The organism is Stenotrophomonas sp. 01N47, assembly GCF_056399165.1.
The window spans coordinates 1-54,813 of the sequence record NZ_JBFTQU010000011.1 but is presented as its reverse complement, the minus strand read 5'-3'; the positions used below and the strand labels follow the sequence as shown (position 1 = coordinate 54,813).

The following is a 54,813-nucleotide window of genomic DNA, read 5'->3' as shown; positions in this document are numbered from 1 at the left end:
CAGTATTGGCTTGGCGAATTCTGGACCGGCCTGAGCGTGCTCGATCTGATCGGCGGCAGCGTGCTGGGCACGCTGTTGGGGCTGGCGCTGGGCATCTTCGCCTGGCGCGGGCTGCATCGACGCGGTTGGTTGCGGCGGCAGCGGCGTTGGCACCATGGGCTGCTGGCCTCGTATGTGGTGCTGCTGCCGTTGCTTGTCGCGTTCTTCGGCCTGCAGCTGGGCTTTACTGCCGGCGCGCACCGCGCGCTGTTCAAGCAGCTGGACCACTTCCAGCCGCACCTGCAGACGATGGTGGAAGGGTGGAGCAGTGGCTTCACCGCCTCGCTGGAAGACGAACGCATGCGTGCCGCGCTGCAGAGCCAGGACACGGTGGGTGATGTTGCCGATTCGCTTGCCGCGATCTACCTGCGCGAGCATCCGCTGCCCGGCGTGGATCGTCTGGGTAACGGGCCGATGGCGCGCGGCGTGGGCTGGGTGATCGGCAAGGTGCGCGCCGGGTTGCTGCGCGCGATGGTGGAAGACACGCTGATCGACAAGGCCGGCACTGTTGGCCTGGAGCCGAAGATGGTGCGTGAGGCGCTGACCATGCGCATGGATGAGCTGTTGCATACGCGCGGCGTGCTGCGGCTGGTGAAGGCGCAGATCAACGGCATGATGCCGGGTGTGTACCTGGGGTTGCTGCTGCCGCTGGCGATCATCGCGCTGCTGCTGGCGCTGGAGATCTGGGCCGCGCATCGGTTCGGATGGAAGGGTGGGGCTGCGCCCCGGTTGGTGGTGCCGGCCGCTGGCCGGCAGTTGCAGGATGCAGCCGAAGGTTCATGAGGTTGCCGGCCAGCGGCCGGCACTACCCGTAGAAGAGCGTGCGGGCCAACGATCCGCACCTACCGTTTTGCGGTCAATCGCCGTCCTGTTCGTCCGGGTGCGCCTTCCAGTAACCGGTCGAGCGGATCCAGTCGCGTGGCACGCCCAGGTGGCCTTCGATGAACTTGCGCATCATCCGCGCGCGCCGCGATTCGGTGGCGATCCAGTAGAACGTGTCGCCGTCCGGGGCCTCGAAGTCGGTCAGCATGTCTTCCAGCAGCGTGCTGCTGGCTGCCGGGAAGCCATTGCGCTCCAGCCAGTGGATGCGCACGTTCTCGTACTGCGGCAGATCCTGGCGCTCATCCTCGTCGGCCACTTCGATATACGCCTGCACCTGCGCACCCTCGGGCAGCACGTCCAGCCAGCGCGCAATCGCCGGCAGCGCGGTCTCATCGCCAATCAGCACATAGGCGTCATAGCTGTCGGCCACCACGAACGAACCGCGCGGGCCGCCGATCACCAGCGTGTCGCCGGCCTGTGCGCGCTCGGCCCACGGCCCGGCAATGCCCTGGTCGTGCAGCACGAAGTCGATGGCCAGCTCGCCGGTTTCGTGGTCCCACCAGCGCGGGGTGTAGTCGCGTGCTGGCGACGGCTGCTTGCCGTCCGGATAGCTGCGGCCTTCGGCAGTCAGCACCGGCAGCACCATCTCGCCGCTGGCGTTGGGGAAGAACAGCTTGATGTGGTCGTCGGCGCCGGGCGAATCGAAGCCGGCCAGGTCGTCGCCGCCCAGCACGATGCGGCGCATGTGCGGGGTGACAGTCTCGGTGCGCAGCACCGTCAGTTCACGGAAGCGCACATCCAGGCGCAGGCGCGAGTTGTGATGTTCGGTCATGGGGGTACCTGTCGAAAGGTCGCGCGGGGGCGCGCGGCATGGGGGAAGACCTGGCTGGATTCAGTCTGGCTGGGTCGTAGAAAAAGGAGAGGTCACGTTGCTGGCCTGGCCATTCATCAGCGCCGACGCGCGCGACAGCAGCGCGGCCACCTGCTCGGCTTCGCCGTCGGCCCAGCGCCCGTGGTGGTGCACCAGCGCCAGTTTGAACTCGCGCAGCGCGGCGGCCAGCGGCGCCGGCAGCGAGGCCTTGGTGATCTCGCGGGCGCGGTCGAACGCGCGTCGCTGCGCCAATCGCACTTGGGTGCGCTGCACCTTCAGCTCGAACTCGCCGGCGGTGGTGATGCGGAACACACGGCGGCCGTCCACCTCTTCCGATTCCACCCAGCCGGCCTGCTCGAAGCTGGCCAGCAGGGGGTACATGGTGCCGGCACTGGGGGTGTAGGCCTGCATGAACATGGTGCTGATGTGCTGCATCAACTCGTAGCCGTGGCGCGGCTGCTCGCCGATCAGCGCCAGCACCAGCAGGCGCAGGTCGCCACGGCTGAGCACGCGCGGCTGGCCGTTGCGGCGGGGTACCGCGGCATCGTCGGTGCGGCTTTTGGGGGAGGGGGAGCGGCCCATTTCGATATATCGGTAACGTGTGCCGCAAACGATATATCGATAAGCCGGACCCGACAAGCACGGTTTCGGCCACAACGCTTGCCAGATCGGGCCACGCCGCCAGGTACCGCAAGGGATGAGGGCAGGGTTGCGCGCGGCGCAAGCCACCGTTGCGCGGCCTGACATCCGTATCGGGCCACGCAACGGCGCTGCGGGTTTCCGCCCCGGGCGGGGCGCAGCAGACGAGCGGCGAACCGCGGGAAGGGGCCTGCTCGCCGCCAACCGTGCGCAGCCGCCCCGCCCGCGTCGAGAGGCACGCGCGACACGTTGTCGCGGGTTCAGCGGCAGGCCGTCAGACAACGCCGACACGGCGCCGGCCTTGCCCCACAACGGTCATCCGCAGCAGTAACACTGCGTCCTGCGCATGGGCGCAGCAGGCCGCAGGCGACAGCTGGCGCAGCCCTTACAGGCAGCCATAGCGGCCTGCAGCAGTGCTTTGTCCCGCCGGTGGACGTCCCGGGACATGCCGTGCAGACAGGGGTGGCCTGCCTCCATACGCCAGCGTAGCCAAGTGACGAAAGCCCTTGGTGCGCTACACTTTGCGGTCTAGAAATCTATCAACAGTCGCGCGCGTGCGTGCGGTAATGGGAGCGCTAATGAACTGGTTGAACGAGGTGCTGAACAACGACCCGAATCCTGTGGAAACCCAGGAGTGGATCGAGTCGTTGAAGGCCGTTATTGATGTCGAGGGCCCCGAGCGCGCGCATCAGCTGCTGGAAGGCATGGTGGAACTGACCCGTCGTTCGGGTGCCTATCTGCCGTTCTCTCCCACTACCGAATACGTCAACACCATCGAGCCGCAGCTGGAGGCCAAGAGCCCGGGCAACGCCGAACTGGAATGGCGCATCCGTTCGATCATCCGCTGGAACGCGATGGCCACCGTGGTGCGCGCCAACCGCAAGCCGGGTGACCTGGGCGGCCACATCGCCTCGTTCGCCTCCGGCGCAACGCTGTACGACGTGGGCTTCAACCACTTCTGGCGCGCCCCGAGCGAAAGCCACCCGGGCGACCTGCTGTTCATCCAGGGCCACAGCGCCCCGGGCATCTACGCGCGTTCCTTCCTGGAAGGCCGCATCAACGAAGAGCAGCTGGACAAGTTCCGCATGGAAGTGGACGGCGGCGGCCTGTCGTCGTACCCGCATCCGTGGCTGATGCCGGAATACTGGCAGACCCCGACCGTGTCGATGGGCCTGGGCCCGCTGGCCGCCATCTACCAGGCGCAGTTCATGCGCTACCTGGAAAACCGTGGCCTTATCGAGAAGTCCGACCGCAAGGTGTGGTGCTTCATCGGCGACGGCGAGAGCGACGAGCCGGAAACCCTCGGTGCCATCGCACTGGCCGGCCGTGAAGGCCTGGACAACCTGATCTTCGTGGTGAACTGCAACCTGCAGCGCCTGGACGGCCCGGTGCGCGGCAACGGCAAGATCATCCAGGAACTGGAAGGCGTGTTCCGTGGCGGCGGCTGGAATGTCATCAAGCTGCTGTGGGGCGGTTACTGGGATGCCCTGCTGGCCAAGGACACCAATGGCGTCCTGAAGAAGCTGATGATGGAAACCGTCGACGGCGAATACCAGAACTGCAAGGCCTTCGGCGGCGCGTATACCCGCGAGCATTTCTTCGGCAAGTACCCGGAAACCGCTGCAATGGTGGCCGGTCTTTCCGACGACGACATCTGGCGCCTGAACCGTGGTGGCCACGACCCGCACAAGGTGTACGCCGCCTACCACCAGGCCGTGAACACCAAGGGCATGCCGACCGTGATCCTGGCCAAGACCGTGAAGGGCTACGGCATGGGCAGCGCCGGTGAGGCACTGAACCCGACCCACCAGACCAAGAAGCTGGACGACGAAGCGGTGCGCCACTTCCGCGACCGCTTCAACATTCCGGTGACCGACGCGCAGCTGGCCGATGGCCAGGTGCCGTTCTACCACCCGGGCCCGGATTCGCCGGAAGTGCAGTACCTGCAGGAACGCCGTGCGTCGCTGGGTGGTTACCTGCCGCAGCGCCGCCGCAAGGCCGAAAAGAGCTTCAATGCACCGAAGCTGGAAAGCTACGAGCGCCTGCTGAAGAGCAGTGGCGAGCGCAGCTACTCCACCACCATGGCCTTCGTGCAGAGCCTGAACATCACCCTGCGCGACAAGGAACTGGGCCCGCACATCGTGCCGATCGTGGCCGACGAAGCCCGTACCTTCGGCATGGAAGGCCTGTTCCGCCAGATCGGCATCTACGCGCCGTTCGGCCAGAAGTACAAGCCGGTCGACGCCGACCAGCTGATGTTCTACCGCGAAGACCAGAGCGGCCAGGTGCTGCAGCAGGGCATCAGCGAGCCGGGTGCGATCAGCTCGTGGATGGCCGCCGGTACCAGCTACTCGGTCAGCAACGTGCCGATGCTGCCGTTCTACATCTATTACTCGATGTTCGGCTTCCAGCGCGTGGGCGACATCGCCTGGCAGGCCGCGGACATGCGTACCCGCGGCTTCCTGCTGGGTGGTACCGCCGGCCGCACCACGCTGAACGGTGAAGGCCTGCAGCACGAAGATGGCTTCAGCCATCTGGTGGCCGGTGGCATTCCGAACGTGCGCAGCTACGACCCGACCTTCGGCTTCGAAGTGACGGTGATCCTGCAGCACGGCACCAAGGCGATGATGGAAGATCAGATTGACGAGTACTACTACGTCACCCTGATGAACGAGAACTACAGCCACCCGGAAATGCCGGAAGGCGCGGCCGAAGGCATCGTCAAGGGCATGTACCTGCTGACCGACGCCGGCAAGCCGAAGAAGGGCGAGCTGCGCGTGCAGCTTTTGGGCTCCGGCACCATCCTGCGCGAAGCCATTGCTGCGGCCGAGCTGCTGGACAAGGACTTCGGCGTGACCGCCGACATCTGGAGCTGCCCGAGCTTCAACGAACTGCGTCGCGATGGTTTCGACGTGGAACGTGCCAACCGCCTGCATCCGGAAGGTGAGCAGCGCAAGGCCTACGTGACCGAGCTGCTGGAAGGCCGCCAGGGCCCGGCGATTGCCGCCACCGACTACGTTCGTGCGTATGCGGACCAGATCCGTGCGTTCGTGCCGATGTCTTATACGGTGCTGGGTACCGATGGGTTTGGTCGTTCGGATACGCGTGCGAACCTGCGCCGGTTCTTTGAGGTTGACCGGTACTACATCGCGCATGCCGCGATTGCGGCGCTGGCTAAGGATGGGAAGATGACGGCCAAGGATGTGGCGCGGGCGATCAAGCAGTACAAGATTGATCCGGAGAAGGCTAATCCTGTTGGGGTTTGAGTTCGACAGTGTCTAGTGAAGTGAGGGCGGCTACGGCCGCCCTTTTTACGTTGTAAATACTCTTAGGGGGAGAGATGGATCTCGAGCAAGGCGTAACCGCAGTCAGCAAGATTCGGGACGTTCTGTCCAATCAACCAGCCGTTACGCTGGTGATAATTCTGCTTCTGCTTTTTATTATTATGCAGACAGCCCTTCAGATCGGTGAGGCCCTGGGGAAGTTTTTTGGGGCAGTGAAGTCTTGCCTGATCCATTTCATCGGCATGGCTCGTGGAGGCGCTGAGTATAGGGAGAATCTGGGGCGGCGCAGACAATTTCTCGCGGTGCTCAGTTCTGATCTGGCATCAATTGGAAAGGCGGAGGCGTGGAATGATCAAAACTTTACCGATCTAGAAGCGGAAGTTCAGATCGAGGGAGGATACTACGCATCGTTGATCGACAGGTTCAGAAGGAGGCGCTCGCACAGTGAGCGCAAAGAGGAATCTTTAATCGGAGCAATCGATGGGAGCATCGAACGCTGCTTGCTTCTAACGGGGGACCCGGGAGCAGGTAAAAGCGTTGCACTTAGACACCTTGCTTCGCAAATGGTTGAGCGTGCGAGAAAATCCAGAGCCAAATATGTTCCCATTCCGCTTTATGTGAATTTAAGGGAGCTTGATCGCGATGGTGTTGTTGATAAAGATGCTATTAAGCGATTCGTCATTGACAACGTTCGGCGCGGTGACGCCGATACGGCGGACTACGTCCAGCAAAACTGGGATAGTTTTAACAGGAATGGTGGGTGGTTCTTTCTTTTCGATTCATTCGATGAAATTCCTGAGGTAATCCATTCTTCGAATGAAGATGTCTCAATTGAGAAGTATGGACGGGCTATTCAACATTTCATGGATGGTCTCGGCGCTTGCCGCGGCGTACTGGCTTCGCGGGAATTCAAAAGTCCCAAAGCCCTCCCGTGGCCAAGAATAAGGATTCTCCCGCTGAGTGAGCGTTTGCAGGAGGAGTTGGTTGGAAATACTTTTCTAAAAAAAAATCAGAAGGCATTGGCGCTCAGTGCTATTACAACGTCTTCGACATCTACATATAGAAATCCACTATTTCTTACACTTCTGTGCCGATTCATTAGAGAGAATAATTCCTCTCCAAAGAATGAGCATGACTTACTTTATCGCCAGGTAGAGTCGTTAGCATCTCGTGACTCCGAGTACGTCCAGAGCAGATGGGGGTTGAGGCCGGGCGAGCTATTGAGTGCGGCCACTGATCTTGCGCGCCTATTTGCTCTGTCTCCCGATATCGGCCTGGCGCCCACCATTGAAGAAATTGTCGCGAGCGCGGCTCGGCTTGATCTAATGGGAGGTCGTATTGAGAGCTCAATTGAAGCGCTCACTTACGTGAAAATAGGGCGCATGGATGTTGCCTCAACAAACAGGAACGAGCGTCGTTTCGCATTTTCCCATAGACGATATCATGAGGCGATCTTTGCTCGCTATCTTTCGGGAAATTTCAGCAAATTTGATGTTAATGATCTGCTGGTCAATGCTCGGTGGCGTGAGTATGTTGTAGCGATGTTGCAGGCGAATCCCGCTGAGGATAATATTTCTATTATAGTATCTGCGGCGAAGATTCTTGAGAGGCGAGTATCGGTAATTAAATTGAGCTCCGATAAAGCCGCGGGCGAGATATTTAGATATTACTTGTGGGATGATCCTTCCATCACTCATATCCTAAAGATCATGGTTGATGTTAAGAAATACAATCCGTCTCCCTGCTGGGAGGTTGCCGAGGAACAAGTAGATCGCTTCTTCTCCCCGCTATGGAGAAAGGGAGATCTGCATGATCGGCTGATGATAATAAAGTATGGCGGTGCGGGTTCATCTGCCTCGCATTCGAGAAGACTGGATTTCGCAAGGAACTCGGGAATTGAATGCTTGCAACAGGCAGCTGTTTCTTCCTGTCAGTTCGCTACGTCACCCAGCGAGCACCTGGCTGACTGGATGCGCAATCGGGTCTCTACGAGAATTCTATATTCGAGAAAGAGGCTTGAAATTCTGAAATGGGAGTCTTTGGCTGCTCAGCTTCCGGCCTCATATGAAATGGAGGCCTGTCTTAGAAGGGCTAAATCCTTGAGGAAGTTCATTATAGGCGCGCAGTTCTGGATGTTCCCCCTTATGCTCTTGAGGCGGGTTAGGTTGTTGGAGTCCATATTAGTTAATTTTGACAGGGTCGTCGAGAGACAGGCATCATTCGTAGTCGCATCAAATTTGATGCCGTTTTTTATGGTTACGGGTGCGTTGCTTTCAGCATATGAATCTAGCGTTCCCTCTGTTGTAATTAACTCGTTGTTTGGAGTTTCGCTTGCTCTTCTGCTGAATTCTATTTTTGTCTATATTGCAATTAGCAATATATCTCTACCCAGAAGAATTGCATGGACTGATGTCGTGAGTACATTCCGAAGCCGGAAAGTTCAGCCGGTTGCCGTGGCTGTGTTTTCGATAATTGCCGCGATTGTCGCTGCAGTTCCTGGTGGGATTGCTCTGTTTTTAGTCAATAAGTATGAGATATTCGCGGATATGGGGCGATGGGACATTTTCGTGCTCGGCTCTGCTATTGGTATGCTGTTATTTGGTGCAACTGGTTCCATCCTTAACTGGAGGTCGCAGCGAAGCATCACTTCTTCGACGCTGGCAATCTTGCGCGCGAGGAAGTCACTAAGGTCGGCCTTGGTCGAGGCTAAGGGCTTCCGTCAGATATTTGAGATGTGTAGGTTGTCAGTATCAGGGGGAGGGGTGCCTGGCGTGGAGTTGAGGAGGGCCATTGTGTATCTATCTGCGCTTATTATTCGCAACGGTGACGAAAAGAATAATGGGGGAAATTCGATGCTGACGAGTGCGGCATCCGCTCTGCTGGAGGATTATTCATCGCGAGATACTGGCTGAGCGGTCATGTAAATGCGTCAAGGTGCAGATAGCAAAGCTCTAGCAGTGGTTTTGTCTGGCGCGCCGGATAATGGGCTACAAGTCCGTTAACGGTGCCGCCAAGATCAATACGGAGCTGGCTGAGCCGATCAAAAATATGATTGAGGCTGAGCCTTCGTTCAGCTATCGCACCGTCTTAGCGACGCTTGGCATGGACAAGAGCTCTGCGCATCGTATATTCCAAGTCAAGGGCCGGCAGGTGAGCAAACATCCATTCGGCGAGCGGCCGCGGATTGAAGCAAAGAATATCGCGCGCCGAAGGGCCGGATCAGTGCTGGGCCGCCGGCCTGCGCAGGGTCGGGGGCGGCAAGGATGGCTGGCTGAGCCAAAGTTCATCATGTCGGGCCTCTCGCAGCAGAACGGGATGTTGGAATGAGTCATTCGAAGGCTGAAGGAGCAATGTGTGCACCAGCATCGCTTCGAGAGCCAAGTCCACGCCCTGAGATCAATCGCCGATTGGATCGCCTTCTACAACCAGCAGCGCCCTTATCACGTACTGAAGATTGTTATCCCGGACGCGGTTAGCGTCGCTATATTAATGGAATGTCATAAATATAAAGCGATGGATTATTACAGGAAGTTTTGGGGTCGGTGCTCTAGGTAATGTGATGCTGGATGGTGCCTATCAAAAACAACGTCACGATGAAATTCAAGGAAGCCAAGCTGCTTCGAGGAAAAGACTCCATATCGAAGTGATGCATCCAAATTTAGACCGAGCCGAGCTTGTACGTCGGTAGGCAGGCCATTCGAAATTATTATTCGACCGCGCGACGAAAAGCTGATCCACCCGCGATCAAACAGTAGGTCCGCATGCGGGGCCAGCAAAAGACCGTTCTCCCCATCAACGCGCTCGCTATGAGTACTATCAGCCCATGGCTTGATATGGCTCGCGCGAAGGAACCTTAGGTCCTCAATACCGGTCAGCCGGCAGCCCTTCTCAACGCCAATCAGGCGCTCACGGAACAGGCGTTGCTTCGTCCTCACTTCGGTTTCGCGTCTTGTGGTGGTCTCGCCTGCGTCATCGCTAGCGAAATCGATCTCAGCTTGGTCCGTCTCACTTGCCGCAAGACCCAGTGAGGCATCCAGTGATCTCAAGCGGAACACGATCGCAGCTCTAGGCTGCCCTTTTCCATCTGGCGTGCCAGGTCGAACGTAGGAGGACTGACAGATGAACCTACCAAGGTACCGGTAGGGCCGCCCCTTGCCCATCATCTGGAACACTACGAGTGTCTTGCCATCCTTCACGTGCTCACCAATCGCTCGGTTGCCCGCCACATACTTCATGTCTCCGACTTGACCCTCGCCGAAGTAATGAAAGACTTCGTCGTCGTCCCAGAAGTCATGGTAGCCATGAGACACGCCGGCCTCGCCCGTGAACGCGATGACTAGCGGATGCTCTTTTGGTGTCGAAATGCCGCCTTGCTGTTGCCCGCCAAATACACCGTGGATCTGCTTTTGTCGGTTGTAGAGCGCGCCCACCTCGAATGGGAGTTCCATCCTAGATCCCTGTCCCGAAAGCTAACTGCCCAGGATTCTAGCCAGAACCAGGTTCCTTGTGTCATTGGTTGACGCGTTTGGCTGCCTCGACAGGTTGCAGATGGGGGCTACTGGGGCGCAGACTTAGGGCAGCTCTTCTCAGGTGCGCTCAAGTTCGTCCTGCGTCTCTCTGGTGAGCCCCATCCATCTTTCCAGCGCTGTAGCTCTACTGCATCGCTTGCGACCTTAGACATGGTGACTACTAGAAGACTCGGACCAGAGTTGTCCACGAACAGAATGGCATCGTCACGTACGCTCAGATCAAAGAAGTGTGCACCGGCATCATGAATTCCGATGGTGATGCCTTGGCAAGCTAACGCTTCGGCAAGGCTCTCGGCGTCGGCCCGAAACGGGGGAAACTCCGAGTCGGTGAGCCTTGGGTAGTTCTCAAGACTCATTGCGGTGGCCGGCGCGTACGTCCCTCCAATGATCAATCCCAATAGCGCTGCCGTCGTCAGGGCAAGCAAAGTCCGGCTCGGCATAGTGAGGCCAGTGTTGGAGGCTAAAGGGCTCAGACAGCGGCGAATGTTTCGGACCGTGCATACGATCCGTGCATTGCATTCGATGTGCGCAGCGAGGCGCGCTCTACTCCCGAACCTGCAGCCGCTCAATAGCCTGCGCAGTCAACGCTACACAAGCCATCTTCAGCCCTTCCATCACCCGATCCCCCAGGTACTCCTCAGGCGCGCCGTTCTGCCGAGTCCGCTCCGCGGCCAACATCATCTCCGCCACTACGCGCAGGCCCGCCAGCGCGCAATCAGCATCCGCCAGCTGAAGACAGCGCCCAGGCAGTTGATGCCTCTCCGGCCAAGGTTGGCCGTCCGCAGCCGCACCGGTGCCGATGCGGTGCAGCGTGGCGACGAAGGTATTGGGATCGACGGACGGTTCGCGCTCGGGTTCGGCGTTGTCCGGATCGTACTGCGCGTGCAGGGAACGGAAGTCCGATGTGTTCATGGCAATGCTCCGTACAGGACAGATAGCAGCGCCACCAGATAGAGGCGGCGGACGGTGCGTGGCTCGAAAACCGGTAAGTACCAGACCGGCGGGCACGAAGGCCCCCACGCACCGCCCGCCATGGAACGCGAACGGATTGCCAGCCGGCGCCACACAAAAGGTGACGCCGGCCGGCAAGCGCATACATCTGGTACATAGACGGGTTTTCGAGTCCCGCGCCACCCTTTTTCGGTGGCACGCCAAGAGATACCCGCGTAGTGGCCAGATGCCAAGAAAATGCAGAACTGGCGATTGCCAATCCTGACGCTTTCGGGATTGTCGCACACGGTGTTAAGCCGGCAAGCGATTGCGCCGCAACGGTCTTGAAGGGCTTGGCGCTATTGCCCCCAAGCGCAGGATGCCCACAGCCAGGTCCACGGCGTAGGACCAATTACGACAGATTGAAGCAGCGGTTCAGCCGGGCTGCGCCTCGGCCGTGGGCACGAAGGTCAAACGCACCCGAACCCGCGCATGCCGCGCGACGCCCTCAACCACCACCGGTTCGAAGCGCCATTGGTCCACTGCGGTAAAGGCCGCACGATCAAACTCCCTCAATCCGCTGGACCGCGCCACCATCACGTTGGAAACGTGGCCCAGCTCATCCAGTTGAGCAACCAACAGCACCTCCATGGGAACCTGCAGCACGGTATCGGGCGGCGTGGCAGGGGCCGTGGAATACACAACCGCAGGCGCCTGTTGCAGCTCGAAGCTGGGGTTGTCGCCGCGCTCCACGAACACTTCGGTGGAAACCTGCGGGTCTGCCGCCATGGCCATGGCAGGTGTAGCGCCCAGCAGCATCAGAACGAGGTTCAGTGCCAGGGCGGTGTTCAAACGGGGCATACGTGGTTTCCATTCCGGTGCGCTGCCAGCATAGCGGCCATGCCCCTGCATCGCTTGCCTTGAATGCCGGTGCGCCGGAGTGCTGCGCGGATCAAATAGGCATGCCCGGTCGTGGCCACAGCGCATCGTCGCGCTCCAGGTCGTAGTCGCTGCCGAACGCCAGCGCCGCCTCGCGCGGCGGGAGATCTGCGTAGCAGCGCAGCAGGTACTCATCCATGCCGGCATCGCGATGGTCGACGGCGAATAGGTGGAGGAGCTCTTTGTCGAAGGCTTCGAGCCATGTGGGGTGGATCTTGGTCATGGTCATCCTCCAGTGGGGGAGGGGAGGATGGCTGAAGTACGTCTCAAGACATGGGATGTGAATTCGACTACTGCGGACCCGGCGGTAGCCGTCCGCTCTGCAGTGACAGTCGTCGTAGATTGCTTTTAGGCCTGGGTGTATAAGAAGGCCTGGTGAAAACACACCTATCAATCAAAGCTGAGGCGAGGACGGACGATGCTGCGACTGGGACGACGGATGCTGGGAGCAGGTGCATGCTTGGCTTTTCTTCTGCTGAGCGCTTGTCAGGCACAGACTTCCCCGCCGCGATCTGAGACGTCTTCAAGTGCTGCACAAAACAATGTGCCGCTTGTCAGACCGCTTACTCTGACGTCAATGGCCGAGCCCATGGTCGTAGAGTTCAATCTGGAGCCGCCCGGTAGAAACGCCACGCCAACGCTCCTGGTTGCCGTTCGCGTAAGTGGGGAAGATGGTGCCGTAGCGCAGGAGCGGGCCTTGATGATTCGAAGCGCCGGTCTGCCTGCACGCATACACCTCACTCAGCTCGGGGAAATGAGTGAGGCAAGTGCTCCACTCGTCCGTGTTGAGCAGCAGCCAGGAACGGCTGCCACTCTCGTGCCGATCAACGCTGACGGGCGCGTTTCAACGGTCTGGCTTGATGACGTGGACGACACCTCACTCGAAGCGGCAGGTCTGTCCAATCCGCAGAGGCACTACAAGCAACTGGCGATGGCGTGGGGCCAGAACCTCTCTCCGGGCAGGTACCGCCTGAGTGTGGAGTTACTTGACCCACCCGTGCATCTCGCGCCGATCCCGGCAGAATTGCTTGTCGCCTACAAGCACAAGTCGAAATAGGAGCGTTTCATGGACGAACGATATCGCGTGACAATTTACGTTGCGGCGCCAGGAACCCCGCTGTTGGAGGGCGGAACATCTACCGCGGGCCACGTCTATTACGCAGTGGATAATGGCCGTGAGAGCATCAGCTATGGCTTTGCGCCGAAGGAGCACGGGGCGACGACCGGCCCCGGCAAGGTTTACGACTCTGACGCGCGGGAGTACCAGAATCCCTTCTACCAACGAACGCTCGAAATCTCGAAAGATCAGTACGAAAAGCTCAAGGAATTTGGTGCCGCGCCGGACAAGAACGGGTTCAATACGGAGTATCACGGGCTCAACAACAGCTGCATTGATTTCACCTGGGGCGCGCTGAATCACGCGGGGCTCCATCGCACCAATGCGCTTTTCATGCAGGACAAGGATTTCCAAGGCGGCCTCAAGCCGCTCACCAATGTCGAGTACATCCGCAGCATCCGCGCACCGTTTCCCGATAGTGAGTTGAATATCGAGCATTACAACAAGATGCCGGACCGAACCCTGAAGCAACGCCTCATCAGCGATGAGCAATTGCCAGGCAACGATCGCGAGATGCTCGACACCATCCGCAAGGGCGTAGCGGGCATTGATGAGGGGCACGGTCGGGCCTACGACGAAACCAGTGAGCGCATCTCGGTGGGGTTGCTGGCCACCGCCAAGGAAAATGGGCTGGAGCGCGTCGATCATGTTGTATTGGGCAGTCCCCCCGTTGATGGCTCAGCACAGCGGCTATTCGTCGTGCAGGGCGAGCTCAACGATCCTGCGCATGTGCGAGCCTCTATGACGGCAGAGGAAGCAGCCCGAACGCCAGTGGAGCAGTCGTTCGCCAAGGTCGAGCAGATTTCGCAAAGCCAGCAGGAACGCGCCTTGGCGGTACAGCAGGAGCCCGTGCTGGAACAGAGCCGGGCGCCCATGCAAATGGGTTGACCCAGGCCGAGTACTGCATGGTAGATCACAGTTTCGGGGGCTTCGGCCCCTGTGCTGCTTTTCTCTCCACCTGCCCGCGAACCCACCTATGCGATCATCCGGCCAGGACCGCAGTACCCAACAAGGCTGAGCAGGCATGGAGCAAGCAACACGCTACACGGTAACCCTCTTTCTGGCCGCGCCCGGCACCCCGCTGAACAGCGGTGGCAGCTCGCCGCGCGGCCACATGTATTTCCAGACCGCCGCCGGCGAGGAAGCACACAGCTACGGCTTCGCACCGCCGCGCCTTCCGACCGGTGAGAACCCCGCCGGTGTGCAGTACGCCGAAGTCGTTCACGACGACGTCGACGAGCACCGCGACCCGTATTACAGCCGCACGCTGGAAATCACCGAGGAGCACTACGGCTGCCTGCGCGATTTCGCCGAGGAGCCGGCCGAGTTCGAGTTCGATGTCGAACGACCCGCCACCATCAACCGCTGCAGCGATTTCGTCTGGGCCGCACTGCACTACGCCGGCCTGCATTCGCAGCCTGCACCGCTGGACGGCGGCAGTAACCTGGGCGAGTTCGCGGTGCTGTTCAACCTGCCGGAAATCCAGTGTATTGCGGCGCCATTCCCAGCCAGCGAGTTGAACGGCGAGCAGCACCACCCGATGCCCGAACATGAGGCCGAGCTGCACCGCGAAGGCGGTCGCCCGAGCCACGAGCCGCCGCCCAGCCCGATGGAAGTGGCCGGCACGCTGCTGGACCCCTCGCACCCGGACCACCGGCTGTTCGCGCAGCTGATCCAGAAGGTGGCCGAGCTGGACGCTGCACACGGGCGCACCTTCGACGACACCAGCCAGCGCATCAGCGCCAGCCTGCTGGTGTTGGCCAAGCAGAACAACCTCTCCCGCGTGGACCACGTGCTGCTCAGCCGGCCTACCAAGAGCAGCCACGAGGCGGAGAGCATCTTCATCGTGCAGGGCGACCGCGATGATCCGGGGCACCGCCGCGCGAGCATCGCTACGGAGGTGGCGGCACAGACCGATGTGGCTGATTCGCTGCGGTTGAAGGAGCAGTGATGCGGGCGGCGCTTGCAGTTGTTGCGTCGGTGGTACTCGCCTTGCTGGTGGGCTGCGGCAGTACTTCGTCACCTGAAGCCCCGAAGCTGTTGACCCGGGCGGAGGCTGATGCACGGACCGTGGTGCCGTTCACGCGAGACGTGCGGTTGGACAAGGCGAGGCGCATCGTGGACGTGACCTTTGACTTGCCGCCTGCAGTACCTCCCGCGATTCCAAGTCTGAAGATCGGGTTCCGCCTGCAAGCACAGGAGGTCAAGCCGCTGCTTGCCGAGGCCGAGCGGATAAGGGACGTCGGTGTCCCCGCGCGCGTTCGTCTGGAGCGCCTGGACGGCGACCACGCTACATCGGTGCGGCTGATGACCACGGCCCCGGGAGGCCGCAGCATGGAGCCTCTTCCGCCTGACGGCCACGTCGGCAAGTTGGTTCAGGGGAAAGTTGAAAGCGGGATGCTGATTGAGGCTGGACTGTACTCGCAGGATGTTTCCTACCACATGCTGCAACTGGCCGATGCGGGCCTGCTGGATGCCGGCAGATACCATTTGACCGTGGACCTGCTGGAGGATCGACCCCAGCTCAATGACATATCGGCCGAGCTTATTGTCGGCTTCCAACTACTGGGAAAATGAGAGATGCAGAAGGACACTGCAGAGCGTTTCACCGTCACGATCCATGTGGCTGCTCCGGGAACGCCTCGCTGGGGCGAGAGGGATTCCGTGCCAGTACGGCTCGAGAACTCGTCCGTGGGGCACATGTTCCTCACGATCGATGATGGCAGCGGACGCGATCCAAAAAGTTACGGATATACGCGCGCGCCCACGCCAACCAACCCGGACGCAGGTGAAGTTGATACCTACGACAATCTGGTCTACAGAAATCCGCGCTACGAGCGCATGGTCGAAATCAGCAGGGAACAGTACGACAAGATCATGGAGTTCGCTGAAGCCCCGGAAAAGCACGGCTTCGACAAGAACAACTACAACCTGGTCACCAATGCCTGCACCGACTTCGCCTGGGGTGCGTTGAACCACGCTGGTCTGCGCCCGGTAGGGCTGGCCGGTGAGATCAGGAACTACGAAGGCTCGATCAAGGTGTTGGACAACATACCCGCGATCAACGCTATCCCACAGCAGGTCAAGGACAGCGAGCTGGACAAGGTGAAGTGGAATGACATGCCGACGCAGACCTTCGGTCAGTGGTGGATTTCGCAGAATGGCGAGCGGACGCAGGATGCCCATCCCTTGAGCGGAACCCCCGCCGATCCATCGCACGCCGATCACACTCGCCTCAATCAGCTTCACCAGCAGGTGGCCGACCTCGGAGCCTTCGGCGCCCAGAGCGGCAACGTCAGCGCCAGCCTCCTGGCACTCTCCAAGGAGCAGCAGTTCACGCGCGTAGACGATGTGCTGCTCGGCGAGCGCCGTGGCGATGCGGCCCCCAACCTCTTCATCGTGCAGGGCGACCGCAGCGACCCGGCGCATCAGCGCGCCAGTCTGCCGGCAGATGTCGCCGCGCAGACGCCGGTGGCCGCCTCGTTCGAGCGCATCGAGCATCTGGCGCAGGCACAGCCGCAGCGCGATGCCCAGCGTCAACAGGAAGAGCAGCAGCTGGCCCAGGCGCACGCCCCGCGCATGGTCTAGGCGCCCAACACCGAACAGCGCGTCCGCCATGCATCCGCAGGCGGACGCCACGGGCCTCACCTGCTACCATTCCCCCGCTACCCAGCCAGCCCCACCCCGCGCAGACAGATGCAGGGCCGGGCCGTCGAAGAACGGCCCCGCGAGCCAGGACACCCTCCGTGCCCATTGAAGGACGCTCGCATGATCCGCAATTCCCTTTTCCGTTCGGCCGCGCTGGCCGTTGCCGTGTCGCTGAGCCTCGGTGCCCCGACCGCCTTCGCCGCTGACGCCGCCACCGCAACCAGCCCCGCCACCGCCGTGCAGCGCCAGGCCGTCGCCCAGGGACTGTACGAGCTGGCCTACAGCCCCAAGCAGAACGCGGTGTTCGTTGCTTCGTCCGGTGGCTTCGGCGATGACGCCGGCCCGGCCCAGGTGCTGCGTCTGAACCCCACTACGCTCGCCGTGGAAACCCGCATCCCGCTGGAGCGCAAGGCGTTCGGCGTGGTGCTGGACGACGCCCACAACCGCCTGTACGTGGGCAACACCGTGGACCTGTCGGTGACCGTGGTTGACACCGCACAGAACAAGGCCATCGGCACCGTGCAGCTGATGGAGAAGAAGACCGGCAAGGACGGCAAGGCCGCCTACACCCACGACCTGCGCGAGCTGGTGGTCGACAGTGCCGCCAACCGCCTGTACGTGACCGGCCACAGCAGCCAGCCCGATGTGAGCAGCGTGCTGTTCGTGATCGATACCAACACCCTGAAGGTGATCAACACCATTCCGGGCCTGGGTAATGCCAAGGCGCCGGGCCTGGCGCTGGATGCCGCCAACAAGCGCGTGTACACCAGCAATCTGCTGGCCGATCTGGTGGTGGTCGGCACCGACTCCAACAAGGTGGAAGCCCAGCACAAGATCGCCGCCGAGCAGCCGATGAACATCGCGCTGGACCCGGCCGGCAAGCGCCTGTTCGTGACCGACCAGGGCTCGGAAATGCTGCGTGGTTACCAGGCCAAGAGCAGCGGGCTGGTCAGCAAGCACCCGGGCCAGCGCGTGCTGGTGCTCGACCGTAGCAATGGCAAGGAACTGGCCAGCATCCCGACCGACGCCGGCCCGCTGGGCATCCTGCTGGATGCACCGCGCAAGCGCCTGTACGTGACAAACCGCGAAGCCGGTACGGTGACCGCGTACAACAGCGACAGCTACCAGAAGGTGGCCACCTACGCTGTGCCGACGCACCCGAACAGCCTGGCGCTGGATGCCAGGAACAACGTGCTGTACGTGAGCATCAAGAACGGCGAGAAGGATGCCAAGGGCTCGGACGAGAGCGTGGCGCGTATCCAGCTGTGATGCGATGACGCTGGGCCACGCCCGGCGTCCTGACGCGTGAAAAAGGCAGGGCTTTTGCCCTGCCTTTTTCTTTGCCCGGTTGCAGTGCCGACCGCCAACCCGCTAGGGTTGAAGCCCATGGCAGGGAGCCAAAGGGTCTGAATCATGCTGTGTATCCACCGCTGGCTGCGCGCCGGCCTGTTGATCATCTTGAGCTCCGTGCTGGGCGCCTGTTCCAGCCGTGATCCTGTTCCACCCGAGCCGCTGGACCTCACGCAGCCGATCGCTGTGGATCAGCCGGGCCAAGAGGTGATTTTCGAGTTCGAGATGAACGGACGCAATTTCACTCCCAGCCGCATTCATGCGTTGGAACTCGAGATGCAACGCCAAAGACCGTACAGCGCGGATGCGCCGGACTTGGAGCGCTTGAACATTCCGTTCGAAGTGGTCCTGCAGCGCTGGACAGGCGGGGCTTGGAAGGATGTGCCTACCTACGACAATTACCAGGCACTAGCACTCAACGCAGGTCAGCCGCTTCCTGCGTGGCATACGTCGGACACTTGGCGCTATGCAATGTTGCGGTCAGGTAGCGGCGGGCAGTACATGCTGAGTGTCGTTGCCTTGCCCCTGCAGAACGACAACCGCTATCGAGTGCAGGTTCGCACCGTCAAAGTGACCCCGGAACTGGGCGAGTATTCGGCCCGTCTTCGCGTCCACGCTGCACGACCCGTTGGTAAGTAGGCTCTATTTACATCCCTTGGAAGGAACTGAAGGAACAATCTTATGGACAAGCCACGCTACACCGTAGATATCGTCATTGCGGCACCCGGGACCCCTCTGCTTGATCTTTCGACCGGTAAGCAGGAGGTTGTGGATGGTGTTCTGCAGACCTCCGCGCCGGGGCACATGTTCTACGTCCTGCACGCTACGGGTGTGCCTCCCCAGAGCTACGGCTTTGCACCTGTGGTGCATGGCGACATCAATGGGCCGGGCGACATCGTGAAGAAAGATGATCTGATCTATAAGGATCCGCGATACACCCGGACGCTCGAAATCAGCGAGGAGCAATACAAGAAGCTCGACGCCTTCGGCAAAGATCCCGAGGGGTTTGGCTTCAGCAAGCACTACCAGGATGTCCGCAACAACTGCGTGGACTTCACCTGGGAAGCCTTGAACCACGCGGGCATCGAGCGGAAAAGAAGCATCGACGTGAATGCGCTGGGAGGTCCCGCCGGGCAGCTTTTCCCGGATGTCCGCATTCCTCTGGACATCAATGGCGGTGGCAAGGACGGTTATCGTCCGCTGCGTAACATCCACGGCGTCGACAGCATCGATCCGCCGTTCCCCAACAGTGATCTCAATCGTACGAAAACCAACCCGATGCCCGATCGTACGTGGAAGCATCGCCTGCTGAGCGACAACGACGACATCGGCGAGCGCAGCGGCGAGCGGGTGGCCAACGACGCACGCGTGCCGGGCGACGCGTTGCATCCTCTCGACCAGCGGGTGCGGGCAGCGCTGGGTGACGCCGCCGAGCGCCAAGGGCTGCCGGCGGGGCAACAGCCCGAGCTGTTGGCGGGCCACCTGACACGATTGGCGGTGCAGGGGGGCTACACCGAACGCGATACCTTGCAGGTGGCCTTCAGCAGCGGCGGCGCTGTGGATTCGCCGGGCTATGTTTTTCTGCAGCGCACTGGCGACACCGCTTCACCGGACCCTGCAGCGAACCGCCAGCGCTTGTCGCTGGTCGATGCCCAGCAGGGCACGGTTGAAGAGGTGTACCAACAAGCCAGCGTGCAGCATCAGGGGCGTGAGTCCTGCCGCATTGCGCATGAGGATCAGCTGCAGCAACAGACGCAGCAGTCCCAGCCGCGAATGGGCTGATAGCGGCCCATGCCATAAAGGCGTCGATCGCATCGACGCCTGCCGGTGTTCACCCCATCCGATGCGCAGGGTTCTGCTGCTGATCCTGCGCCTGTGCATCCAGCGTCTGCTGCTCGGCCTGCACCGGCTGCTGCCCACCCAGTCCCAGCTTCTGCAGTGACTCCTCGGCCGGCGTCTGCGCGGCCACGGCGGTCGGCAGCATCGCCCGCAGGTGCGCCGGGTTGGCCGGGTCGCCCTGCACCACGAAGATGTTGTGCCCGGCCGGGTGGTTGGCCGTGGCGTTGCTCACCACCACGTGGTCGGCGCGTTCCAGGCCCTGTTCGCGGGCTTTGACGGCCAGGCTGGCGGCCACGTTCTCGCTGGTGGCGTCGAACGCGCGGCCGTGCTTTTCGTCCAGTGCGGCCACGTTCTGGCGGATCTGCTGGTGAAGGGAATCGTCAGGGGTCATTGGGGGCTCCATGTGGCCGCTACCGTGTGGCCGGATGTGGCCAGTGTAAAACGGTCGCGGGCTGCGCCGGTAACCGCTTTGTTGCTAGCCTGTGGCCCGGCGACGCAGGGGATGGCGTCCGGTGCAATGGCAGCGGGGGAAAGCGTGGTGCACGGGGAGACAATCCGGATACGGGGACAGGCGGCCGCGCGGTTGCTGCTGGGCGTGGGGCTGTGGGCCTGCGCAGGTGCTGCGGCGGCTGACACGCCGGTAGCAGCGGACGATCCCGCCTGCCCATCGCAGGACTTCACGCGTTTCCTGCAACGCTTTGCCGACCCGGCCGATGACCGGGTGCGCCTGCGCTATACCTCCGACCCGCTGGAGTACGAGGTGCCGATGCACACCGTGCGCGACGACCACGAGGGGCTGGCGCACACGCACATCGCGCTGGAACAGGGCGGCGCGCGATTGAAGCGTTTCAGCTACCGCTACCTCGCTGCGTTCGATCTGTTCGTGCCTTCGCCGGTCAGCCGTGACCCGGTCGCGCTGGAGCGCATGCGCGCAGGCACCTACAACGCGCCCACACGCATCGAAGCGATCGACGACAACGGACAGCGCGTGACCTTCGGCAGCGACGACGAGCGCGATACCTACACCTTCGCGCGCCGCTACGGCTGCTGGATGCTGACGCGCGCCAGCAACCTGCGTGACTGAGCGGGCGCTGCGGCGCTGATGATCATTTGTCCGCCGGGCGGTGGTCGTAACTGATCACCCGCTCGGCCTGCCATTGACCGTCCACCCGGCGCCAGACCTGGATGAAACGGGCCTGCCCGGTCCAGCGTTCAACGCCATCGGTGCCACGCTCATGGAAGCGGTGGTCGCCGATTTCCAGTGCGCGATCATCCTGCAGCGGGAAGACCTGCAGCGAGCTCTCCACCAGCTCGCGCCGCAGGTGCCAGCCGCCCTTGCGCGCGCTGTCGCACAGGTTGGCCACGCTGCGGCGGAAGTCCTCGCGGCTGTTGGCGGACTTGCCATCCTTGTCATGGAAGAACTCCATGTCTTCGGTGGTCATCGCGGCGGCCCTGTCGGCATCGCAGGCATCGAAGGCCACGGCGAACAGTTGCGTGTCGGCTGCGCGGATCTGCTCGCGCAGGGTGTCGCTGGCGGGGGCGGTGCCGGCGAGTGCGGCGGCGAGCAGGGGCAGGGCGAGCAGCAACATGGCGAAAGTCCTGGGGATGATTCGCGCAGGCTGGCATGGCGAACGACATCGCTGGGCTGCATACCGACGAAACCCTGTTATGGCTCGACAAAACGCCGTCTCAACGGGCAACAAATGGCGGCGTCCCTTTGTGCGCCGCAGCAATGCGCTCGACGTCTCGGGGAGGACGAAGCGGCGCCTCATCGAAGCAGGTTGGATAAGGCGCCAGGCGCTGATGGTGTTGTTGACCTCACGATGTCGGACTTCAATGACGTTATGAAGTACGAGGCGGCGCATACCCGCATGGCCAGTGAGGTGCGCGGTGGGTTCGACAAGCTCCCTGTCTGGGAGAGGGCCGTGGTACACAGCAAGGCCGATTCGATCTTCTATGGAGACAACGGTGGAAAGTTCTTTCGCATCGTGCGCGAAGGTGGCGCGCCCATCGGGCCCTACAGGGGCGGCGACTTCAATTATATAAAGCAGGGAATGACCTTCAGGGCGTCGGGCGACAGCCAGGGCGAAATGAGGGCTGCCATTGTGGGCTGGAACGCCTCCGGCGCCGGCACGAGCTCCAACATTCCACAGCGCATCTTCCTCTCCGAAGTGGGGTACTACTACTATGAGAATTACGGTGGTGACTGATAGAGGCCGGCTGACCGCAAAGCGTGTTCTGCATGCTGCGCTGCTTGCAGTCGTGTTTTGCACATCGGCGGGATGCAACTACATCAGCTGCGGTAGCTACTACACCTACGTCAACGACGAGGGTGATGCGCGGGCGATCGTCGCTTGGGCCGATGCCCACGTGCTGGGTCGGTCCTCCGCAACGTTCAGGGTCAATGGTGGCTTGTTGGTGGGGCCTGGCGATACGCGCATACGTGGCCATGCGCCGTTGCCGCCCGACTTGGCGGGAAGCGAAATCCGTGTGGTACAGGAAGACGCCAATGGAATTTCAGCAATCTTCATAGGCCGCCGTTCGTTGAAGGGATTGATGGTGACGCGCAATACGATGCCCGGAGCGCTCACAGGTATCAGGTACCCCGGTGCGTCCTATCTTGAGCGTGGAGGACGAACCGCCGTCATGTGCTATCACCAACGTTAGGATCCGGTGGCCTGTACGATAGCGTGGGTGCACGTGGCGTTGTCGTGGATCGGATTTTCATCACGGCCAGCATAGGTGCCGACGACTAGGCTCTGGTTCCACGCTTCCACAGGAGCCACCATGACTGCTTCCCGCATCCGACTGCACATTGAAGATACCGGCGGCACCGGCCGCCCGGTCATCCTGATCCATGGCTGGCCGTTGTCTGCCGAATCCTGGAAGGCGCAGGTGCCGCTGCTGCGCGATGCCGGTTACCGCGTGATCAGTTACGACCGTCGGGGCTTCGGCCGCTCGGACAAGCCCGCCTATGGCTACGAGTACGACACCCTGGCCGCTGACCTGGCCGGCCTGATCGACGAACGCGATCTGCGCGATGTCACCCTGGTCGGCTTCTCGATGGGCGGTGGCGAAGTGGCGCGCTATATCGCCAACCATGGTGAAGACCGCCTGCACAGCGTGGTGTTCGCTGCGGCCGTGCCGCCGTACCTGTTGAAGGGCGCGGACAATCCCGAAGGGCCGCTGACCCAGGAAAAGGCGGATGAGATGCGCCAGGGGCTGGAGAAGGACCGGGAGTCGTTCTTCGACGGCTTTACCCGCGATTTCTTCAGTGCCGACGGCAAGCTGATGGTCACCGAGGACGAGCGCCAGGCCGCCATCGCGCTTGCCCATCAATCTGACCAGACCGCTGCGCTGGGGTGCATGAAGGCGTTCGCCACCACCGATTTCCGCGCGGACCTGAAGAAAGTGACCGTACCGACGCTGGTGCTGCACGGGGGCAGCGATGCGACGGTGCCGTTCGAAGGTTCAGGCAAGCGCACGCACGCGGCCATCGCCGGCAGCGAGGTGGTGGTGCTGAAGAATGCGCCACATGGCTGCAATACCAGCCACGCCGATGACTTCAATCTGGCGTTGCTGGAATTCCTGAAGAAGTAACACCCACTACGGCATCATCCGCACATGCCCACTGCCCGCACGCCGCCCTGGAAGAAGCCCAACCCGAAGGGCCAGAAGACGCAGCCGCTGACGGAAGCGCAGAAGGCGGCGGCGCGGCAGCGGGCAGAGGAGAACGGGCGCCGTTACCCGAACCTGGTGGACAACATGTGGGCGGCGAAACTGCCGCGCGGTTGAAGCCTTACTGGCTGCTGCGCCCCGGCCACGGCTGCCAACCCCATTCCCGCCATGGCGCGACGATGCGCGGCTGTATCGTCAGCGCAACGTTGGACGATGCGCTGCACGTGTGCAGGGCATCGCGCAGCAGGGCCGCATCCACCGGCTGCGCCGTGGCCACCTGCAGCAGCGTGCCGCGGTGCCGCACCTGCACCGGCAGCACCCCGTGCACCTCGACCGGATTGCCGGTGCGGGCTCTGCGGTAGCGCATGGTGATGGGGCGGACAGTGCGATGCAGCACGGGGGCGCAGGCATCCAGCAACTGCAGCTGCTGCTGCATGGGCGCGCGGACCTCGATGACGGTGGAGGGATATCCCAAGGTGCTCTCGACCAGCACCTGGAAGCGGGGGCCATCGGGCATCAGGTAGACGGTCAGGCCCACCGTGCCGATGAACGCCATTGCTGCGAGCAGGACCCAGCTGCGCGGCACCTTGGGCGGCTGGGTGAAGCGCTGCAGGCGCGGTCTGCGGCGCCGCAGGCGGCGATAACGCCGCTGTGCAGCGGGGCTGGGCAGCAGGCTGTCATCAGGCAGGGCAATCACCCGTGGCGGTAGACGGGCCAGCCGTCGATTGATCACCCGCGCGCCCAGCATCGCAACCGCCCCGCCCAGCAGTGCCGGCAGCACGGTACGCACGAACAGATACAACCCCAGCATCGCCAACACTCCTGCATTGAACGCACATGATCGCGCATCACCGGCGATGGTGTCGCATCTGCCAGCCGACAGCATCGATTGGCTTGGCTAGCATGCGCGTCACTTGCTGGGGATACACCGATGACCGCCTTTACTGCCCGCCTTGGGCGCTTCTTCGGCGCTGGCCTGATGCTGTTGCTGCTGCAGGTGGTGGCGCTGCTGTCGGTTGGCTTGGCCGCAGGGTACTTCCATCACCGCGTGGACCTGTTGCTGGAGCCACTGTCGCTGGCCTGTGGTGGTATTGATCCGGCCGCGCGCCTGCACGTGGCCGAGCATCTGCTGGCGCGTGCCAGCGCGCTGGATGACTGGCAGCCGCTCTTCTGGTTGCCGATGGCAACGCTGCTGCTCGCCGTGCTGGGTACGCTCCTGGTCTGTGTGCACTGGTTGCGGCATGTGGACACGCCGCTGCGCCGCAGTGCGTGGGGCCTGCTCGCCCTGCACGCGGCGGCGCTGCTGCTGGCCAGCGCGACGTTGCGACTGTATGAGCATGTGTGGGAAGGCATCACCACGGCACTGCCGGCTGCGTGCATGACCGATCTGGCACCGGACGGGCAGGCGCTGCCGTCCTCGATGCGGCGATGGTTGCTACAGCTGTTCGCCAAGGCCGAGCTGATGCCGCCGCACGCACCTGACGCGCTGGCCATCATCCTGTGCGGACTGCTGATGGCTGCGATGGTGGTTGGCCTGTTGCTGTGGCGCACCACCTCGCAGCTGACCCGGCTCTGACTCGCGCGCGGGCCACTGACTGGCATCAACCGGCGCTTCTGCGGCACGCTATGCGGATGAATACGGAAACTTCAACCAAGCAGACCAGCAAGTTCCTCAGCCTGGTGCTGCGCCATGAACCCGGGAAAATCGGGTTGAACCTGGACGGCCAAGGCTGGGCCAACGTCGACGAACTGCTGCAGAAGCTGCATGCACACGGGCAGGTGCTTGATCGTGGCGGACTGCAGGACATCGTGGCGACCTGCAGCAAGCAGCGCTTTGCACTGAGCGATGATGGCCAGCGTATCCGCGCGAACCAGGGGCATTCGATCACGGTCGATCTCGGACTGGTGCCGGTCGAGCCGCCGCCGTGGCTGTACCACGGCACGGTGTCGCGCTTCGTCGGGGCAATCCGCGAGCAGGGTCTGCGTCCGGGCGAGCGCCAGCACGTGCATCTGTCGCTGGACCGCGAGACGGCCCACCAGGTGGGTGCCCGCCGCGGTGCGCCGGTGATCCTCAGCGTGCACGCCGGGCGCATGCATGCCGACGGGCATGTATTCCACCGCTCGGCCAATGGTGTCTGGTTGACCGACCACGTGCCGCCGCAGTACATCGCCGACTGACCCGCTCTGGCGCTGCGACCGGGTCCACACTCGGCGGCAAGGCCCAATCGCGTTACAGTCGCTGCATCCTCGTCCCATGGATGTACCGATGCGTCTGTTCCTGCGTGCGTTGCCGTTGCTGTTGTTGTCATTGACCGTCCATGCTGCCGAAGTCGATCGGCGCATCGCGGTGACCATCGACGATCTGCCGTGGGCGCGCCTGGATGAGATCGTGCCGGCCGATCTGCAGGCACGCCATGCCGCACTGATGGCGCAGCTGCGCCAGGCCGATGTGCCGGTGGTGGGCTTCGTCAACGAAAACAAGCTGGAAGTGGATGGCCAGGTGCAGCCGGCGCGGGTGCAGATGCTGCGCGACTGGTTGGATGCCGGCTACGAGCTCGGGAACCACACTTGGTCGCACATGGACCTCAACGCCAAAGGTGTAGCGGCATTCCAGCAGGACTTCCTGCGCGGCGAGCAGGTGCTGCGACCGCTGCTGGCCGAGCGTGGGCAGACGCCGCAATGGATGCGCCACCCTTACCTGCGTGCGGGCCGTACGCAGGAAGACCGCGTGGCGATGGACGTGTTCTTCAAACAGCACGGCTACCGCGTGGCACCGGTGACGGTCGACAACGGTGAGTGGGTGTGGGCCTTTGCCTATGCCAACGTGATGAACGAGCAGCCCGATTCACCGCAGCGCGAGGCGACGCTGGCGAGCCTGCGCAAGGGCTATGTGCCGTACATGCTGAACAAGGTGGATTACTACGAGCAGCAGTCGCAGGCGCTGCTGGGCTATGCGGTGCCGCAGGTGTGGCTGATGCATGCCAACGAGCTCAACGCGGCGACGTTCGCCGAGCTGGTGGCGGCCACCAAGCGCCGTGGCTATCGCTTCGTGTCGCTGGAAGAAGCTGTGCGCGACCCCGCCTACGCGCGCGGCGCCGAGGGTTACAGCGGTCGCTATGGGCCGAGCTGGCTGCACCGCTGGGCGATGGCCGAAAACAAGCCCAAGGCGTTCTACGCCGGCGAGCCGGAAGTGCCGAAGTGGGTGATGAAGCTGGCCAAGGTGGAAGGCGAGTGAGCCTCAGCGCTTGATGGCCAGCACGCCATCGAGCGCCAGCTCGGCCTTGAAGCCGGCCTTTTCCAGGCGCTTGGCCACTTCGCGTGGCACGTCGCGGCCACTGGTCAGCTTGTTCGGCGCGCCGGTGTAGTGGAACAGGCGGCCACCCTTGCGGATGACGCGGGCGAGATGGTCGTAGAACACCTGCGAGTACAGTTCGCCGGCAATGCCGAAGCGCGGCGGGTCGTGCAGGATCGCATCGACGCTGTTGCTGGCGACCTGTTCGATCTGCTGCGAGACGTCGCCGTGGCTGAAGTGCAGGCGGCCGCCCGCGGCGGCTGAATCCGGATCGGGCGACCACGGATTGAGCGTGCGCAACCACATCACGTCGGCGTTCTTTTCGAACGAGCGGATCTGGCCGACGCCGGCCTCCAGTGCGCAGGCGGCGAAGTAGCCGAGCCCGCCGCAGGTATCGAGGAGGCTTTTGCCCGCCGGGGCGACCAGCTCGACCTTGCGGCGCGCGTCCTCGAACGGCGACAGCTTGGAGGTCGGCAGCATCTTGATGCCGTCGATCTCGAAGGTCGGTGCGCCCCACTCGGTCGGCACCAGCTTGATCAGCGAGCCGCTGAAGCGGGAGATGGAGCAGAACTCCTCGCCATCCCAGTAGTACAGCGTGCGGTCCTTCAGCTTGCCCGGCCACGGATAGTGCTGGCCGCGGAAGGTGAAACCCTCGGCATCCAGCTGTACCGCCGCTTCGCTGCGGCCCAGATCGAGCGAGCCCGGCCATTCGGTGGCGCCCTTGTCATGGGCACGGCGCAGGGTGTCAGCGCTGTCGCGGGTCAGCAGGGGGCCGGAGTAGTGGGGCACGGCAGGTAGCGTAGGTGGCTCGGGGGAGGGCATGGTACCGCAGGTGCCGTGCAGCCGAGCCGGGCAGGGGCGCGGCGCTACAGCGGGCCGCTGCAGCTGAATCCGTGAATGGTTCCCTCTCCCGAGATGAGGCCGACGCCTCGCGAGGGCTGCATTCCCCGCAACGCGCACGAACGGCGATGGACTTCCTGGGTGGCGGCTGGTTGCCGGTCGAAGTCGTACCGCATGCTGCCGTCTTCCTGCAGCAGCCAGTGCACGGTTACGCGTTCGGCGCGTTGCCCTTCGATCTCCCAGTCGAAGGTACGCATCACCACGATCTCGCCATCAGCGGTCTCACGCACCTCGTCGTAAGCACCCTGGGTCTTTGCAACAATTGCGGCCAGCAGGAGAAGAACGGTCATCGGAATTCCTCCTCGAAACCGGCAGCGTGTGCCAGCGGCATCGCTGAGGCCATGGGAAGAATTGCAATGTGGCCGCTACTGGCACTTCACCGCATACACCGGTCCGGCGCCGATCAGCAGCAGCGCCATGTAGTCGCTGTCGCGTGCCCGGGCCTTCAGCGTTGCGCCGTCCTTGACGCGGAAGATGCCGAAGCCGCCGGCCATCCGGATCAGCGCGCTGTCGATCTGGTCGGCGTCATCGCGGAAGTACTGCTGGATGTCGCTGCGGCTGGCCTTGTACAGCGCATTGGGTTCGCGCTGCCAGTGACCATCGCGTTCGAACGAGACGAAGTACTGGCTTGCTTCCTTTTCGATGCGGAACTCGGCGGACTTGCGCGGGTTGGTGGCGAAGCAGCCGAGCATCGGGTCGGAGGAGAACGGCAGCTGGGTGTCGCCGGAACAGGCCACCAGCAGCAGGAGGGCACCGGGCAGCAGCAGGCGGAGCGTGCGCATGGGATGTCCCGACGGGGCAGGTGCGGCCAGTGTAGGCAGCACGCAGCCGTGGCCGGTACAGATTTTCGGCAAGAACCGCCGCCCTGCTGGGGTCACGCGCTGCGGTGGATCTCCACGGTGACGTGCACCAGTTCTTCATGGATCGCCAAGGCCTGGCGCACGGTATCCGGATCGAGCGCGGCATCACTGGTGACCACGCTGGCGGCGACGGCGTACTTGCCACGCCCCACCTGCCACACGTGCAGGTCGGCCAGGCGTGCCGGCCAAGGACCCTGCTCGATCACTTCGCGTACCTCGGCCACCACCGGCGCATCCATCTGCGCGTCGAGCAGGATGCGGCCGCTGTCGCGCAGCAGGCCGATCGCCCACACGGTGACCAGCACCGCGCCGACCAGGCCCATCACCGGGTCCAGCCAGGTCAGGCCGAGCAGCTTGCCGCCGAGCAGGGCGACGATGGCCAGCACCGAGGTGGCGGCGTCGGCCAGCACGTGCACGTAGGCCGAGCGCAGGTTGAGGTCGTGCCCGTGGGAGTGATCGTGGTCATGCCCATGATGATCGCCATGGTCGTGTCCGTGTCCGTGGCCATGATGGTGATGCGCATGACCGGGGCTGTCGTGCAGCCACCACGCGCACAGCAGGTTCACGCCCAGGCCGACTGCAGCAATGGCGATGGCCTCGTTGTAGTGGATGGGCGCGGGCACCCACAGGCGTTGCAGCGATTGCACGACCATCAGCGCGGCGACGCCGAGCAGGGCGATGGCGCTGGTATAGCCAGCCAGGATCTCGATCTTCCAGGTGCCGAAGGCGAAGCGCGGATCGTGCGCGTAGCGGCGTGCACAGCGGTAGGCGAACACAGAGAGGCCCAGCGCCAGTGCGTGCGAGCTCATGTGCCAACCGTCGGCGAGCACGGCCATGGAATTGAACCACCAGCCACCGACGATCTCGACCAGCATCATGCTGACGGTGAGCCACATGGCGCGACTGGTATTGCGTTCGGCCAGCGGATTGCCGTCGTCGAAGCGGTGCTCGTGGCGACGGGCGGCGGCAAGGGCGTCCAGGTGCATGGCGGCGGTCAGGCTTGGGTGGATACCCCCATAGGGTATATGATCCCGGCATGGCCCATGTACACAGAAATCGAAAGCAGCTGCTGACCCGGGTGCGCCGCATCGGCGGGCAGGTGGCAGCGCTGGAACAGGCATTGAACACGCCCGGGGGCGAGGCAGGCGACTGTGCCGATGTGCTGGTGCAGGTGGCGGCCGTACGCGGCGCCGCCCACAGCCTGCTGATGGAACTGCTGCACGAGCATCTGCAGGAACACGTGGTGGGCGCGGAAGACCCGGCGCAGCGGGCGGCCGAAGCCGAGGTACTGGTGGAACTACTGCGGCGTTACGGCAAATAGCTGGGTAGTGCCGGCCGCTGGCCGGCAACCTCATGAACTGCGGACGAAGCCTGCTGTTGCCGGCCAGCGGCCGGCACTTCAGCTTCTGCGGTGCCGGTGCTGCGCGTTCCACAGGTGCGTGGCGGCCAGCAGCAGGCTGCCGGTGACCGTCAGCGGGGTCTCCCAGGCGTGCGAGGGCAGTGCCAGCGCCCCGGCCATCAACAGTGCCAGGCCCATGCCCGCGCTCAGCCATGCCAGCGCAGGCAGCGGCTGGCGGCGTTCGGCGCGCCACAGGGCAAAGCCGGTCATCGGCAGGGCGATGGCGACGAAGACCAGGTGCACCCACTCCGCTTCGGCCCAGACGCCGAACAGCGGCAGCGCGGCCGCCAGCAGGGGCAATGCCAGGCAATGCAGCAGGCACAGGCTGGACAGGGCGACGGCGCCGGCATCAAGCAGGGCGGCAGAGGGCGACTTCATGCGGGGAGTTCCTTGCACGGCAATTGTTATACAGTAACATTTCCATTCCGCAGCCAGCCCACTCCGACATGAACACTGTTTCCCGCGCCGACCGCCGCCTTCCGGTCACCGTGCTCTCCGGCTTCCTCGGTGCCGGCAAGACCACCCTGCTCAACCAGATCCTGCGCAACCGCGATGGCCTGCGGGTGGCGGTGATCGTCAACGACATGAGCGAGGTCAACATCGATGCGCAGCTGGTGCGCGATGGTGGCGCGGAGCTGCGTCGTACCGAAGAGACGCTGGTGGAGTTCAGCAACGGCTGCATCTGCTGCACGCTGCGCGATGATCTGCTGCAGGAGGTCCGGCGCCTGGCTGACAGCGGCCGCTACGACTACCTGCTGATCGAATCGACCGGGATCGGTGAGCCGATGCCGGTGGCGGCCACCTTCGCGGTGCGCGATGAGCACGGCTTCAGCCTGAGCGATATCGCGCGGCTGGACACGATGGTGACGGTGGTGGACGGCAGCGCCTTCCTGGCCGATTTCGGTTCGACGCTGCGCTTGGCCGAGCGTGGCCAGCAGGCGGGGCCGGACGATGACCGCGGCGTGGTCGACCTGCTGTGCGAGCAGGTGGAGTTCGCCGACGTGATCGTGGTCAGCAAGGTGGACCAGGTGGAAGAGGAGCTGCTGCAGGACACGCTGGCGGTGCTGCGCGGGTTGAACCGCGACGCGAAGCTGCTGCTGTCGATCTTTGGTGACGTACCGCTTGCCGAGCTGCTGGATACCGGCCGCTTCGACTTCGAGCGCGCGCAGCAGGCCCCGGGATGGGTGAAGGAGCTGCGTGGCGAGCACACGCCGGAAACCGAGGAATACGGCATTGCCAGCTTTGTCTACCGCTCGCGGCGGCCGTTCCATCCAGCTCGTTTCGCACGCACGTTGCAGCACGGCATGCCCGGAGTGATCCGCAGCAAGGGCTGGTTCTGGCTGGCCAACCGCATGGATTGGGTGGGTGAGTTGAACAGCGTGGGCGCGGCCACGCGCACGCAGGCGGCGGGCTTCTGGTATGCGGCGCGCGAGCGTGTACGTGCCGGCCACGAGGACACCACGCCGCTGCTGCCGCCAACGCCCCTGCCGTACAGCGATCTGGGCTGGGCCCGGCAGCAGGCCGACTGCTGGAGCGCACCGTTGCCCGATGCAGAGGAATTCCCGGACGCGGAAGCGCACTCGGCGATGGCACGCCTGTGGCATCCGCTGTGGGGGGATCGCCGGCAGGAACTGGTGGTGATCGGCGTACACATGGACGAGCGCGCGGTGCGCTCGGCATTGGATGCGTGCCTGCTCAACGACACCGAGCTGCAGGCCGGGCCCTTGCTGTGGCAGCAGATGCCGCAGGCGTTCCCGGTGTGGACGCGTTGATGCGTCTGCGCCACGAGGGGCGTGGAGGCAGTGCTGTGCAGTAGATCCACGCCATGCGTGGATGAATGCCAGCAGGAGCCGAGCGCGTGCTCGGCTCTACACCGCATCGCGCCACTGCCAACCTGCGTCACCGACCTGCAGCACCTGCGTTGGCCGCAGGGCCTGCAGCAGGTGGGTGTCATGGCTGACCATCAGCAACGCGCCCGGCCACGCCGCCAGCAGTTCTTCCAGCGCCTGAAGCGCGGCAAGATCCAGCGCGTTGCCCGGCTCGTCCAGCAACAGCAGCTGCGGGGCAGGATCGGCGTACAGCACGCTGGCCAGTGCCCCTTTCACCCGCTCGCCATCGCTGAGGCTGCTGGCCGGGCGTTGGACGCGCTGCGCATCCAGGCCCAGCAGGGCAAGACGCGTACGCAGTTCACCCGCATCGGCCGCGGGATTCGCAGCGCGCACGGCATCGAGGATGCTCTGTTCACCTGCAAGCCCCAGTAGTTGCTGGTCGAGCAGGGCCAGCGGCGCATGCCGCTGCACCTGACCGCTGCGCGCCGCCAGCTGTCCGGCCAGCACGCGCAGCAGCGTCGACTTGCCGCTGCCGTTGTCGCCCACGACGGCGATGCGCTGGCCGCGCCGGATCTCCAGCTGCAGCGCCGCCTTGCAGCCATGCGGCAGCACCAGATCGTGCGCCTGCAGCAGGCGGGCCTGGCCACGCTCGCTCTCGCCACTGAACAACGCCAGTTCTGGCGTCACGTGTACCGCCGCAGCGGCGGCGCGCACCTGCGCTGCGCTGGCCTGAAGGCGGTCGCTCTGGATCTGCTGCGTACGGCCGTGGCTGGCTTCGGCGCGCTGTTTCTGCCGACCGAGCAGGATCGGTGCCTGGTTGGCCTCGCGCGCTTCGCGGTTGCCACGTGCCTGCCGCTGCTGCTGGCGCTCGTTCTGTTCGCGCGCGCTGCGTTGCTGCTGCCGGTGCTGGGCACGGGCATGCTCCAGCTGGGCGGCGGCGGCCTCGCGTTCGGCGGCGCGTGTGTCGGCATAGTGCTGCCACGGTCCGCCGTAACGATGCAGGCCGTGCGCGTCCAGTTCGACGATCTGCGCCATCTGCGCGAGCAGGCCACGGTCGTGGCTGATGGCCAGCAGGCCGCCCTGCCACTGCTGCAGCTGTGCGTACAGCTGGTGGCGATGCCGGGCGTCGAGATGATTGCTTGGCTCGTCGAGGATCAGCCAGTCCGCGCCGCTGGCCCACGCACCGGACAGCGCCACCTGCATCGCCTGGCCGCCACTGAGCCGGGAGGCGGGCTGCGCCGGATCAAGGTCGGCCGGCAGCTGCATTGCCTGCGACTGCTGCTGCAGGCGTTCGCGCAGGTCCCAGTGGTCGCCCACGCAGGCGAAATCGGCTTCATCAATGCTGCCTGCTTCGATGCGTGCCAGTGCCGCCAGTTCGGCGCCGACGCCGGCCAGTTCACCCACCGTGCCACGTGGCGGATAGCCCGGCGTAGGCAACAGGAATACCTGGCCACTGCGGTGCACGCGGCCATCGTCGGGCGACAGCTGGCCGGCGAGCAGGCGCGCTAGCACGCTCTTGCCGGCGCCATTGGCGCCGACCAGTCCGGTGGCCACCGGTTCGAAGGAAAAGGACAGATCGGAAAACAACGGTCGACCATCGGCCAACCGATACGACACGCGATCGAGCGTGAGGGAATGCGAAGTCATGCGACCTCCATGTGATGCCTGGTTCTCCCCTGCGCGCAGGGGCGGGAAGAGTCGGGCCGTCTAGTGCGAAGACGGCGGCATCACTGGCGCATTGGTCGCGAGCCTCGGTGGGGAATGAGCGTTCAGTATAGCGCCGCGAGCTGAATGGTCGCGGCCGTGGCGCGGGGTTACGGCACCGTATCCAGCCGTGCGCCGACAAATTCGATGAATACCCGCAGCTTCGGCAGCACGTGGCGGCCGGAGGGCCACAGCAGGTGGAAGATGCCGCAGGAATGCACGTGCTTATCAAGCACGGTGACCAGCCGGCCATCGGCCAGTGCATCGCGCACCGAATGCACCGGCACGAACGCCAGGCCCCCGTCGCGCAGCGCCAGTGCCACCCGCGCTTCGATGGTGTTGGCGACCAGGTGCACCGGCAGATCCTGTGCCGTTTCGCCTTCGGGCCAGAGGATGGGCCATGGCTCGAGCTTGCCGGTGCTGGGGAAGCGGTAGTGCAGCAGGCGGTGCTGCAGCAGGTCGGCCGGCGTGCGTGGAACGCCGTGCCGTTGCAGGTACGCCGGCGATGCAACCACGCGGCGTGGGAACACCCCGAGGCGGCGTGCGGTGAGGCGTGAATCGCTGGGCTCGCCAACGCGCAGCACGGCATCGAAGCCTTCCTCGATGACATCGACCAGGCGATCGCAGAAATCCAGCTCCAGCCGGATGTCCGGGTAGGCCGCCATGAACTCGGCCATCAGCGGCAGGGTCAGGTCGCCTACCAGCGGCAGGCTGATGCGCAGGGTGCCGCTGGGGGTTGCATGTTGCTGGGCCAGTTCGGTGCGTGCGGCATCACGTTCGTCGAGGATGCGGCGGCAGCGTGCCAGGAACAGATGGCCCTCGGCGGTGAGGGTGATGCTGCGCGTGCTGCGGTGGAACAGGCGTACACCGAGCGCCTGTTCAAGCCGGGCCACGCACTTGCCGGCGGCCGAGGCGGAGATGCCTTGTACGCGGCCGGTTTCGACGAAGCTGCGGGTGTCCGCGGCGTGGACGAAGGTCTGCAGGTTGGCCAGGTTGTCGAGGACGGACATGGGGAAGATCGCTGCGAAAGAGGGCAGGGTAGGCGGCGGTCGGCAGGCCTGGTGACGCAGCCGGTGCAACAGTGCGGTGCGGGCGCTCGACGGGTCGTTGCGGCCCAGTGGTTCCGGGCATCATGCCGATTGCGGACCAAGAGGTCCATGATGCGCGGAGCCCGGCCCCGCTTTTTGCGGGCGCCGAAGCTGCCTACCGTGGCGGGCCTCTCCCCACGGATCACCCGATGACACTCGCCCTCTCTGTTGATACTGCACCGGCCCTGCCCGCGGTGAGCGCGCTGCTGCAGGCCGTGCATCCGCATCGCCTGGTCGGTGCGGTGGTACTGGTGCGCGAACACGGCGTGCTTCGCCATGCCAGCGCCAGTGGCCTGGCCGACCGTGAATCGAATACACCGATGCGCCGCGACCACCTGTTCCGGCTGGCTTCGGTGAGCAAACCGCTGCTGACCACGGTGATCCTGCGCCTGGTGGCAGAGGGTGTGCTCGATCTGGATACGCCGGTGCAGCGCTGGTTGCCGGCGTTTCGCCCGGCACTGGCTGATGGCAGCCAGCCACCGATCAGCCTGCGCCAGTTGCTCAGCCACAGCAGTGGACTGGGCTACCGCTTTCTGGAAGCCGATGCTGAGGGCTCTTACGCGCAGGCGGGCGTGAGCGATGGCATGGACGCGAGCGCAGTGACGCTGCAGCAGAACGTGCAACGCATCGCGCAGGCGCCACTGCTGTTCGCGCCGGGCAGCCAGTGGCTGTACTCGTTGGGCGTGGATGTAGCGGGCGCAGTGGCTGAAGCGGCCAGTGGCGAGGCGTTGCAGATGTTGTTCGACCGGCTGCTGGCGCAGCCGCTGGGCCTGCGCAGTACCGCGTTCGCCACCGGCGAGGGCAGTCGCCTGGCGACGCCGTATGTCAGTGACGTGCCGCAGCCGCATCGCTTGCAGGAGGGCGAGGTGGTGGCAGCGTTCGAGGGCTCGGTGGGCATCGAGTACAGCCTGGCGCGGGCGACCGATCCGCACCGTTATCCGTCGGCCGGCGCAGGTCTGGTGGGCACCGCTGACGAGGTGATGGCCGTGCTGGAAGCGTTGCGCGATGTGCGCGCCTCGCAGCTGCTGCCGGAACGGCTGGCGGCTCAGATGGGAACCCCGCAGGTCGGCGAGCTGGGACCGGTTGATCCGCCGGGTTGGGGCTTCGGCCTCGGCTTTGCGGTGCTGCGTGATGCCGCGGCCAGCGGCACACCGCAGACCGCAGGGACATGGCGTTGGGGCGGTGCTTACGGCCACAGCTGGTTCGTGGACCCGGCGCGTGGCCTGAGCGTGGTCGCGCTGACCAACACGCTGTACGAAGGCATGCATGGCGCGTTTGTCGATGAACTGCGCGATGCGGTGTACGCCGACCTGGAGACGGTGCGATGAGCGGGCATGCGATCGATGCAGCGGCACCGGCGGGTGAAGCAACGCGCCTGCCGTGGCGTGGCCTGCTGGCCTTGGCCGGTGGTGGCTTCATCACCCTGCTGACCGAAACGCTGCCGGCCGGCGTGCTGCGGCCGATGGGCGAGAGTCTCGGTGTCAGCGACGCGGCGGCAGGACAACTGGTCAGTGTGTATGCACTGGGCTCGGTCCTGGCTGCGTTGCCGATGACCGCGCTGACCCAGCGCCTGCCGCGTCGTCCGCTGCTGCTGGCGGCGATTGCCGGCTTCATGGTGGTCAACACCGTGACCGCGCTCAGCCACGACTACGTACTGACCCTGGTGGCCCGCTTCCTGGCAGGTGTGGGCGCGGGCCTGCTGTGGTCGCTGGTGGCCGGCTATGCCGCGCGCATGGTGGTGCCGGAACTGCAGGGCAGGGCGATCGCGGTGGCGATGATCGGCTCGCCGCTGGCGTTGTCGCTGGGGGTGCCGGCTGGCACCTTGCTGGGTCAGCAGATTGGGTGGCGCTGGGCGTTCGCGTTGATGAGCGTGCTGGCGGTGCTGCTGCTCGGCTACGCGCGCTGGGCGCTGCCCGCATTGCCGGCGGCCGGCGCAGGCCGGCGCATGTCGCTGGGTTCGGTCTGGCGCATGCCCGGTATCCGCAGCACGCTGCTGGTGATGGTGCTGTACGTGCTGGCGCACAACGTGCTGTACACCTACATCGAGCCGTTGGCAGTGCAGGCCGGCGCCGGGGCGTGGCTGGACCGGCTGCTGCTGGCATTCGGCATCGCCGCGATCGTGGGCATCGCCATCGCCGGCTGGGGCGTGGACCGCCACCTGCGCGCGCTGGTGTGGGCCAGCGTGATCGGCTTCGTGATGGCGGTGGTTTCGCTGCTGCTGTGGCCAGGTGTGCCGGGCGTGCTGCTGTTGGTGACGATCCTATGGGGCGTCGCGTTCGGTGCGGTACCCACCCTGTTCCAGACCGCACTGGCCCGCCGCGCCGGTGCCGCCGCCGACCTGGCGCAGTCGATGCTGGTGACCGGCTGGAACCTGGCCATCGCCGCCGGCGGCGTCGGCGGCGGCCTGATGCTGCAGGCCAGCGGCGCCCAGCACCTGGCTTGGCTGCCGTTGCTGCTGCTGGTGGTGTGTGGCCTGTGGGTCTGGGCGCGGCCCAAGGCCTGGGCGTAGGCGTCGATCAAGGATGACGGGGTTGCCGGCCAGCGGCCGGCACTACCCCAGCGGAAGCTCAACAGCGCGCGCGAGCGCAGCGACCCGCTGTTGCTTTTCTCTTCTCTATTTACGTGGTGGAACGCCGCAGAGATCTGTCCCGGCCAGCCCACGAACCGCTCTTAGCGACCCACCACGAGGGGCTGCGCCGTTCGCCGGCTACTCCCCCGCCTGCTCGCGCTCGAACGGCACGCTGCGCGGATTCTGCATGTGCTCCCGCGCCGCGCCGTACTGCTGCTGGCGTTTGCGATGGAAGGCGATGAACTCATCGCGCGGCAACGGCCGCGAGAACAACCAGCCTTGGCCGAACTGCACGTGCTGGCTGTGCAGGTAGGCCAGCTGTGCTTCGGTTTCCACGCCTTCGGCCACCAGCCACAGGCCCAGCTCCCGGGCCATGCCGATGATGTGCGGCGTGACCGGGCTGGTCGCGCTCTCGGTGCCGATCGCATCGACGAAGGATTTGTCGATCTTCAGTGCATCCAACGGCAGCTGCTGCAGGTACTGCAGGCTGGAATAGCCGACGCCGAAATCGTCAATGGCCACGCTGTGGCCCGCGCGTCGCGCCGCGGCCAGCATGGTGCGGGCACGGTCGATATCGAGGAAGCCATGTTCGGTGGCCTCCAGCCAGATCTGCTGCGGCAGGATGCCGCTGCCGGCCATGCGCTGGGAGATCACCTTCAGCGCCCGCCCGCTGCTGATGTCCTCGGCCGCCAGGTTGATCGCGATGTGTGCGCTTCGATCCTCGGCCAGCAGTTCGCGCATGTCGGCAACCACGTTCTCGATCACCAGATCGGTGATGGCGGCGATCATCCCGGCTTCTTCGGCCAAGGGAATGAACAGATCCGGACGCACCTGCGTACCATCGGGTCGCTGCCAGCGCACCAGCGCCTCGGCGCCGACGCAGATGCCGGTATCCAGTTCGATGATCGGTTGGTAGTGCAGGTAGAGTTCGCGGCGGCGGATGGCGATGCCCAGTTCGCCGCGCATCGACAGCCGTCGCCGCGACAGCCAGATCACCAGGCCGGCACCGGCGGCGGCCATCAGCAGGCCCAAGGGCACGAACAGCCACGCCTGCTGCCGGAACGTGGCCGCCAGCGCGGTGCGCGGGGCCGTGGCGATCGCCAGCCATTCGCCGCTGCGGGCGCTGGCATACAGGGTGTCGCGGTCCAGGCCCTCGCCGGGCTCACGCAGCAGTTGCTGCAACAGGGCCGGGTCCATGCCGTCCTGCTGGGTCAGCAGCCTTCCATCCGGACTTGCCAGGGCCAGCCGCACGTCCGGATCGACGATGACGTCGACGAAGCGTCGAGGGTCGACCAGCACGTCGTAGGACCCATACATCATGGACAGCATCGGCCGCCGGCCGGACGCCTCGGGGCGCACGTCCACGGTGATGCCGACGCCATCGCTGGTGACGTGGTCCGGCGTGGGCTGGTCCACATCCCGCTGGAACACCCCCCACGACGTGCAGCGCAGCTTGCCGCCCTCGAAGTAGCCCATCTGGTCGGACGACGGCGTGGTCATCACCAGGGTCTGCATGCGCTGGATGTGTTCGGCCCCGCAGGCCGGCAGCACCGTGGCCTCGGCGGACTTCAATGCCGCCAGCGCTTCCTGGTAGGACACTTCGGTACGACGCAGGGTGCGCTCGGCGATGGCATGCAGTCGCTGTTGCTCTACGCTTACGGCACGGTCCCAGGTGGCATAGACCATGACCGCGATCGGCACTGCAGCGGCCAGCACGGCCAGGATGGTGCCGCCGATGATGACCCGCAGTCGGCTCATGACCGGGGCTCCAGAGAGGTGTGCAGGGTTGGGCACATGGGCGGGGCCGGTCCTTGGACGATGGCGGTATATGAACACGGCGCAGGGCTGGGCGGAATGGGACAAAGGCGGTAACGGGTCACATTGTGGTGAAAGTGACACTTGCTGACGGCCCTGGGCCGTCCGGCGCTGGCGTTGTGGCAGCGGGAGGACTAACGTCGAACGCTTCACCCGCCCCTTCCCGCGCCCATGACCGAGCCCGCCACGCCCCCCGAGCACCTGCGCCGCAGCCTGTCCAACCGCCACCTGCAACTGATCGCCATCGGCGGTGCCATCGGCACCGGCCTGTTCATGGGCTCGGGCAAGACCATCAGCCTGGCCGGCCCCTCCATCGTGTTCGTCTACCTGATCATCGGCGCGATGCTGTTCTTCGTGATGCGGGCGATGGGCGAGCTGCTGCTGTCCAACCTGCAGTACAAATCCTTCATCGATTTCTCCACCGACCTGCTCGGGCCGTGGGCCGGGTTCTTCTGCGGATGGACGTACTGGTTCTGCTGGATCGTCACCGCCATCGCCGACGTGATCGCCATCGCCGCCTATGCGCAGTTCTGGTTCCCGGGACTGGAAGCGTGGAAACCAGCGCTGGCCTGCGTGATGCTGCTGTTGTCGTTGAACCTGGTGACGGTGAAGCTGTTCGGCGAAATGGAATTCTGGTTCGCGCTGATCAAGATCGTGGCAATCTGCGCGCTGATCATCACCGGCGCCGGACTGGTGGCCTGGGGCTTCACCTCGCCCAGCGGGCATACCGCAGCGCTGTCGAACCTGTGGAATGACGGCGGCATGTTCCCGATGGGCCTGGTGGGTTTCTTCGCCGGTTTCCAGATCGCGGTGTTCGCCTTCGTCGGCATCGAGCTGGTGGGCACCACCGCTGCGGAAACGGCTGACCCCGAGCGCAACCTGCCCAAGGCGATCAACTCGATCCCCGTGCGCATCATCATCTTCTACGTGCTGGCGCTGATCGCGATCATGGCGGTGACCCCGTGGCGCCAGGTGGTGCCGGACAAGAGCCCGTTCGTGCAGCTGTTCGTGCTGGCCGGCATTCCCGCCGCCGCCAGCCTGATCAACTTCGTGGTGCTGACCTCGGCCACGTCCTCGGCCAACAGCGGCATCTTCTCCACCAGCCGCATGCTGTATGGCCTGGCCGAGGAAGGCCATGCACCGCGTGGCCTGTCCAAGCTCTCGCGCGCTGCAGTGCCGGCACGGGGCCTGCTGTTCTCCTGCCTGTGCCTGCTGGGCGGCACCCTGCTGATCTACCTGATCCCCAACCTGGTGACCGCCTTCACCCTGGTGACGACCCTGGCGACGGTGTTGTTCATCTTCGTCTGGTCGCTGATCCTGGTGGCCTACATGGTCTACCGCCGCCGCTACCCCGAGCGCCACGCCGCATCGATCTTCAAGATGCCCGGCGGTGTGCTGATGTGCTGGGCCTGCCTGGTCTTCTTTGCCGCGGTATTGGTGCTGCTGAGCCTGCAGGCCGACACCCGCCAGGCCCTGATGGCCAGCCCGGCGTGGTTCGTGCTGCTGGGCGCCGGTTATTGGCTGCGGCGGAAGATGGCGCGGTAGTCGGGGAAGACCCTCGCCAACAGATCTCACGGCCTCGGTCAGTCCCATCCACGCATGGCGTGGATCCATGTGTCGACCAAGGTCGACACCCACCAACAGCCGCAAGGTCGACACCCACCAACAGCAGCACAGAACACCGTTCCCAGGTCGCGGGGAATTGTCGAAGGCGGGGTGGGTCCGGTGGCGGGGGTGTAAGCGCCATGGATGGCGCGCCCAAGCCTCCAGGGACGGATTTACGGCGTCCCCCGCCACCGGACCCACCCCGCCATCCCACCGAATGCCGCAGTTGCTGTTGCTTCGGCCGTTGCAGTGGCGTCTGCGGGTGCCGGGCGCCGCCCGGCCAAACCCCCATTCACTCAGTGTTAGCGGCCGCCGCCGGATCATCCGGCCGCCATGTCCCTCCGTCCCGCCCTCGTCGCGCTGTTGCTGCTGTCTGGCCTGTGGCCAAGGCTGGCCGCTGCGCGCACGGTCTACCGCTGCGTGCAGGGCAACACCGTCAGCCTGGCCACCGCACCGGAGCCCGGCTCGCGCTGCACGCCGAAGGAGATCGACGACAGCGCCGTGCAGACCCCCAACCTGTGGGGCAACATGGGCGTGTTCAGTGGCGTGCTGTACGAGCGCGAACAGGACGGCGTGCTGGTCTACTCCACCCGCAACCTGCCCGGTTCGCGGGTGTTCCTGAAGTTCACCGTGGCCACGCCACCGGGCGAACCGGCGCATGAAGGCCTGGGCAAGGTCGGCAAGCCCCAGCTGGCCCAGCACGCAAAGCAGTTCAAGGCGGCGGCCAAGGCCACCGGCGTGGACGATGCCTGGCTGCGGGCGATCGCCCACGCCGAAAGCAATTTCGACGCGCTGGCGGTGTCCAGCAAGGGCGCGCAGGGCGTGATGCAGCTGATGCCGGACACCGCGCTGGAATACGGCGTGCGCGACCCGTTCTCGCCGCAGCAGTCCATCGATGGCGGCGCGCGCTACATGCGTGCCCTGCTGCGTCGTTACAACGGCGACCGCCCGCTGGCAGCGGCCGCCTACAACGCCGGCATCGGTGCGGTGGCGCGCTACAAGGGCGTGCCACCGTATGCCGAAACCCTGGCCTACGTGGACAAGGTGATGGCCCTGTACACCCGCTATCGCGAGGCGATGGGCATCCGCATCGAAGTGCCGGCGAAGTAGCCGGTGCTCAGCGCGATGTGGCGCTGCCCACCAGGTCGTAGCGCTCGATGCGACCGACGCGCGAGACTTCGGCCTGCACGTCGGCACGCTGCTTGAGCTCGCGCCACGCGGCATCGATGCGTACATCGCCCGGCAACGAGGGATACACGCGCATGTCCTGCAGGCTGGCCAGCGCATCGCTGCGCTCCAGCGGCGAGCGCAACTGCTCGATCAGCACGGCTGCGGCCCCATCCAGATCACCTTCTTCCAGCAGCATCTCGCGATGGAACAGGCGCGCGTCCTGGCGCTGGTCGACGATGACCGCACGTGCTGCGGCGGCAGCGGCGGCATCACCGCGCTGGCGGGCAGCGGCGAAATGGACCAAGGCCTGTGCGGCCTGGCCATAGCTGCTGAGGCCGGTCAATGTGTCCATCGCGGCCTCTGCTTCCTGCGTCTTGCCGAGTGAGCCGAGCACGAAGGACACGTTCATCTGGTGCTCCAGGCCATCCGGCCCGAGTGCGCCGATGCGGGCTGCCAGCTTCGCTGTCGCCAGCGCCTCATCAGTACGGCCCAAGCGGCGCAGCGCGGCGATGCGGCTGTTGAGCAGCCACGCCAGCCATTCCGCTTCTGCGGCGGGGGGCGATTGCCCTTCTGCGGCGGCCTCGGCCAGCGTATCGGTCAGCGCCAGGACTTCCTCGTTGCGGTCCAGCATCAGCAGCGTGCTGCTGAAATCCACCATGCGTGCATCCAGGACGCGATCCAGCAGGCCGGATACACGCAGCGTGTCCAGATGGGCCTGCGCGGCCTTGACCGGATCGAAGCGTGCATCGGCACGGTCCACATAGCGATCAAAGCGCTTGTCGCTGCGCAAGCGGATCAGTTCGGCTGGGGTGTCGATGCGGGCCAGTGTGGTCGGGATGGCATCGCCGCGCCCGTTGTCGGCCTGCAGCGTGGCCAACTCCAGCCACAGCCCGGTGGGTTCGCTGCCGCCGCTCTTCCATGCGTTGTCGAACAGCGCCTGCAGCAGCGCCATGCGCTGCGTGGGCTGCTCGCGCAGGTGGTACTGCAGGTAGCTGATGGTGTGGTGGTCGATCGCCAGCGGGCTGTCGGCACGTGCCAGCGCCTGTGTCAGATGCTCGACCGCCGCTGCGGGTTGGTCATCGTTGAGATCCAGCGACACCAGCGTGGTCAGGATGCTTGCATCGCCCGGCAACGCCTGCAGCGCCTGCTGCAGATAGCGCCGTGCCAGCGCGGGTTGCTTCTGCATGGCTGCCGTCCAGCCGGCAAACTGCGCGGCGCGGCCGCGGCGTTCGGCATCGAAGTCGGCCAGCAGCGGGCTGTCCATCAACCGTTGCATGGCGATCAACGCGGCCAGCGTATTGCCACTGCGGGACTGTTCGATGGCCGTATCCCATTGCTGCGCGTACGCGGCATGCGCAGCATCCATCGCCGCATCGTGCGGGGGCTGCGAGGTGGAAGCGGGTGTCCGCGGCACGTTTGCCGAGGCGGTTGCGCTGGTCAGTGCGGCAAACAGCAGCGCGAAGAGTGGAGTACAGCGGAGCATGGTGGACCTCCGTCCATGGAGCGGACATTGAACCCGCTGTGGCAGCGCAGGACAAGCGCCGCGAGATTGCCGTGACCATCGGCCCTGACCATCGGCCATGGCGCTGCACGGGCGCAGCGATTATCGTTCGTGCCTCTTCATGCAAGCACAGGCAAACGGGACGATGGCGCGGTGGCAAGGGATGGCGGTGGGTGCGGTGGTGGTGGCAACAGCGGTGGCCCTGGCGGCAACCTGGTGGGAAATCCCCGCCTCCGGCCCGCAGGTGCCGGCTGGCCCCGTACCGACGCCGCTGGCGTGGACCGCACAGATCGAGCTGCTGGCCGGCGACGGTCATCCGGGTGATCGCGATGGCGCCTCGGCACAGGCACGCTTCGCCGACCCCTACGCGCTGCTCGGCAGTGCCGATGGCAGCGTCTATTTCACCGATGCCGGTGACAACAACCGCATCCGCCGCCGCCTGCCCGATGGCCGTATCGAAACGGTAGCGGGGCAGGGCGAGGGACGTGTTGATGGGCCTGCCCTGCAGGCAAGTTTCAACACCCCTTCGGGCATTGCTGCCGATGCGCAGGGCAATCTGTATGTGGCCGACACCGGCAATCATGCGATCCGGCGCATCAGCACCGATGGACGGGTGACGACGCTGGCCGGTGGCCAGCAGGGCTTCGCCGATGGTCCCGCTGCACAGGCGCGTTTCGATGGACCGATGGGCATCGCCGTGGATGCGCAGGGGCAGGTCTATGTGGCCGATACCTGGAATGACCGCATCCGCGTGATCGGTACCGATGGCAACGTGCGTACGCTGGCCGGCGGCGACCGCCCGGGCTTCGCCGATGCGCCCGGTATTGACGCCCGCTTCGACACGCCGGTGGCGCTCGCCTTCGATGCGCACGGTGCATTGCTGGTGGCCGACCTGTTCAACAACGCGATCCGCCGCGTCGGCACCGATGGCACGGTCAGCACCGCGGTCGGCAAGGGTGAGGTCATCAATGGACCGCTGTCACTGGCCACTACACACGACGGTGTGCTGTATGTGGGTGACCTGGACGGGCGCATCGTGCAGGTGACCCCGCAGGGCCATCAGCTGGCACTGCTGGGCAATGACCGCCTGCCGCGCCTGGCGCGTCCCAGTGGTCTGGCGGTGGAGGCCGACGGCGCCCTGCTGGTGGCCGACTCCGCGGCTTATCGGCTGCATCGCCTGCGCCCGTTGCCGGTGGGTGAACTGCCCGCACCGGCGCTGGTGGGCCCGGCCTCCGATGCGGCGCTGCCGGACAGTGGCGGGCGCTGGCCACTGGCGCCGCAGGATGGCTGGCACGAAGTGGTCGGCACGCTCGGCGAGGTGCGCGGCACCTTCCAGGGCGAGAGCCGCCACCACCTGCACGGTGGCTTCGACGTGCGCGGCGATGTCGGCCAGACCGTGCTGGCGATCGCCGAGGGCAAGATCAGCAGCCCGATTGCCGCCTGGAGCCTGGGCGGACAGGCCGAAGGCCTGGCCGTGGACCGGTTGAAGTACATCCACATGCGCGTCGGTCGTACGCCACGCGGCGAACCGTTCGACGCGCGCTGGCAGCCGCTGTACGCCGAAGACGGCACGCTGGAGCGGATCCGCGTGCGCCGCGGTACGCGCATCCACGTGGGCGACCGCCTGGGCAGCATCAACAACCAGGCGCATGTGCACCTGGCCGTGGGCAATGGCGGTTTCGAGACCAATGCGGTGGCGTTGGGGTTCAAGAACTATGCTGACCACTTCGCGCCGCGCATCACCGATGTGGCGCTGCTGGACGACAACGACCAGCCACTGGCCGCCGGCAGCGATGGCGTGGTGATGCTGGCCCGGCAGGGACGCGGCGTGCAGATCGTGGTGGAGGCCTGGGATCAGGTGGACAACAACCTGCCGCGTCGCCGGCTGGGGCCGTACCAGGTGGGTTACCAGATCCTCGATGCCGCCGGGCAGCCACTGCAGGGCTACGAGCAGCCGCGCTGGAACATCGTCTTCAACCGCATGCCACCGCAGAAGCAGGCGGTGAAAGTGGCTTACGCACCCGACAGCGGCATCACCGTGCATGGCAGCGCGGTCACCCGCTTCCGTTATCTGGTGACCAACACCGTGCGCGATGGGCTGATGGAAACCGGTCGCTGGCAGCCGGCGGCGTTGCCGCCGGGCGAGTACATCGTGCGTGCCAGTGCGCGCGACTACAGCGGCAACGAAGGCGTGGGCCCGCGCGACATCAGGGTACGGCTGCTGCCATAGCCGCGGCCGGGGCGCCGCAGCGTTCGCGCTCGGCGTCCATGTCTTCCAGCGGCCGCACCTCGATGCTGCCGAAGCGGGCCCACGGGAAGCCCTGGGCGATACGCATGGCCTCATCGCGGTCACGGGCGACGATCAGGTTGAAGCCGGCCAGCAGTTCGCGGGTTTCGGCGAAGGGGCCATCGAGCACCCGGCTGTGGCCATCGCGCACGCGCAGGGTCTGCGCCGATTCGATCGGCTGCAGTTTCTGCGCGGCCAGCAACGTGCCTTCGGCCTGCAGTTTATCGGCATGGGCGAGGCAGTCGCGCATCAACGTATTGAAGTCGTCGATGGGCAGTGTGCGCAGCAGTGATGGGTCGATGTAGATCAGAAGCAGGTACTGCTGCATGGCGGAGTCCTGGCGGGGGCGGGGGACCATGATCGCGCAGGTTTGCGCGGGGGCATGCTGCACTGCGAAAGGCAGAGCGGGAAGCGCGCCTTCGGCGGGGATCGGCGAACGGCGGGGCCCCTCCGTGGTGGAAGCACAAGCACAAGCATGAGCCATGGGATTGGCCGGGTGGGTAGGCGGGTCGGGGGACGCCGTGAACCCATCCCTGGGGGCTTGGCCGCGGCATCCATGCCGCGGACACCCCCGCCCCGCCTACCCACCCGGCCCTGGACAGTTTCCTGCGGCATCCACCACGGAAAATCACAAACAAAGGCAAAAGCGGGTCGCTTCGCTCGCAAAGCCGAGGCCGCCAGCCAACCGCCTTTGCTGTTGCTTTTGCCTTTTTTCTGATCTTCCCGTGGTGAATCGGAGGCAGGAATCTGTCCGTGGCCGGGCGGGTGGGTTGCGCAGGGGCGTAAGCGCCATGGATGGCGCGCCCGAGCCTACAGGGACGTATTCACGGCGTCCCCTGCGCAGCCCACCCGCCCGGCCAACCCGCAGAGATGCAGCTCTTCACGACCAACCAACCCCACCACGGAGGGGCCCCGCCGTTCGCTGATCCCCGCCGAAGGCGCGCTCTCCGCAGGAAAAATAATTAGCACGACGGTGTCGATCCTCGCGCCCCTGGTTCGTTGTAAGAGGGAAGGGCACGCACCCGCAGCCCAGCGGAGACCGCAATGAAAGTGATGGTGATCGTCAAAGCCAACGCCGATTCCGAAGCCGGGCGCATGCCCAGCGAGCAGGAACTGGCCACCATGGGCGCCTACAACGAACAACTGGTGGCCGCCGGCATCATGCTCGCCGGGGAAGGCCTGCACGCCACCCAGCGTGGCCGCCGCATTCATTTCGGCAGCGGCGCGCCGCAGGTCGAGAGCGGCCCGTTCGGCCCGGCCGGCGAGCAGATCGCCGGGTTCTGGCTGTGGGAGGTGCGCTCGCTGGACGAGGCCACCGAATGGGCCAGCCGAGCGCCCTTCGGCGCCGGCGGTGCCCTCGAACTGCGCCCGCTGATCTCGGCCGAAGACTTCGGCGAAGCCTTCACCCCTGAATTACATCAGCAGGAACAGCGTCTGCGTGAGCAGCTCGACCGTGCCTGAGCACGGCCGCGCATTCATCCAATCCTACGGAGCATTCCCATGAAACTGATTCCCTTCCTCGGCTTCAGCGGCCAGGCCCACGACGCAATGGCGTTCTACGCCAAGGCACTTGGCGGCCAGGTCACGTCGGAGATGAAGTACCGCGACATGCCGCCGTCCGACGGCTCGCCGGGCTGCAATGAAATGCCGGCCGACACCCTCGACCATGTGGCCCACAGCCAGCTGGAGATCGGAAGCGCGATCGTGATGGCGGCCGATGGCCCCGGCGGCGGCGAGGGTGGTTCGACCACCATCAACGTCGACGTGGACAGCATCGAAGAAGCCGAGCGCGTTTTCGCGGCGCTGGCCGAGGGTGGCCAGGTGCAGATGCCGATCGCCGAAACCTTCTGGGCCCACCGCTGGGGCATGTTGACCGACCGCTACGGCAAGCCGTGGATGGTCAACTGCATGAAGCAGCCCTGATTTTCCTTTTCTCCATCCATCGCAGGGAGCCGCACCGATGAGTACACCGCAACCGCAGATGATCTTCGTCAACCTGCCCGTGCAGGATCTGGAAAAAGCCAAGGCGTTCTTCGCCGCGCTGGGCTACAGCTTCAACCCGGCCTTCACCGACGAGAATGCCGCCTGCATGGTGGTCAGCGAGAGCATCTTCGTGATGCTGCTGGTCAAGCCGTTCTTCCAGCAGTTCACCACCAAGGACATCGCCGATGCGCATGCGCAGACCGAGGTGATCACCTGCCTGTCGGCCGACAGCCGCAAGGCGGTGGACGCCATGGTGGACAAGGCGCTGGCCGCCGGTGCCAGCGAACCGCAGCCGGCGCGCGACTACGGCTTCATGTACCAGCGCGGCTTCCAGGACCTGGATGGGCATCTCTGGGAAATCGCACACATGGACGGCGAGCCGGGCTGAGCGGCCGCCGCAGGGAGAATCCCCATGGCTTACGTGGATGCTTACGTATTGCCGTGCCCGCAGGACAAGGTGGCGGCCTATCGCCGCCTTGCCCGCCAGGCCGGCGCAGTGTGGAAGGACCATGGCGCGCTGCAGTACATGGAATGCGTGGCCGATGACGTGCAACCCGGGAAATCGACCTCGTTCCCGCAGGCGGTGAAGCTCAAGCCGGGCGAAACGGTGATCGTGGCCTTCGTGGTGTTCCGCACGCGTGCCGCGCGCGACCGCATCAACAAGAAGGTGATGGCCGACCCGCGGCTGGCGCATATCGGCCCGAAGGACATGCCGTTCGATACCAAGCGCATGTTCTGGGGCGGCTTCAAGCCGATCGTGGAAGCGTGAACGCCGGCGCTTGTGCGGGCCGGGCCCGCATGCTGTGATCGGCGCATGCACGAGCCCGCCCTGAGCCAGCGCCTGGACACCCTCTGGCGGATGGAATCGCCAGTGTTGATCGCGCGCCTGGCGCGCCTGCTCGGCGGCGATGTCGGTCGTGCCGAAGAGCTGGCCCAGGACACCTGGCTGGCCGCGCTGGAGCGTTGGCCGGTGCAGGGCATCCCGGACAATCCTGGAGCCTGGCTGATGACCACCGCGCGCAACCGTGCCATCGATGTGCTGCGCCAGCACCGTCGGGTGGCGCAGCAGCATGCGCAATGGGGGGAGGAACTGCATCCGGCCGCATTGCCCGCGCCCGACGACAGCCAGGCGCTGGAAGACGACATCGGCGATGACCTGCTGCGGCTGATGTTCGTGGCCTGCCATCCGGTGCTGCCTGCCGATGCGCGGGTGGCGCTGAGCCTGCGCCTGCTGGGCGGGCTGACCACGACCGAGATCGCCCGCGCGTTCCTGCAGCCGGAACCGACCATCGCCCAGCGCATCGTGCGTGCCAAGCGCACGTTGGCGCAGAAGAAGATCCCTTATGAAGTGCCCCGTGCCGATGCATTGCCGGCACGACTGGCCTCGGTGCTGGAGGCGATCTACCTGGTGTTCAACGAAGGCTATGCAGCCAGTGCGGGTGACGACTGGATGCGACCGGCGCTGTGCGCTGAGGCGCTGCGGCTGGCGCGCATCCTCGCCCATCGCATGCCGGCACCGCCGGTGCTGGGGCTGTTGGCGCTGATGGAACTGCAGGCCTCGCGTGCGGCGGCACGGGTGGATGCACAGGGCGCGCCGATCCTGCTGGACCAGCAGAACCGGGCGCGCTGGGATTGGTTGCAGATCGAACGCGGCCAGCAGGCACTGACGCGTGCGGTGTCGGCGGGTGGCGGCGATGACCCCTATGTGCTGCAGGCACGGATCGCCTTCTGCCATGCCAGCGCGCGGCGCGCCGAAGACACCGCCTGGGCGCGCATCGCTGCACTGTATGCGCAGCTGCTGCAGGTGATGCCGTCGCCGGTGGTGGCATTGAACCGGGTGGTGGCTGTGTCGCGCAGCGAAGGTGCGTTCGCGGCATGGGCACTGTTGCAGCCGCTGCTGGACGAGCCACGCCTGCAGGGCTACGCGCCGCTGATGGTGGTACGCGGTGAGCTGCTGCAGCAGCTGGGGCGGGAGCAGGATGCACGTGACGCATTCGCCACGGCAGCGGCCCTGAGCCAGAACCTGGCCGAGCGGACCCTGCTGCGGCAACGGGCCGGCCTGCCGCAGGAAAATTGAAGCCGGCAAGGTCAGCACTTGTCGGTTTGCCCCGGAGCGGCTATGTTTCGCGCCCAGCGGGCGTGTTCGCGCCTGCATTCGTGTGTCGTGACCGAGGAGCGGTTGGATGTTTTCAAGGACGAAGAGCGCACCGCGCGCTTTTGCGCGCCTGCTTGCCTATGCCCTGTGCCTGGCCGTATGGCCGTTGGCCAGCCAGGCCGCAGACAAATCGCAGCAGGCCTACTGGGCCGGTTTTGCCTATACCGCTGACGCCGCCGCCGTACAGGCGACCACTCCGCATGCGCATGCCGTGCTGGAAAAGCGTGGCCTGATTCCGCTCAACCAGACCCTGGCACAGGCGCTCAAGCGCCGCGCGCCGGCCAACCTGGAACTGATCGACCAGCCGGTGGCGATGCTCGATGGCACCACCAGTGCCGTGGTCCTGGCCGCTGCGCTGGACCGCGAGCTGGTGTCGGTCGAACCGATCGGTGACCAGTACAAGGTGCTGGTGGAAGTGGCACTGCAGGCGCTGTTCTTCGATTTCCGCGAGCGCCAGGTGATCGCCTCCTATCCGCTTACCCTGCAGCGCATCGATGTGCAGGAGTACCGCCCGGACAGCGACGATATCGACGCGATCGTCGCCGATCTGCTGTACGGCGGTGCCGATACCAGCCTGTCGCAGGTGCTGGCCACCACCCTGGCCCAGGCCAAGCTGCCGGAAGCGGCCACGCGTCGCCTGCAGGTGGGTGCGGTGACCTTGTCCGACGCCACGCTGGCCAAGCTGCCTGACCCGAAGTGGGCCGGTCCGCTGCGTGCCACGCTGGCTCATGAACTGTCCAAGACGCTGTCGTCCAATACCGGTGTCGGCCTGCTGCCGCCGGCCTCGGGCCAGGCGATCGGCGGTGCCATGGCCGCGCGCTTTGCCGACGGCAAGGTCTACCAGCTGAAGATCCCCGAGGCCGACTACGTCATCAGCCTGCAGGTGGATGCGCTGAAGAACGGCGTCATCAGTGAAACCCCGGCGATGAAGACGATGCTGTTCGGCGCGTTCTTCACCGCCAAGGTCACCGAGCCGTTCTCCGGCAAGGTGTACTTCGAACAGCCGCTGCGCAAGGGCGCCACCAAGGTGGTGCCGGTCACGCAGTGGCAGGTCGACCAGTGGTCGGCCAGCTACGAAACCCTGCTGGCCGGCTTCGATGCCTTCGCCGGCGCCGCCGCCAAGCGTGCCGATTCGCGCGCCTGGCTGGACGAGCAGAAGCCCGGCGGACGCCCGCTGCAGCAACAGACCCAAGCCCTCCAGGAGTTGATCAAATCATGTCGCTGATGCGTACCATCCTGCTCATCCTCATCGCCCTGGCGGTGGCCTCGCCGGTCGCCGCGCAGACTGCCAGCTCGCGCGGTACCGGTTCGGCCAGCTACAGCCTGCGCCTGAGTGCCGATACCCGTGCGCAGGCCCTGAACAAGGCCAAGGCCAATGCACTGGAGGCGTACATCGCCGAATCCGGTGCGGCCAAGCTGCGCCTGTTCGAATCGCGTCGCGCCGAGTTCCTCGGTGAAATCGACCGCTACGTGCTCAGCGCCGTGCAGCTGTCGGACAACGAAGACAAGAAGGCCAAGACCTACAGCGTCACCGTCCGCGCCGAAATCAACACCACCCTGCTGCAGACCAAGCTGGATGCCGGTTCGGCCGTGGCCGGTGCCACCGCCGCACAGCGCTCGCTGCTGACCTTCCTGTTCATGGCGCGCTCGCAGGACACCGTGCAGTCGTTCCAGGACAAGGAATACCGCCGCGTCGACGCCAGCAGCAGCTACAGCGAGAACACCCGTGAGGGCGACAGCTTCCGCGGCAACTCGGTCAGCACCAACGGCAGCATCAACCAGAACGGCTCGGTGTCGGTCACCAGCGGCGGCAGCACCACCGCCCGCAGCGACAACATCAGCTGGAAGGTGGCCAACGCCGCCGAGGTCAACACGGCCATGACCGGTGCCTTCAGCGCCGCCGGCTACGAAGTGGTTGAAGCCGAATACGTGGAAGGCGAGTCGCGCGGCCTGCTCAGCATCGAGCGCATCCGCAAGGACTTCAGCACTGGCAACGATCTGTCCGCGGCCACCCTGCGCGATACCGCCAACGGCATCCGCGCGGCGAACATCCCGTACATCGCCGTCGGCACCCTTGACGTCGGCATGCGCGACCGTGACCCGGCCAGCGGCAACACCCGCGTGTTCGTCACTGTCACCGGCAAGGTGCTGGACGTGACCGGTCGCTTCCCGCGCACCGTGTCGTCGGTGGGCCCGGTGCAGTTCTCCGGTACCGGCCCGAACGAAACCGTCGCCCGTACCAATGCACTGCAGCTGGCTGCGGAAAAGGCTGCCCAGCAGATGATCAACGAGCTGAACGTCAAGGCGGTCCGCTGACGTTGGTGGGTGCCGGGTTAGCCCGGCACCGCTCTGCCTCCCGTTTCTTGCGTGCCGCATCGCGGCCGTCTCTCCCAAAGGACTCTTCCATGATCCGTAATACCGCTCTCGTCGTTGCCATCGCGGCCGCCACCCTGTCGATGCCGGCCCACGCCCAGTTCGGCAAGCTGAAGGACCTGGCTGGCGGCGCCACCGGCACCTCCAGCAGCAGCGCCAGCGCTGCCGCTCCGGACGAAGCCGCGCAGGAAGCGCTGGTCCGTCGTTTCGTCAGCTCGCAGTCGCACTCGCTGCAGGCCCAGACCTCCTTCGCCCGCGCCTTCGGCCTGGCCGAGCAGGTGCAGCTGCTGGAAGCCGAGCGCCAGGCGCTGTCGTCCGGTTCGGTGAACGTCGATGCGATGAAGAAGTCGGTGTCGGTCAGCGAAGCCGCCCAGGCCGCCATCGACGAGCGCCAGGCCGCACAGCCGGAACTGAACGCTGAATCCAAGCAGCACTATGCCGAAGGCCTGGTCTCGCTGCTGGCCTCGGCTGCCGAAGCACAGAAGCTGAGCGGCGAAGCCAGCGGCTTTGCGGCCGGCATGAAGAACCTGGGCGCCACCCAGATGGCCACCGTTGGCCGCAAGCTGGCCGCCGGTGCCTGGGTTGCCAAGGAATCGCCGGGCTTCATCAAGGGCCTGTACGGCTCGACCAAGTCGGCTGTGACCTTCGCCAAGAAGAGCAAGGTGAAGGTGCCGTCCAACGCCGATTCGATGCTGGATTCGCTCTGATACGAGGCAACTCCGCATGCGTACGACGACTCGATTGATCGGCCTGGGCCTGGCAGCGGCCCTGCTGGCAGCCTGCGGCAAGCAGGATGCACCGGCAGAAACCGCTCCGGCCAAGGACAAGGCTGCCAGTGCACTGGCCAGCAACGCGCCGGTGCAGGAAGCGCCCCTGCGTGGCACGCCGGATTTCGGCGGCACCACCCAGGTCGCGCGCGAAGCCGACGGTATCGGCAGCACCCCGGAACTGGCGGTGCTGGCGGCATTGCAGTCGGCCGTGGCCCAGGTCAACGGCGTACGCGTGGCCAGCCAGATGCAGAGCCTGCGCGCAGGCCTGCATGTGGACGTGGACGGTGAACACGTCGGCGATATCCGCGCCGACGCGTTCTCCCAGCAGATGATTGCCGGCTCGCAGGGCGCGGTGCTGGGCTACGAAATCCTCTCGCAGGATGAAGTGAGCCAGCTCGACGAAGAAACCATCGCCCGCGTGCGCGCCAGCGACGAAGGCTGGAGCTTCAAGGGTTCGGCCTCGGCCAGCGCTTCCGGCGAAGCCTCCGCCAAGGGCGGCTCGGCCTCGGCCAGCGTCAAGGAAAACTACGAAGAGCAGGTCAAGGTAGACGCCAAGCGCGGTGCCAGCTCCTTCGATTCGGATGTCACCCGGCGCAGCATGCGCAGCTACTGGAAGGTGCGTGTCCGCGCGCAGATTGCCCAGTACCGCGCACCGGATGAAGAAGGCAAGCCGAAGATCGTGGTGGCCCTGCCGCGCACCAAGTCGGGCAGCTATGCCGTTGGCGATGGCCGGGTGAACGCCGACGAGGTCGCCCAGGCGATCCGCGCGCGGCTGTCCGACACGCTTACCCAGACCCAGCGCTTCATCGTGCTGGACCGCGAGTTCGGCGACGAACTGCAGGCCGAGATCGACCACATCAACAGTGGCAACGTGCGCCTGCAGGACACCGCACGCGTTGGCCAGCAGCTGGCGACCGACCTGATCCTGATTCCGACCATCGAACGGTTCGAGTACCCGCGCAGCGTGCGCAACCTGCGCATGTCCGATCGCCAGGTGACCTCGTACTCCGGTGGCGGCCGCATCACCCTGCGCCTGGTCAATGCCACCACCGGCCAGGTGGTGATGTCCGACAGCTTCGACCATCAGTTGGCCTCGACCGGCCCGAGCACGCTGCCGCGCGTGGTCAATGGCCGCAGCATGGCCGCCTCGATGATGGACTCGCTGTCCGGGCAGATCGGCAGCACGATCGTCACCACGCTGTTCCCGGTGTCGGTGGTGTCCGTCGATGGCGACCAGGTGGTGCTGAGCCAGGGCGGTGACACCGTGCAGGTCGGCCAGCGCTGGCAGGCCGTGCGCCTGGGCGAAGAGCTGAAGGACCCGCAGACCGGCCGTTCGCTCGGCCGCAGCGAGCATCCGTGCTGCACCATCCGCATCGACCGCGTTGCCGCGCAGACGTCCTACGGCACCCTGGAAGAGGGCGTCGACGCGATGCGCGGTGGTTTCCGCCCCGGCCAGATCGAACTGCGCCAGAAGCTGGGCAGCAAGCCCAAGGCCGCCGCCGGCGCAACCGCATCGGCCGCCCCGGCCGCCGCAGCGCGCCCGGCCAGCAAGCCCAAGCCCAAGCCCGCCGCCGCCCCGGCCGAAGACCCGAACTGGTAAGACACCCAGGCAATGCACAGATGGGGTCAGAGCCCTTTCCCGCCGGGAAAGGGATCTGACCCCTTCTTGTTTCCGTGTCGACCAAGGTCGACACCTACCAGAGCAGAACGCCGTTCCGACAGGCCACGGGAAACTGTCGAAGGCGGGGTGGGTCCGGTTGCGGGAGTGTCCGCGGCATGGATGCCGCGGCCAAGCCCCCAAGGATGGGTTTACGGCGTCTCCCGCAAC

The 54,813-nt window shown here is 65.0% G+C and carries 55 protein-coding genes (1 of these 55 only partly in view); 36 read left to right on the top strand and 19 right to left on the bottom strand.

Annotated features, from left to right (window positions below):
* On the top strand, positions 1 to 822 hold the 3' portion of the coding sequence (locus AC1DKR_RS18585; RefSeq protein ID WP_478034361.1) for a hypothetical protein. The gene continues 12 nt to the left of window position 1, outside the view; only the last 822 of its 834 coding nucleotides appear in the window; the start codon falls outside the window, past its left edge; its stop codon occupies positions 820 to 822.
* A gap of 73 nt (positions 823 to 895) precedes the next feature.
* Here the strand turns inward: AC1DKR_RS18585 and AC1DKR_RS18580 are convergent, their stop codons facing one another.
* Together AC1DKR_RS18580 and AC1DKR_RS18575 are read right to left on the bottom strand one after the other, a co-directional pair.
* Positions 896 to 1,693, bottom strand: coding sequence for a siderophore-interacting protein (locus AC1DKR_RS18580; RefSeq protein ID WP_478034359.1), 798 nt, complete (start codon positions 1,691 to 1,693; stop codon positions 896 to 898).
* 60 nt (positions 1,694 to 1,753) lie between these two features.
* Positions 1,754 to 2,314, bottom strand: coding sequence for a PadR family transcriptional regulator (locus AC1DKR_RS18575; RefSeq protein WP_478034357.1), 561 nt, complete (start codon positions 2,312 to 2,314; stop codon positions 1,754 to 1,756).
* A gap of 635 nt (positions 2,315 to 2,949) precedes the next feature.
* On the opposite strand from AC1DKR_RS18575, the gene aceE reads away from it, so the two are divergent.
* The 4 genes from aceE (at position 2,950) to AC1DKR_RS18555 (ending at position 9,210) form a co-directional block, all read left to right on the top strand.
* Positions 2,950 to 5,637 (top strand): pyruvate dehydrogenase (acetyl-transferring), homodimeric type, encoded by a 2,688-nt coding sequence (gene aceE / locus AC1DKR_RS18570; protein ID WP_478034355.1) that lies wholly within the window; start codon positions 2,950 to 2,952, stop codon positions 5,635 to 5,637.
* 74 nt (positions 5,638 to 5,711) lie between these two features.
* Positions 5,712 to 8,567, top strand: coding sequence for an NACHT domain-containing protein (locus AC1DKR_RS18565; RefSeq protein ID WP_478034352.1), 2,856 nt, complete (start codon positions 5,712 to 5,714; stop codon positions 8,565 to 8,567).
* 70 nt (positions 8,568 to 8,637) lie between these two features.
* Positions 8,638 to 8,982: a hypothetical protein gene (locus AC1DKR_RS18560; protein ID WP_478034349.1), complete on the top strand. Its 345-nt coding sequence runs from the start codon at positions 8,638 to 8,640 to the stop codon at positions 8,980 to 8,982.
* A 3-nt stretch (positions 8,983 to 8,985) separates the two neighbouring features.
* Positions 8,986 to 9,210, top strand: a complete 225-nt coding sequence (locus AC1DKR_RS18555) for an integrase core domain-containing protein (protein WP_478034449.1) — start codon at positions 8,986 to 8,988, stop codon at positions 9,208 to 9,210.
* On the opposite strand, the gene AC1DKR_RS18550 is transcribed toward AC1DKR_RS18555, so the two are convergent.
* The 4 genes from AC1DKR_RS18550 to AC1DKR_RS18535 all read right to left on the bottom strand — a co-directional run bounded on the left by AC1DKR_RS18550 (position 9,177) and on the right by AC1DKR_RS18535 (position 12,276).
* Positions 9,177 to 10,103 carry an HNH endonuclease gene (locus AC1DKR_RS18550; RefSeq protein WP_478034347.1) on the bottom strand — a complete coding sequence of 309 codons (927 nt, stop codon included), beginning with the start codon at positions 10,101 to 10,103 and terminating at the stop codon, positions 9,177 to 9,179. The two genes, AC1DKR_RS18555 and AC1DKR_RS18550, sit on opposite strands and share 34 nt — an antisense overlap.
* Before the next feature lie 624 nt (positions 10,104 to 10,727).
* Positions 10,728 to 11,096 (bottom strand): hypothetical protein, encoded by a 369-nt coding sequence (locus AC1DKR_RS18545; protein WP_478034345.1) that lies wholly within the window; start codon positions 11,094 to 11,096, stop codon positions 10,728 to 10,730.
* 453 nt (positions 11,097 to 11,549) lie between these two features.
* Positions 11,550 to 11,975 (bottom strand): TonB family protein, encoded by a 426-nt coding sequence (locus tag AC1DKR_RS18540; RefSeq protein WP_478034447.1) that lies wholly within the window; start codon positions 11,973 to 11,975, stop codon positions 11,550 to 11,552.
* 91 nt (positions 11,976 to 12,066) lie between these two features.
* Entirely contained in the window at positions 12,067 to 12,276 is a 210-nt protein-coding gene (locus AC1DKR_RS18535; RefSeq protein WP_478034343.1) for a hypothetical protein, read from the bottom strand.
* A gap of 477 nt (positions 12,277 to 12,753) precedes the next feature.
* Here AC1DKR_RS18535 and AC1DKR_RS18530 point away from each other — a divergent pair, with 477 nt between their 5' ends.
* From AC1DKR_RS18530 to AC1DKR_RS18495, 8 genes are all read left to right on the top strand, one after another.
* Positions 12,754 to 13,110 carry a hypothetical protein gene (locus AC1DKR_RS18530; protein WP_478034341.1) on the top strand — a complete coding sequence of 119 codons (357 nt, stop codon included), beginning with the start codon at positions 12,754 to 12,756 and terminating at the stop codon, positions 13,108 to 13,110.
* Positions 13,111 to 13,119: 9 nt separating this feature from the next.
* Positions 13,120 to 14,058, top strand: coding sequence for an XVIPCD domain-containing protein (locus AC1DKR_RS18525; RefSeq protein WP_478034338.1), 939 nt, complete (start codon positions 13,120 to 13,122; stop codon positions 14,056 to 14,058).
* A gap of 136 nt (positions 14,059 to 14,194) precedes the next feature.
* Positions 14,195 to 15,121, top strand: a complete 927-nt coding sequence (locus AC1DKR_RS18520; RefSeq protein ID WP_478034336.1) for an XVIPCD domain-containing protein — start codon at positions 14,195 to 14,197, stop codon at positions 15,119 to 15,121.
* The gene (locus tag AC1DKR_RS18515; protein WP_478034333.1) at positions 15,121 to 15,747 is read left to right on the top strand and encodes a hypothetical protein; all 627 of its coding nucleotides are present in this window, start codon (positions 15,121 to 15,123) and stop codon (positions 15,745 to 15,747) included. Before AC1DKR_RS18520 ends, AC1DKR_RS18515 begins: the two co-directional genes overlap by 1 nt.
* A gap of 3 nt (positions 15,748 to 15,750) precedes the next feature.
* Positions 15,751 to 16,758, top strand: a complete 1,008-nt coding sequence (locus tag AC1DKR_RS18510; RefSeq protein ID WP_478034331.1) for an XVIPCD domain-containing protein — start codon at positions 15,751 to 15,753, stop codon at positions 16,756 to 16,758.
* 180 nt (positions 16,759 to 16,938) lie between these two features.
* A complete protein-coding gene (locus AC1DKR_RS18505; protein WP_478034329.1) occupies positions 16,939 to 18,087 on the top strand; it encodes a YncE family protein in 1,149 nt (382 codons plus the stop codon).
* A 144-nt stretch (positions 18,088 to 18,231) separates the two neighbouring features.
* Positions 18,232 to 18,807: a hypothetical protein gene (locus AC1DKR_RS18500; protein ID WP_363729534.1), complete on the top strand. Its 576-nt coding sequence runs from the start codon at positions 18,232 to 18,234 to the stop codon at positions 18,805 to 18,807.
* Between the two features lie 42 nt (positions 18,808 to 18,849).
* Positions 18,850 to 19,950: a hypothetical protein gene (locus tag AC1DKR_RS18495; RefSeq protein WP_363729536.1), complete on the top strand. Its 1,101-nt coding sequence runs from the start codon at positions 18,850 to 18,852 to the stop codon at positions 19,948 to 19,950.
* A gap of 49 nt (positions 19,951 to 19,999) precedes the next feature.
* Here the strand turns inward: AC1DKR_RS18495 and AC1DKR_RS18490 are convergent, their stop codons facing one another.
* On the bottom strand, positions 20,000 to 20,398 hold the full coding sequence (locus AC1DKR_RS18490; protein ID WP_243380336.1) for an XVIPCD domain-containing protein: 399 nt from the start codon (positions 20,396 to 20,398) through the stop codon (positions 20,000 to 20,002).
* A gap of 147 nt (positions 20,399 to 20,545) precedes the next feature.
* On the opposite strand from AC1DKR_RS18490, the gene AC1DKR_RS18485 reads away from it, so the two are divergent.
* Positions 20,546 to 21,091: a hypothetical protein gene (locus AC1DKR_RS18485; RefSeq protein ID WP_447944544.1), complete on the top strand. Its 546-nt coding sequence runs from the start codon at positions 20,546 to 20,548 to the stop codon at positions 21,089 to 21,091.
* A gap of 22 nt (positions 21,092 to 21,113) precedes the next feature.
* Here the strand turns inward: AC1DKR_RS18485 and AC1DKR_RS18480 are convergent, their stop codons facing one another.
* Positions 21,114 to 21,596 (bottom strand): DUF4440 domain-containing protein, encoded by a 483-nt coding sequence (locus AC1DKR_RS18480; RefSeq protein WP_312785730.1) that lies wholly within the window; start codon positions 21,594 to 21,596, stop codon positions 21,114 to 21,116.
* A 234-nt stretch (positions 21,597 to 21,830) separates the two neighbouring features.
* Between AC1DKR_RS18480 and AC1DKR_RS18475 the strand changes: the two genes are divergently transcribed.
* From AC1DKR_RS18475 to AC1DKR_RS18465, 3 genes are all read left to right on the top strand, one after another.
* Positions 21,831 to 22,217, top strand: a complete 387-nt coding sequence (locus AC1DKR_RS18475) for a hypothetical protein (protein WP_363729544.1) — start codon at positions 21,831 to 21,833, stop codon at positions 22,215 to 22,217.
* 577 nt (positions 22,218 to 22,794) lie between these two features.
* Entirely contained in the window at positions 22,795 to 23,607 is an 813-nt protein-coding gene (locus tag AC1DKR_RS18470; RefSeq protein WP_478034323.1) for an alpha/beta fold hydrolase, read from the top strand.
* Positions 23,608 to 23,631: 24 nt separating this feature from the next.
* Positions 23,632 to 23,802 (top strand): hypothetical protein, encoded by a 171-nt coding sequence (locus AC1DKR_RS18465; protein ID WP_099782623.1) that lies wholly within the window; start codon positions 23,632 to 23,634, stop codon positions 23,800 to 23,802.
* 4 nt (positions 23,803 to 23,806) lie between these two features.
* On the opposite strand, the gene AC1DKR_RS18460 is transcribed toward AC1DKR_RS18465, so the two are convergent.
* On the bottom strand, positions 23,807 to 24,496 hold the full coding sequence (locus tag AC1DKR_RS18460; protein WP_478034320.1) for a hypothetical protein: 690 nt from the start codon (positions 24,494 to 24,496) through the stop codon (positions 23,807 to 23,809).
* Between the two features lie 120 nt (positions 24,497 to 24,616).
* On the opposite strand from AC1DKR_RS18460, the gene AC1DKR_RS18455 reads away from it, so the two are divergent.
* The 3 genes from AC1DKR_RS18455 to AC1DKR_RS18445 all read left to right on the top strand — a co-directional run bounded on the left by AC1DKR_RS18455 (position 24,617) and on the right by AC1DKR_RS18445 (position 26,920).
* Positions 24,617 to 25,261, top strand: a complete 645-nt coding sequence (locus AC1DKR_RS18455; protein WP_478034318.1) for a hypothetical protein — start codon at positions 24,617 to 24,619, stop codon at positions 25,259 to 25,261.
* A gap of 56 nt (positions 25,262 to 25,317) precedes the next feature.
* Positions 25,318 to 25,863, top strand: coding sequence for an RNA 2'-phosphotransferase (locus AC1DKR_RS18450; RefSeq protein WP_312785735.1), 546 nt, complete (start codon positions 25,318 to 25,320; stop codon positions 25,861 to 25,863).
* 88 nt (positions 25,864 to 25,951) lie between these two features.
* Positions 25,952 to 26,920: a polysaccharide deacetylase family protein gene (locus AC1DKR_RS18445; protein ID WP_428703829.1), complete on the top strand. Its 969-nt coding sequence runs from the start codon at positions 25,952 to 25,954 to the stop codon at positions 26,918 to 26,920.
* A 3-nt stretch (positions 26,921 to 26,923) separates the two neighbouring features.
* Here the strand turns inward: AC1DKR_RS18445 and AC1DKR_RS18440 are convergent, their stop codons facing one another.
* From AC1DKR_RS18440 to dmeF, 4 genes are all read right to left on the bottom strand, one after another.
* The gene (locus tag AC1DKR_RS18440) at positions 26,924 to 27,766 is read right to left on the bottom strand and encodes a class I SAM-dependent methyltransferase (protein WP_312785737.1); all 843 of its coding nucleotides are present in this window, start codon (positions 27,764 to 27,766) and stop codon (positions 26,924 to 26,926) included.
* Between the two features lie 77 nt (positions 27,767 to 27,843).
* On the bottom strand, positions 27,844 to 28,167 hold the full coding sequence (locus AC1DKR_RS18435; RefSeq protein WP_301865353.1) for a hypothetical protein: 324 nt from the start codon (positions 28,165 to 28,167) through the stop codon (positions 27,844 to 27,846).
* A 75-nt stretch (positions 28,168 to 28,242) separates the two neighbouring features.
* Entirely contained in the window at positions 28,243 to 28,659 is a 417-nt protein-coding gene (locus tag AC1DKR_RS18430; RefSeq protein WP_033830222.1) for a hypothetical protein, read from the bottom strand.
* Between the two features lie 92 nt (positions 28,660 to 28,751).
* Entirely contained in the window at positions 28,752 to 29,723 is a 972-nt protein-coding gene (gene dmeF, locus AC1DKR_RS18425; protein WP_478034315.1) for a CDF family Co(II)/Ni(II) efflux transporter DmeF, read from the bottom strand.
* A 50-nt stretch (positions 29,724 to 29,773) separates the two neighbouring features.
* Here dmeF and AC1DKR_RS18420 point away from each other — a divergent pair, with 50 nt between their 5' ends.
* Positions 29,774 to 30,058 carry a metal/formaldehyde-sensitive transcriptional repressor gene (locus tag AC1DKR_RS18420; RefSeq protein ID WP_312785741.1) on the top strand — a complete coding sequence of 95 codons (285 nt, stop codon included), beginning with the start codon at positions 29,774 to 29,776 and terminating at the stop codon, positions 30,056 to 30,058.
* Between the two features lie 78 nt (positions 30,059 to 30,136).
* Here the strand turns inward: AC1DKR_RS18420 and AC1DKR_RS18415 are convergent, their stop codons facing one another.
* On the bottom strand, positions 30,137 to 30,514 hold the full coding sequence (locus tag AC1DKR_RS18415; protein WP_025879198.1) for a MerC domain-containing protein: 378 nt from the start codon (positions 30,512 to 30,514) through the stop codon (positions 30,137 to 30,139).
* A gap of 68 nt (positions 30,515 to 30,582) precedes the next feature.
* On the opposite strand from AC1DKR_RS18415, the gene AC1DKR_RS18410 reads away from it, so the two are divergent.
* Positions 30,583 to 31,908, top strand: a complete 1,326-nt coding sequence (locus AC1DKR_RS18410; RefSeq protein ID WP_478034312.1) for a GTP-binding protein — start codon at positions 30,583 to 30,585, stop codon at positions 31,906 to 31,908.
* Between the two features lie 96 nt (positions 31,909 to 32,004).
* Here AC1DKR_RS18410 and AC1DKR_RS18405 read toward each other — a convergent pair whose 3' ends face one another.
* Positions 32,005 to 33,612, bottom strand: a complete 1,608-nt coding sequence (locus AC1DKR_RS18405) for an ATP-binding cassette domain-containing protein (RefSeq protein ID WP_478034309.1) — start codon at positions 33,610 to 33,612, stop codon at positions 32,005 to 32,007.
* Positions 33,613 to 33,779: 167 nt separating this feature from the next.
* Positions 33,780 to 34,679, bottom strand: a complete 900-nt coding sequence (locus tag AC1DKR_RS18400) for a LysR family transcriptional regulator (RefSeq protein ID WP_478034307.1) — start codon at positions 34,677 to 34,679, stop codon at positions 33,780 to 33,782.
* A gap of 227 nt (positions 34,680 to 34,906) precedes the next feature.
* On the opposite strand from AC1DKR_RS18400, the gene AC1DKR_RS18395 reads away from it, so the two are divergent.
* Both AC1DKR_RS18395 and AC1DKR_RS18390 read left to right on the top strand, forming a co-directional pair.
* The gene (locus AC1DKR_RS18395; RefSeq protein WP_478034305.1) at positions 34,907 to 36,085 is read left to right on the top strand and encodes a serine hydrolase domain-containing protein; all 1,179 of its coding nucleotides are present in this window, start codon (positions 34,907 to 34,909) and stop codon (positions 36,083 to 36,085) included.
* The gene (locus AC1DKR_RS18390) at positions 36,082 to 37,266 is read left to right on the top strand and encodes an MFS transporter (protein ID WP_394198141.1); all 1,185 of its coding nucleotides are present in this window, start codon (positions 36,082 to 36,084) and stop codon (positions 37,264 to 37,266) included. The genes AC1DKR_RS18395 and AC1DKR_RS18390 overlap by 4 nt, the downstream gene beginning before the upstream one ends.
* Positions 37,267 to 37,464: 198 nt before the next feature.
* On the opposite strand, the gene AC1DKR_RS18385 is transcribed toward AC1DKR_RS18390, so the two are convergent.
* On the bottom strand, positions 37,465 to 39,084 hold the full coding sequence (locus AC1DKR_RS18385) for an EAL domain-containing protein (protein ID WP_478034302.1): 1,620 nt from the start codon (positions 39,082 to 39,084) through the stop codon (positions 37,465 to 37,467).
* Between the two features lie 228 nt (positions 39,085 to 39,312).
* Here AC1DKR_RS18385 and cycA point away from each other — a divergent pair, with 228 nt between their 5' ends.
* Together cycA and AC1DKR_RS18375 are read left to right on the top strand one after the other, a co-directional pair.
* On the top strand, positions 39,313 to 40,686 hold the full coding sequence (gene cycA / locus AC1DKR_RS18380) for a D-serine/D-alanine/glycine transporter (protein WP_033830231.1): 1,374 nt from the start codon (positions 39,313 to 39,315) through the stop codon (positions 40,684 to 40,686).
* A 393-nt stretch (positions 40,687 to 41,079) separates the two neighbouring features.
* Complete coding sequence (locus tag AC1DKR_RS18375; RefSeq protein ID WP_478034300.1) at positions 41,080 to 41,856, top strand: lytic transglycosylase domain-containing protein; 777 nt, start codon at positions 41,080 to 41,082, stop codon at positions 41,854 to 41,856.
* A 7-nt stretch (positions 41,857 to 41,863) separates the two neighbouring features.
* Here AC1DKR_RS18375 and AC1DKR_RS18370 read toward each other — a convergent pair whose 3' ends face one another.
* Complete coding sequence (locus tag AC1DKR_RS18370) at positions 41,864 to 43,399, bottom strand: hypothetical protein (RefSeq protein WP_478034297.1); 1,536 nt, start codon at positions 43,397 to 43,399, stop codon at positions 41,864 to 41,866.
* Between the two features lie 163 nt (positions 43,400 to 43,562).
* Between AC1DKR_RS18370 and AC1DKR_RS18365 the strand changes: the two genes are divergently transcribed.
* Positions 43,563 to 45,647, top strand: coding sequence for a gluconolaconase (locus tag AC1DKR_RS18365; RefSeq protein WP_478034293.1), 2,085 nt, complete (start codon positions 43,563 to 43,565; stop codon positions 45,645 to 45,647).
* Here AC1DKR_RS18365 and AC1DKR_RS18360 read toward each other — a convergent pair.
* Positions 45,625 to 46,032 (bottom strand): YciI family protein, encoded by a 408-nt coding sequence (locus AC1DKR_RS18360; protein ID WP_049464203.1) that lies wholly within the window; start codon positions 46,030 to 46,032, stop codon positions 45,625 to 45,627. The genes AC1DKR_RS18365 and AC1DKR_RS18360 overlap by 23 nt on opposite strands.
* Before the next feature lie 716 nt (positions 46,033 to 46,748).
* On the opposite strand from AC1DKR_RS18360, the gene AC1DKR_RS18355 reads away from it, so the two are divergent.
* The 9 genes from AC1DKR_RS18355 to AC1DKR_RS18315 all read left to right on the top strand — a co-directional run bounded on the left by AC1DKR_RS18355 (position 46,749) and on the right by AC1DKR_RS18315 (position 54,585).
* Positions 46,749 to 47,165 carry a YciI family protein gene (locus AC1DKR_RS18355; protein ID WP_478034290.1) on the top strand — a complete coding sequence of 139 codons (417 nt, stop codon included), beginning with the start codon at positions 46,749 to 46,751 and terminating at the stop codon, positions 47,163 to 47,165.
* Positions 47,166 to 47,204: 39 nt separating this feature from the next.
* Complete coding sequence (locus AC1DKR_RS18350; RefSeq protein ID WP_033830236.1) at positions 47,205 to 47,627, top strand: VOC family protein; 423 nt, start codon at positions 47,205 to 47,207, stop codon at positions 47,625 to 47,627.
* A gap of 37 nt (positions 47,628 to 47,664) precedes the next feature.
* Positions 47,665 to 48,075: a VOC family protein gene (locus AC1DKR_RS18345; RefSeq protein ID WP_442244733.1), complete on the top strand. Its 411-nt coding sequence runs from the start codon at positions 47,665 to 47,667 to the stop codon at positions 48,073 to 48,075.
* A 24-nt stretch (positions 48,076 to 48,099) separates the two neighbouring features.
* Complete coding sequence (locus tag AC1DKR_RS18340) at positions 48,100 to 48,456, top strand: DUF1428 domain-containing protein (protein WP_025878383.1); 357 nt, start codon at positions 48,100 to 48,102, stop codon at positions 48,454 to 48,456.
* Positions 48,457 to 48,501: 45 nt separating this feature from the next.
* Positions 48,502 to 49,764, top strand: a complete 1,263-nt coding sequence (locus tag AC1DKR_RS18335) for an RNA polymerase sigma factor (RefSeq protein ID WP_478034285.1) — start codon at positions 48,502 to 48,504, stop codon at positions 49,762 to 49,764.
* Positions 49,765 to 49,870: 106 nt separating this feature from the next.
* Positions 49,871 to 51,067 (top strand): hypothetical protein, encoded by a 1,197-nt coding sequence (locus AC1DKR_RS18330; RefSeq protein ID WP_025878385.1) that lies wholly within the window; start codon positions 49,871 to 49,873, stop codon positions 51,065 to 51,067.
* On the top strand, positions 51,058 to 52,158 hold the full coding sequence (locus tag AC1DKR_RS18325) for a hypothetical protein (RefSeq protein ID WP_025878386.1): 1,101 nt from the start codon (positions 51,058 to 51,060) through the stop codon (positions 52,156 to 52,158). Before AC1DKR_RS18330 ends, AC1DKR_RS18325 begins: the two co-directional genes overlap by 10 nt.
* Positions 52,159 to 52,247: 89 nt before the next feature.
* A complete protein-coding gene (locus AC1DKR_RS18320; RefSeq protein WP_032977073.1) occupies positions 52,248 to 52,922 on the top strand; it encodes a hypothetical protein in 675 nt (224 codons plus the stop codon).
* A 16-nt stretch (positions 52,923 to 52,938) separates the two neighbouring features.
* Positions 52,939 to 54,585 (top strand): CsgG/HfaB family protein, encoded by a 1,647-nt coding sequence (locus AC1DKR_RS18315; protein WP_025878388.1) that lies wholly within the window; start codon positions 52,939 to 52,941, stop codon positions 54,583 to 54,585.
* Positions 54,586 to 54,813: the final 228 nt, after the last annotated feature.

Bases quoted from the DNA above. Each gene is read 5' to 3' on its own strand.
- AC1DKR_RS18580 (WP_478034359.1), bottom strand. From the start codon at position 1,693: ATGACCGAACATCACAACTCGCGCCTGCGCCTGGATGTGCGCTTCCGT.
- AC1DKR_RS18575 (WP_478034357.1), bottom strand. From the start codon at position 2,314: ATGGGCCGCTCCCCCTCCCCCAAAAGCCGCACCGACGATGCCGCGGTA.
- aceE (WP_478034355.1), top strand. From the start codon at position 2,950: ATGAACTGGTTGAACGAGGTGCTGAACAACGACCCGAATCCTGTGGAA.
- AC1DKR_RS18565 (WP_478034352.1), top strand. From the start codon at position 5,712: ATGGATCTCGAGCAAGGCGTAACCGCAGTCAGCAAGATTCGGGACGTT.
- AC1DKR_RS18560 (WP_478034349.1), top strand. From the start codon at position 8,638: ATGGGCTACAAGTCCGTTAACGGTGCCGCCAAGATCAATACGGAGCTG.
- AC1DKR_RS18550 (WP_478034347.1), bottom strand. From the start codon at position 10,103: ATGGAACTCCCATTCGAGGTGGGCGCGCTCTACAACCGACAAAAGCAG.
- AC1DKR_RS18545 (WP_478034345.1), bottom strand. From the start codon at position 11,096: ATGAACACATCGGACTTCCGTTCCCTGCACGCGCAGTACGATCCGGAC.
- AC1DKR_RS18540 (WP_478034447.1), bottom strand. From the start codon at position 11,975: ATGCCCCGTTTGAACACCGCCCTGGCACTGAACCTCGTTCTGATGCTG.
- AC1DKR_RS18535 (WP_478034343.1), bottom strand. From the start codon at position 12,276: ATGACCAAGATCCACCCCACATGGCTCGAAGCCTTCGACAAAGAGCTC.
- AC1DKR_RS18530 (WP_478034341.1), top strand. From the start codon at position 12,754: ATGATTCGAAGCGCCGGTCTGCCTGCACGCATACACCTCACTCAGCTC.
- AC1DKR_RS18525 (WP_478034338.1), top strand. From the start codon at position 13,120: ATGGACGAACGATATCGCGTGACAATTTACGTTGCGGCGCCAGGAACC.
- AC1DKR_RS18520 (WP_478034336.1), top strand. From the start codon at position 14,195: ATGGAGCAAGCAACACGCTACACGGTAACCCTCTTTCTGGCCGCGCCC.
- AC1DKR_RS18515 (WP_478034333.1), top strand. From the start codon at position 15,121: ATGCGGGCGGCGCTTGCAGTTGTTGCGTCGGTGGTACTCGCCTTGCTG.
- AC1DKR_RS18510 (WP_478034331.1), top strand. From the start codon at position 15,751: ATGCAGAAGGACACTGCAGAGCGTTTCACCGTCACGATCCATGTGGCT.
- AC1DKR_RS18505 (WP_478034329.1), top strand. From the start codon at position 16,939: ATGATCCGCAATTCCCTTTTCCGTTCGGCCGCGCTGGCCGTTGCCGTG.
- AC1DKR_RS18500 (WP_363729534.1), top strand. From the start codon at position 18,232: ATGCTGTGTATCCACCGCTGGCTGCGCGCCGGCCTGTTGATCATCTTG.
- AC1DKR_RS18495 (WP_363729536.1), top strand. From the start codon at position 18,850: ATGGACAAGCCACGCTACACCGTAGATATCGTCATTGCGGCACCCGGG.
- AC1DKR_RS18490 (WP_243380336.1), bottom strand. From the start codon at position 20,398: ATGACCCCTGACGATTCCCTTCACCAGCAGATCCGCCAGAACGTGGCC.
- AC1DKR_RS18480 (WP_312785730.1), bottom strand. From the start codon at position 21,596: ATGTTGCTGCTCGCCCTGCCCCTGCTCGCCGCCGCACTCGCCGGCACC.
- AC1DKR_RS18475 (WP_363729544.1), top strand. From the start codon at position 21,831: ATGTCGGACTTCAATGACGTTATGAAGTACGAGGCGGCGCATACCCGC.
- AC1DKR_RS18470 (WP_478034323.1), top strand. From the start codon at position 22,795: ATGACTGCTTCCCGCATCCGACTGCACATTGAAGATACCGGCGGCACC.
- AC1DKR_RS18465 (WP_099782623.1), top strand. From the start codon at position 23,632: ATGCCCACTGCCCGCACGCCGCCCTGGAAGAAGCCCAACCCGAAGGGC.
- AC1DKR_RS18460 (WP_478034320.1), bottom strand. From the start codon at position 24,496: ATGCTGGGGTTGTATCTGTTCGTGCGTACCGTGCTGCCGGCACTGCTG.
- AC1DKR_RS18455 (WP_478034318.1), top strand. From the start codon at position 24,617: ATGACCGCCTTTACTGCCCGCCTTGGGCGCTTCTTCGGCGCTGGCCTG.
- AC1DKR_RS18450 (WP_312785735.1), top strand. From the start codon at position 25,318: ATGAATACGGAAACTTCAACCAAGCAGACCAGCAAGTTCCTCAGCCTG.
- AC1DKR_RS18445 (WP_428703829.1), top strand. From the start codon at position 25,952: ATGCGTCTGTTCCTGCGTGCGTTGCCGTTGCTGTTGTTGTCATTGACC.
- AC1DKR_RS18435 (WP_301865353.1), bottom strand. From the start codon at position 28,167: ATGACCGTTCTTCTCCTGCTGGCCGCAATTGTTGCAAAGACCCAGGGT.
- AC1DKR_RS18430 (WP_033830222.1), bottom strand. From the start codon at position 28,659: ATGCGCACGCTCCGCCTGCTGCTGCCCGGTGCCCTCCTGCTGCTGGTG.
- dmeF (WP_478034315.1), bottom strand. From the start codon at position 29,723: ATGCACCTGGACGCCCTTGCCGCCGCCCGTCGCCACGAGCACCGCTTC.
- AC1DKR_RS18420 (WP_312785741.1), top strand. From the start codon at position 29,774: ATGGCCCATGTACACAGAAATCGAAAGCAGCTGCTGACCCGGGTGCGC.
- AC1DKR_RS18415 (WP_025879198.1), bottom strand. From the start codon at position 30,514: ATGAAGTCGCCCTCTGCCGCCCTGCTTGATGCCGGCGCCGTCGCCCTG.
- AC1DKR_RS18410 (WP_478034312.1), top strand. From the start codon at position 30,583: ATGAACACTGTTTCCCGCGCCGACCGCCGCCTTCCGGTCACCGTGCTC.
- AC1DKR_RS18405 (WP_478034309.1), bottom strand. From the start codon at position 33,612: ATGACTTCGCATTCCCTCACGCTCGATCGCGTGTCGTATCGGTTGGCC.
- AC1DKR_RS18400 (WP_478034307.1), bottom strand. From the start codon at position 34,679: ATGTCCGTCCTCGACAACCTGGCCAACCTGCAGACCTTCGTCCACGCC.
- AC1DKR_RS18395 (WP_478034305.1), top strand. From the start codon at position 34,907: ATGACACTCGCCCTCTCTGTTGATACTGCACCGGCCCTGCCCGCGGTG.
- AC1DKR_RS18390 (WP_394198141.1), top strand. From the start codon at position 36,082: ATGAGCGGGCATGCGATCGATGCAGCGGCACCGGCGGGTGAAGCAACG.
- AC1DKR_RS18385 (WP_478034302.1), bottom strand. From the start codon at position 39,084: ATGAGCCGACTGCGGGTCATCATCGGCGGCACCATCCTGGCCGTGCTG.
- cycA (WP_033830231.1), top strand. From the start codon at position 39,313: ATGACCGAGCCCGCCACGCCCCCCGAGCACCTGCGCCGCAGCCTGTCC.
- AC1DKR_RS18375 (WP_478034300.1), top strand. From the start codon at position 41,080: ATGTCCCTCCGTCCCGCCCTCGTCGCGCTGTTGCTGCTGTCTGGCCTG.
- AC1DKR_RS18370 (WP_478034297.1), bottom strand. From the start codon at position 43,399: ATGCTCCGCTGTACTCCACTCTTCGCGCTGCTGTTTGCCGCACTGACC.
- AC1DKR_RS18365 (WP_478034293.1), top strand. From the start codon at position 43,563: ATGGCGCGGTGGCAAGGGATGGCGGTGGGTGCGGTGGTGGTGGCAACA.
- AC1DKR_RS18360 (WP_049464203.1), bottom strand. From the start codon at position 46,032: ATGCAGCAGTACCTGCTTCTGATCTACATCGACCCATCACTGCTGCGC.
- AC1DKR_RS18355 (WP_478034290.1), top strand. From the start codon at position 46,749: ATGAAAGTGATGGTGATCGTCAAAGCCAACGCCGATTCCGAAGCCGGG.
- AC1DKR_RS18350 (WP_033830236.1), top strand. From the start codon at position 47,205: ATGAAACTGATTCCCTTCCTCGGCTTCAGCGGCCAGGCCCACGACGCA.
- AC1DKR_RS18345 (WP_442244733.1), top strand. From the start codon at position 47,665: ATGAGTACACCGCAACCGCAGATGATCTTCGTCAACCTGCCCGTGCAG.
- AC1DKR_RS18340 (WP_025878383.1), top strand. From the start codon at position 48,100: ATGGCTTACGTGGATGCTTACGTATTGCCGTGCCCGCAGGACAAGGTG.
- AC1DKR_RS18335 (WP_478034285.1), top strand. From the start codon at position 48,502: ATGCACGAGCCCGCCCTGAGCCAGCGCCTGGACACCCTCTGGCGGATG.
- AC1DKR_RS18330 (WP_025878385.1), top strand. From the start codon at position 49,871: ATGTTTTCAAGGACGAAGAGCGCACCGCGCGCTTTTGCGCGCCTGCTT.
- AC1DKR_RS18325 (WP_025878386.1), top strand. From the start codon at position 51,058: ATGTCGCTGATGCGTACCATCCTGCTCATCCTCATCGCCCTGGCGGTG.
- AC1DKR_RS18320 (WP_032977073.1), top strand. From the start codon at position 52,248: ATGATCCGTAATACCGCTCTCGTCGTTGCCATCGCGGCCGCCACCCTG.
- AC1DKR_RS18315 (WP_025878388.1), top strand. From the start codon at position 52,939: ATGCGTACGACGACTCGATTGATCGGCCTGGGCCTGGCAGCGGCCCTG.